Annotated in this window: 54 protein-coding genes and 1 riboswitch (2 of these 55 running past the window's edge); of the genes, 24 read left to right on the forward strand and 30 right to left on the reverse strand. The window is 65.5% G+C overall.

Going from position 1 to position 56,186, the window contains the following annotated elements:
• The 3 genes from ACKWRH_RS13475 to ACKWRH_RS13485 form a co-directional block, all read right to left on the reverse strand.
• Positions 1-977: the 5' portion of a TolC family outer membrane protein gene (locus ACKWRH_RS13475; protein ID WP_445220937.1), read on the reverse strand. Its footprint begins 421 nt before the window's first position; the window shows 977 of its 1,398 coding nt (coding positions 1-977); its start codon is at positions 975-977; the stop codon falls past the left edge of the window.
• Between the two features lie 221 nt (positions 978-1,198).
• Positions 1,199-1,978: an enoyl-CoA hydratase gene (locus ACKWRH_RS13480; RefSeq protein ID WP_445220938.1), complete on the reverse strand. Its 780-nt coding sequence runs from the start codon at positions 1,976-1,978 to the stop codon at positions 1,199-1,201.
• A gap of 148 nt (positions 1,979-2,126) precedes the next feature.
• The gene (locus ACKWRH_RS13485; protein ID WP_445220939.1) at positions 2,127-2,777 is read right to left on the reverse strand and encodes a hypothetical protein; all 651 of its coding nucleotides are present in this window, start codon (positions 2,775-2,777) and stop codon (positions 2,127-2,129) included.
• A gap of 289 nt (positions 2,778-3,066) precedes the next feature.
• On the opposite strand from ACKWRH_RS13485, the gene ACKWRH_RS13490 reads away from it, so the two are divergent.
• From ACKWRH_RS13490 to paoC, 5 genes are all read left to right on the forward strand, one after another.
• A complete protein-coding gene (locus ACKWRH_RS13490; protein WP_445220940.1) occupies positions 3,067-3,612 on the forward strand; it encodes a sigma-70 family RNA polymerase sigma factor in 546 nt (181 codons plus the stop codon).
• 2 nt (positions 3,613-3,614) lie between these two features.
• Positions 3,615-4,253: an NrsF family protein gene (locus ACKWRH_RS13495; RefSeq protein ID WP_248882098.1), complete on the forward strand. Its 639-nt coding sequence runs from the start codon at positions 3,615-3,617 to the stop codon at positions 4,251-4,253.
• A gap of 208 nt (positions 4,254-4,461) precedes the next feature.
• Positions 4,462-5,118, forward strand: coding sequence for an aldehyde dehydrogenase iron-sulfur subunit PaoA (gene paoA, locus ACKWRH_RS13500; RefSeq protein WP_445220941.1), 657 nt, complete (start codon positions 4,462-4,464; stop codon positions 5,116-5,118).
• Positions 5,115-6,065, forward strand: a complete 951-nt coding sequence (locus tag ACKWRH_RS13505; RefSeq protein ID WP_445220942.1) for an FAD binding domain-containing protein — start codon at positions 5,115-5,117, stop codon at positions 6,063-6,065. Before paoA ends, ACKWRH_RS13505 begins: the two co-directional genes overlap by 4 nt.
• Before the next feature lie 3 nt (positions 6,066-6,068).
• Entirely contained in the window at positions 6,069-8,273 is a 2,205-nt protein-coding gene (paoC, locus tag ACKWRH_RS13510; protein ID WP_445220943.1) for an aldehyde oxidoreductase molybdenum-binding subunit PaoC, read from the forward strand.
• Between the two features lie 20 nt (positions 8,274-8,293).
• Here paoC and ACKWRH_RS13515 read toward each other — a convergent pair whose 3' ends face one another.
• Entirely contained in the window at positions 8,294-9,397 is a 1,104-nt protein-coding gene (locus ACKWRH_RS13515; RefSeq protein WP_445220944.1) for a DUF2336 domain-containing protein, read from the reverse strand.
• A gap of 63 nt (positions 9,398-9,460) precedes the next feature.
• Positions 9,461-10,618, reverse strand: a complete 1,158-nt coding sequence (locus tag ACKWRH_RS13520; protein WP_445220945.1) for a GGDEF domain-containing protein — start codon at positions 10,616-10,618, stop codon at positions 9,461-9,463.
• Between the two features lie 434 nt (positions 10,619-11,052).
• Between ACKWRH_RS13520 and ACKWRH_RS13525 the strand changes: the two genes are divergently transcribed.
• From ACKWRH_RS13525 to ACKWRH_RS13540, 4 genes are all read left to right on the forward strand, one after another.
• Positions 11,053-11,622 carry a sigma-70 family RNA polymerase sigma factor gene (locus tag ACKWRH_RS13525; RefSeq protein WP_008140099.1) on the forward strand — a complete coding sequence of 190 codons (570 nt, stop codon included), beginning with the start codon at positions 11,053-11,055 and terminating at the stop codon, positions 11,620-11,622.
• A complete protein-coding gene (locus tag ACKWRH_RS13530) occupies positions 11,619-12,308 on the forward strand; it encodes a hypothetical protein (RefSeq protein WP_445220946.1) in 690 nt (229 codons plus the stop codon). Before ACKWRH_RS13525 ends, ACKWRH_RS13530 begins: the two co-directional genes overlap by 4 nt.
• A gap of 15 nt (positions 12,309-12,323) precedes the next feature.
• Positions 12,324-14,036, forward strand: a complete 1,713-nt coding sequence (locus tag ACKWRH_RS13535; protein WP_445220947.1) for a S8 family serine peptidase — start codon at positions 12,324-12,326, stop codon at positions 14,034-14,036.
• Positions 14,037-14,517: 481 nt separating this feature from the next.
• Entirely contained in the window at positions 14,518-15,243 is a 726-nt protein-coding gene (locus ACKWRH_RS13540; RefSeq protein WP_445220948.1) for a TIGR03809 family protein, read from the forward strand.
• Between the two features lie 124 nt (positions 15,244-15,367).
• Here the strand turns inward: ACKWRH_RS13540 and ACKWRH_RS13545 are convergent, their stop codons facing one another.
• The 16 genes from ACKWRH_RS13545 to ACKWRH_RS13620 all read right to left on the reverse strand — a co-directional run bounded on the left by ACKWRH_RS13545 (position 15,368) and on the right by ACKWRH_RS13620 (position 30,392).
• Positions 15,368-16,738 carry a TIGR03808 family TAT-translocated repetitive protein gene (locus ACKWRH_RS13545; protein WP_445220949.1) on the reverse strand — a complete coding sequence of 457 codons (1,371 nt, stop codon included), beginning with the start codon at positions 16,736-16,738 and terminating at the stop codon, positions 15,368-15,370.
• Positions 16,739-16,972: 234 nt separating this feature from the next.
• Positions 16,973-17,629, reverse strand: a complete 657-nt coding sequence (locus ACKWRH_RS13550) for a pyroglutamyl-peptidase I family protein (protein ID WP_445220950.1) — start codon at positions 17,627-17,629, stop codon at positions 16,973-16,975.
• Positions 17,626-18,615 (reverse strand): methylmalonyl Co-A mutase-associated GTPase MeaB, encoded by a 990-nt coding sequence (meaB, locus tag ACKWRH_RS13555; RefSeq protein WP_445220951.1) that lies wholly within the window; start codon positions 18,613-18,615, stop codon positions 17,626-17,628. Before meaB ends, ACKWRH_RS13550 begins: the two co-directional genes overlap by 4 nt.
• A gap of 51 nt (positions 18,616-18,666) precedes the next feature.
• A complete protein-coding gene (locus tag ACKWRH_RS13560) occupies positions 18,667-20,178 on the reverse strand; it encodes a tripartite tricarboxylate transporter permease (RefSeq protein WP_445220952.1) in 1,512 nt (503 codons plus the stop codon).
• 4 nt (positions 20,179-20,182) lie between these two features.
• Positions 20,183-20,689: a tripartite tricarboxylate transporter TctB family protein gene (locus ACKWRH_RS13565; RefSeq protein WP_445220953.1), complete on the reverse strand. Its 507-nt coding sequence runs from the start codon at positions 20,687-20,689 to the stop codon at positions 20,183-20,185.
• 97 nt (positions 20,690-20,786) lie between these two features.
• On the reverse strand, positions 20,787-21,779 hold the full coding sequence (locus ACKWRH_RS13570) for a tripartite tricarboxylate transporter substrate binding protein (protein WP_028146998.1): 993 nt from the start codon (positions 21,777-21,779) through the stop codon (positions 20,787-20,789).
• A gap of 131 nt (positions 21,780-21,910) precedes the next feature.
• Positions 21,911-22,684, reverse strand: coding sequence for an RsiV family protein (locus tag ACKWRH_RS13575; protein WP_445222390.1), 774 nt, complete (start codon positions 22,682-22,684; stop codon positions 21,911-21,913).
• Positions 22,685-22,716: 32 nt separating this feature from the next.
• Positions 22,717-23,013 (reverse strand): nucleotidyltransferase family protein, encoded by a 297-nt coding sequence (locus ACKWRH_RS13580; RefSeq protein WP_445220954.1) that lies wholly within the window; start codon positions 23,011-23,013, stop codon positions 22,717-22,719.
• 37 nt (positions 23,014-23,050) lie between these two features.
• Positions 23,051-25,207: a methylmalonyl-CoA mutase gene (gene scpA, locus ACKWRH_RS13585; protein ID WP_445222391.1), complete on the reverse strand. Its 2,157-nt coding sequence runs from the start codon at positions 25,205-25,207 to the stop codon at positions 23,051-23,053.
• Between the two features lie 23 nt (positions 25,208-25,230).
• Positions 25,231-25,695 carry a GFA family protein gene (locus ACKWRH_RS13590; protein WP_282518859.1) on the reverse strand — a complete coding sequence of 155 codons (465 nt, stop codon included), beginning with the start codon at positions 25,693-25,695 and terminating at the stop codon, positions 25,231-25,233.
• Complete coding sequence (locus ACKWRH_RS13595) at positions 25,692-27,563, reverse strand: methylmalonyl-CoA mutase family protein (protein WP_445220955.1); 1,872 nt, start codon at positions 27,561-27,563, stop codon at positions 25,692-25,694. Before ACKWRH_RS13595 ends, ACKWRH_RS13590 begins: the two co-directional genes overlap by 4 nt.
• A gap of 81 nt (positions 27,564-27,644) precedes the next feature.
• Positions 27,645-28,136: a 2-amino-4-hydroxy-6-hydroxymethyldihydropteridine diphosphokinase gene (gene folK, locus ACKWRH_RS13600; RefSeq protein ID WP_445220956.1), complete on the reverse strand. Its 492-nt coding sequence runs from the start codon at positions 28,134-28,136 to the stop codon at positions 27,645-27,647.
• A gap of 1 nt (position 28,137) precedes the next feature.
• Positions 28,138-28,506 carry a dihydroneopterin aldolase gene (folB, locus tag ACKWRH_RS13605; RefSeq protein ID WP_008553485.1) on the reverse strand — a complete coding sequence of 123 codons (369 nt, stop codon included), beginning with the start codon at positions 28,504-28,506 and terminating at the stop codon, positions 28,138-28,140.
• Positions 28,503-29,363 (reverse strand): dihydropteroate synthase, encoded by an 861-nt coding sequence (gene folP / locus ACKWRH_RS13610; RefSeq protein ID WP_445220957.1) that lies wholly within the window; start codon positions 29,361-29,363, stop codon positions 28,503-28,505. Before folP ends, folB begins: the two co-directional genes overlap by 4 nt.
• Positions 29,364-29,594: 231 nt before the next feature.
• A complete protein-coding gene (locus ACKWRH_RS13615; RefSeq protein WP_028153544.1) occupies positions 29,595-30,002 on the reverse strand; it encodes a DUF4332 domain-containing protein in 408 nt (135 codons plus the stop codon).
• Positions 30,003-30,026: 24 nt separating this feature from the next.
• Complete coding sequence (locus ACKWRH_RS13620) at positions 30,027-30,392, reverse strand: hypothetical protein (protein WP_028153545.1); 366 nt, start codon at positions 30,390-30,392, stop codon at positions 30,027-30,029.
• A gap of 349 nt (positions 30,393-30,741) precedes the next feature.
• Here ACKWRH_RS13620 and ACKWRH_RS13625 point away from each other — a divergent pair, with 349 nt between their 5' ends.
• The 3 genes from ACKWRH_RS13625 (at position 30,742) to ACKWRH_RS13635 (ending at position 35,407) form a co-directional block, all read left to right on the forward strand.
• Positions 30,742-32,367 (forward strand): helicase HerA-like domain-containing protein, encoded by a 1,626-nt coding sequence (locus ACKWRH_RS13625; protein WP_445220958.1) that lies wholly within the window; start codon positions 30,742-30,744, stop codon positions 32,365-32,367.
• Between the two features lie 337 nt (positions 32,368-32,704).
• Positions 32,705-33,988 carry a glycosyltransferase family 87 protein gene (locus ACKWRH_RS13630; RefSeq protein WP_445220959.1) on the forward strand — a complete coding sequence of 428 codons (1,284 nt, stop codon included), beginning with the start codon at positions 32,705-32,707 and terminating at the stop codon, positions 33,986-33,988.
• Positions 33,989-34,012: 24 nt separating this feature from the next.
• The gene (locus ACKWRH_RS13635; protein ID WP_445220960.1) at positions 34,013-35,407 is read left to right on the forward strand and encodes a M20/M25/M40 family metallo-hydrolase; all 1,395 of its coding nucleotides are present in this window, start codon (positions 34,013-34,015) and stop codon (positions 35,405-35,407) included.
• Positions 35,408-35,819: 412 nt separating this feature from the next.
• Here the strand turns inward: ACKWRH_RS13635 and ACKWRH_RS13640 are convergent, their stop codons facing one another.
• Complete coding sequence (locus ACKWRH_RS13640) at positions 35,820-36,599, reverse strand: class II aldolase/adducin family protein (protein WP_445220961.1); 780 nt, start codon at positions 36,597-36,599, stop codon at positions 35,820-35,822.
• A 254-nt stretch (positions 36,600-36,853) separates the two neighbouring features.
• Positions 36,854-38,503 (reverse strand): glycosyltransferase family 39 protein, encoded by a 1,650-nt coding sequence (locus tag ACKWRH_RS13645; RefSeq protein ID WP_445220962.1) that lies wholly within the window; start codon positions 38,501-38,503, stop codon positions 36,854-36,856.
• Between the two features lie 312 nt (positions 38,504-38,815).
• Here ACKWRH_RS13645 and ACKWRH_RS13650 point away from each other — a divergent pair, with 312 nt between their 5' ends.
• Both ACKWRH_RS13650 and ACKWRH_RS13655 read left to right on the forward strand, forming a co-directional pair.
• Positions 38,816-39,682: a DUF308 domain-containing protein gene (locus ACKWRH_RS13650; RefSeq protein ID WP_445220963.1), complete on the forward strand. Its 867-nt coding sequence runs from the start codon at positions 38,816-38,818 to the stop codon at positions 39,680-39,682.
• A 158-nt stretch (positions 39,683-39,840) separates the two neighbouring features.
• On the forward strand, positions 39,841-40,257 hold the full coding sequence (locus ACKWRH_RS13655; protein ID WP_014496753.1) for a MucR family transcriptional regulator: 417 nt from the start codon (positions 39,841-39,843) through the stop codon (positions 40,255-40,257).
• A gap of 5 nt (positions 40,258-40,262) precedes the next feature.
• On the opposite strand, the gene ACKWRH_RS13660 is transcribed toward ACKWRH_RS13655, so the two are convergent.
• Together ACKWRH_RS13660 and ACKWRH_RS13665 are read right to left on the reverse strand one after the other, a co-directional pair.
• Positions 40,263-40,691: a SufE family protein gene (locus ACKWRH_RS13660; protein WP_166098574.1), complete on the reverse strand. Its 429-nt coding sequence runs from the start codon at positions 40,689-40,691 to the stop codon at positions 40,263-40,265.
• A 68-nt stretch (positions 40,692-40,759) separates the two neighbouring features.
• Entirely contained in the window at positions 40,760-41,185 is a 426-nt protein-coding gene (locus ACKWRH_RS13665; protein WP_445220964.1) for a DUF5330 domain-containing protein, read from the reverse strand.
• A 409-nt stretch (positions 41,186-41,594) separates the two neighbouring features.
• Between ACKWRH_RS13665 and ACKWRH_RS13670 the strand changes: the two genes are divergently transcribed.
• The 3 genes from ACKWRH_RS13670 to ACKWRH_RS13680 are packed head-to-tail and all read left to right on the forward strand — an operon-like array spanning position 41,595 to position 44,589.
• Complete coding sequence (locus ACKWRH_RS13670; RefSeq protein ID WP_445220965.1) at positions 41,595-43,481, forward strand: ATP-binding protein; 1,887 nt, start codon at positions 41,595-41,597, stop codon at positions 43,479-43,481.
• Positions 43,474-44,187: a peptidoglycan-binding protein gene (locus ACKWRH_RS13675; RefSeq protein WP_445220966.1), complete on the forward strand. Its 714-nt coding sequence runs from the start codon at positions 43,474-43,476 to the stop codon at positions 44,185-44,187. The genes ACKWRH_RS13670 and ACKWRH_RS13675 overlap by 8 nt, the downstream gene beginning before the upstream one ends.
• A gap of 57 nt (positions 44,188-44,244) precedes the next feature.
• Positions 44,245-44,589, forward strand: a complete 345-nt coding sequence (locus ACKWRH_RS13680) for a DUF1491 family protein (RefSeq protein ID WP_445220967.1) — start codon at positions 44,245-44,247, stop codon at positions 44,587-44,589.
• Here ACKWRH_RS13680 and ACKWRH_RS13685 read toward each other — a convergent pair.
• Complete coding sequence (locus ACKWRH_RS13685) at positions 44,586-45,560, reverse strand: DUF2336 domain-containing protein (protein WP_445220968.1); 975 nt, start codon at positions 45,558-45,560, stop codon at positions 44,586-44,588. The genes ACKWRH_RS13680 and ACKWRH_RS13685 overlap by 4 nt on opposite strands.
• 255 nt (positions 45,561-45,815) lie before the next feature.
• On the opposite strand from ACKWRH_RS13685, the gene ACKWRH_RS13690 reads away from it, so the two are divergent.
• Both ACKWRH_RS13690 and ACKWRH_RS13695 read left to right on the forward strand, forming a co-directional pair.
• The gene (locus ACKWRH_RS13690; RefSeq protein ID WP_445220969.1) at positions 45,816-46,004 is read left to right on the forward strand and encodes a hypothetical protein; all 189 of its coding nucleotides are present in this window, start codon (positions 45,816-45,818) and stop codon (positions 46,002-46,004) included.
• Positions 46,005-46,019: 15 nt separating this feature from the next.
• On the forward strand, positions 46,020-46,781 hold the full coding sequence (locus ACKWRH_RS13695) for a hypothetical protein (RefSeq protein WP_445220970.1): 762 nt from the start codon (positions 46,020-46,022) through the stop codon (positions 46,779-46,781).
• On the opposite strand, the gene ACKWRH_RS13700 is transcribed toward ACKWRH_RS13695, so the two are convergent.
• Entirely contained in the window at positions 46,778-47,641 is an 864-nt protein-coding gene (locus tag ACKWRH_RS13700; protein WP_445220971.1) for a LysR family transcriptional regulator, read from the reverse strand. The genes ACKWRH_RS13695 and ACKWRH_RS13700 overlap by 4 nt on opposite strands.
• Positions 47,642-47,734: 93 nt before the next feature.
• On the opposite strand from ACKWRH_RS13700, the gene ACKWRH_RS13705 reads away from it, so the two are divergent.
• A complete protein-coding gene (locus ACKWRH_RS13705) occupies positions 47,735-48,562 on the forward strand; it encodes an MBL fold metallo-hydrolase (RefSeq protein WP_445220972.1) in 828 nt (275 codons plus the stop codon).
• 22 nt (positions 48,563-48,584) lie between these two features.
• Here the strand turns inward: ACKWRH_RS13705 and ACKWRH_RS13710 are convergent, their stop codons facing one another.
• The 3 genes from ACKWRH_RS13710 to ACKWRH_RS13720 all read right to left on the reverse strand — a co-directional run bounded on the left by ACKWRH_RS13710 (position 48,585) and on the right by ACKWRH_RS13720 (position 52,755).
• Complete coding sequence (locus ACKWRH_RS13710) at positions 48,585-49,664, reverse strand: Cj0069 family protein (protein ID WP_445220973.1); 1,080 nt, start codon at positions 49,662-49,664, stop codon at positions 48,585-48,587.
• Between the two features lie 160 nt (positions 49,665-49,824).
• The gene (locus tag ACKWRH_RS13715) at positions 49,825-50,232 is read right to left on the reverse strand and encodes a GFA family protein (RefSeq protein WP_445220974.1); all 408 of its coding nucleotides are present in this window, start codon (positions 50,230-50,232) and stop codon (positions 49,825-49,827) included.
• A gap of 138 nt (positions 50,233-50,370) precedes the next feature.
• The gene (locus ACKWRH_RS13720; RefSeq protein ID WP_445220975.1) at positions 50,371-52,755 is read right to left on the reverse strand and encodes a TonB-dependent receptor; all 2,385 of its coding nucleotides are present in this window, start codon (positions 52,753-52,755) and stop codon (positions 50,371-50,373) included.
• Positions 52,756-52,919: 164 nt separating this feature from the next.
• Positions 52,920-53,127: riboswitch (cobalamin riboswitch) on the reverse strand.
• Between the two features lie 231 nt (positions 53,128-53,358).
• Here ACKWRH_RS13720 and ACKWRH_RS13725 point away from each other — a divergent pair.
• The 4 genes from ACKWRH_RS13725 to ACKWRH_RS13740 all read left to right on the forward strand — a co-directional run.
• Positions 53,359-53,724, forward strand: a complete 366-nt coding sequence (locus ACKWRH_RS13725) for a hypothetical protein (protein WP_445222392.1) — start codon at positions 53,359-53,361, stop codon at positions 53,722-53,724.
• A gap of 102 nt (positions 53,725-53,826) precedes the next feature.
• On the forward strand, positions 53,827-54,219 hold the full coding sequence (locus ACKWRH_RS13730) for a FixH family protein (protein WP_445220976.1): 393 nt from the start codon (positions 53,827-53,829) through the stop codon (positions 54,217-54,219).
• 84 nt (positions 54,220-54,303) lie between these two features.
• Complete coding sequence (locus ACKWRH_RS13735) at positions 54,304-55,731, forward strand: efflux RND transporter periplasmic adaptor subunit (protein ID WP_445220977.1); 1,428 nt, start codon at positions 54,304-54,306, stop codon at positions 55,729-55,731.
• Positions 55,728-56,186, forward strand: the start of a protein-coding gene (locus ACKWRH_RS13740) for an efflux RND transporter permease subunit (protein WP_445220978.1). Its footprint extends 2,712 nt past the window's final position; 459 of the gene's 3,171 nt are visible here — the first part of the coding sequence; its start codon is at positions 55,728-55,730; the stop codon falls past the right edge of the window. Before ACKWRH_RS13735 ends, ACKWRH_RS13740 begins: the two co-directional genes overlap by 4 nt.

Consider the following 56,186-nt stretch of genomic DNA (forward strand, 5'->3'; position numbering starts at 1 on the left):
GTCTGCGCGGCGGCCTGGCCGCCGTCGTAGATCGGCGCGGTGACGTTGGCGACGATCGAGGCCTGGTCTTCGGCGAGGGTGCTCAGCGTCGGGTCGTTGCTGCGGCTCTTGCTGGCACTGCCCTGAAGACTGGCGCTCGGCAGCAGCGCGCCCTCGGCGATGCGGATGTTGGTCGAGGCAACATCGACGTCGAAGCCCGCCGCCATCACCGCCGGGTGCTGGCGGATCGCCATCGTCAGCGCATCCTCGCGGCTCTTCGGCAGATAGCGGTCGACGACTTCGGCGGGCCGAAGCTGCGTTGGCGCATTGCCGATCACCTGCGCGTAGACCGCCTGGCTCACCGCCAGCGCGACTTCCGCGGCGTTGAGATCGGCGAGTCCCCGGTTGAGCCGCGCCTCGGCCTGGGCGCTGTCGGTCGGCGTGACGTCGCCGGCGTTGAGGCGGCGCTGGGTGACGGCGAGCGTCTCGCGCAGGAATGCGACGTTGGAGCGTTGCGCTTCGACCAGTGACTGGTTGGCCAGCACGTTCGTGTAGGCGGTGACCGCATCGAGCAGCACGCCCTGGCCGACATTGCGCAGCGCCTCGCGGCCGGACTGCACCTGAAGTTCCGCAGCGCGGACGCTGTTGGCGGTGCGGAACCCGTTGAACAGGGTCTGCGTCACGGTGACGCCGATGACCCAAGGTTTCAGATTGGCGGTCTGGATCGTGTTGTCGGGCAGCAAATTGCGCACCGATTGCAGGCCGGCGCTGAGGCTTGCCACGATCTGCGGCCGGTAGCCGGCGAGCGCCTGCGGCACGTTTTCATCCGTGGCGCGTTGCCGCGCGCGCTCGGCATTGAGCTGCGGGTTGGTCTGGTAGGCCTTGGCGAGCGCCTCAGGCAGGGCTTCCGCCCACGCGGCAGAGGGCAGGGCGCAACAGAGCGCCAGCGTGGTCCATGTCGCAAGCACAGGACCCACGCCCGATCGATGCCGCGTCATCACGCGACCAACTCTGGCGACACGCCCAATCATGTAATCCCGCTAAACCCCGGCTGTCCGCCCCCGCCGACGGTGGCCTCTTAACTGTTTAACCAGCCGGGGTCCCGCAGGCAAACTGCCGCGGGGAAAACCCCCATCTATTCCGTGCTTGTTGCAGGTGCGTCACAGGGTTTCTGCACCAGAGCGGCAAAGCCTTACACCAGCCTGACCGCTCGCGGGCATTACCGGTTCTTGTTCACCGGCTTGCGCTTCTCGATGAACGCCGCCATGCCCTCGGAGCGGTCCTCCAGCGCGAAGGTCGCGTGAAACAGGTTGCGCTCGACGCTCATGCCTTCGGCGAGCGTGGTCTCGAAGGCGCGGTTAACCGCTTCCTTGGCCATGGCGACGGCGGGCCGCGACATCGATGCGATCTTCTCGGCGGCTTCCATGACCTCGTCCATGAGCTTGTCGGCGGGCACGATGCGGCTGACGAGGCCTGAGCGCTCCGCTTCCGCCGCATCCATCATGCGGCCGGTGAGGCAGAGGTCCATCGCCTTCGACTTGCCGATCGCGCGGGTCAGGCGCTGGGTGCCGCCGATGCCGGGAATGGTGCCGAGCGTGATTTCGGGCTGGCCGAATTTGGCGGTGTCGGCGGCGATGATGAAGTCGCACATCATGGCGAGCTCGCAGCCGCCGCCGAGCGCATAGCCCGCGACCGCGGCGATGGTCGGCTTGCGGCAGCGCGCGACGCGGTCGCCGCCGATCGCGGCGAAATCCTCGGAGAACATGTCGATGAAGCCTTTCGGCTGCATCTCCTTGATGTCGGCGCCGGCGGCAAAGGCCTTCTCGCTGCCGGTCACGACGATGCAGCCGATGGCGTCATCGGCCTCGAGATCGTCGACGGCCGCGGCGATCTCGCGGAAGACGCCGAAGGAGAGCGCATTGAGCATTTTCGGCCGGTTCAGCTTGATGATGCCGACCGCGCCCTTGCTCTCGACGATGATGTGTTCGAACGTGCTCATGCTCCACCCACGCGTTTGATTGGGCGAGCAATGTGCCCGCTGGCGCGGTGGGCTTCAAGGGCCGAAAAGTTGTCGGGACGAGGCCGTCCGGAACGCGGCGAGACGCACGTTCCGGACCGAGGTCCCTCAGGCCAAAATCACCCGGGAATCAGGCGAAGAACATGCGCGCGGCAGAGGCCAGCGTCAGCAGCGTGCCGACGCCGATGAAGATCTTGCCGATCAGCGAGCTCTGGTCCCAGGCCGAACTGTGGCTGCTCGCCATCACTGGCGCCGGCCGCGCGTCGGTTGCGGCGATCACCGCCTTCTGTGCCGGCGGGTCCTGTTGCAGGGCGCGGTCGATGTCGTTGAGCTGATCGGGCGCCACCACCTGAGCTTCGTCATTCGGCGCGGCGGTATTATCGGCTGCAGCCTGAACATTGTCGTTGGCGCGGCCGGTCATCGCGGAGGCCGCGGCAGCCGTCGGCGTATCGGCTGCGGCGATCTGCGCGTTGGCGTTGGCGACTGCCGGCGGCATCTGGCTCAGGGCCGGCACGTCGTTTTCGGCCTTCGCTTCGTCGGCCTTTGCCGCACCGTCCTTCTTGTCGACCTTGTCGTCGGATTTCTGCGCCGTCTTGCCGCTGTCGCGGTGGCGCGATGCATGGCGCCGCTGCTTGCTCGGCTTGACCGCGTCGGCCTGGTTGCTCGCGCTGTCCGATTTGCTGCTTGCGTCTGAACTCGGTGCCGCCTGTGCAGCGGCTCCGACCAGCACGAAAATGCCGGCAAGAAGAATCAGTGCGGCGCGCCCGCTGGCTTTCATCATGTTGACGATCTCCCCAATTCCGCCTGTCCCGGGACCGAACAGAGACCCTGGGGCGTGACCACAGCGGGGCAAAAAGTGGGAATCTTCGGGCTATCCCGGGCAAAAGCGGGGCAAACCGCCGCCTCGCAACCGGCCGCCGGATGCGGACGGGACCGATCGGTGTTATGAGCCGTCGCGGGTTTCGACGGCCGCATTGCGTGGCGAGGCGCGGCGAAGATCACGAAGTCGTGATCTTTCGGGTGCCGGCGTAACAAACTGAAAGAGCTGCCGAATTGCATGGTGAGGGCGCGTGCGCGGACGTGAGGACGAGTGGACCGGCCTGATGCGGTCGGCCATGGCAGGCGATGATGCGGCGTATCATCGCCTGTTGAAGGCGGTCACGCCTGTGCTGCGCGCTGCCGCGAGGCGGGGTCTGGCGCGGGCCGGGCAGCCTCCCGACCAGGCCGAGGATATCGTGCAGGAGATTTTGTTGGCGGTGCATCTGAAGCGGCACACCTGGGACAGCGAAGCCCCCTTCGCCCCGTGGCTGTTTGCGATCGCGCGCAACAAGCTGATCGATGCGCTCCGGCGGCGGGGCCGGCGGGTCTTCGTCAACATCGACGATTTCGCCGAGACGCTGCCGGGCGAGGCGCCGCAGGAGACGGCCTCGGCGGCCGAGGTCGCAACGCAGCTCGACACGCTGCCGCAGCGCCAGCGCGACGTGCTGCAGTCGATCGCCGTCGACAGCGCTTCGATCAAGGACACGGCGTCAAAGTTTTCGATGAGCGAAGGTGCGGTGCGGGTCGCGCTGCATCGCGGACTTGCGGCGCTGACTGCCAAACTGCGGGACCACTAGTCATGGATACCGATCAACTCATTCGCTCGCTCGCGGCCGACAACGCCCATCGCGCGCCGCGCGTCGGCGCCGTGCTGACGATGGCGCTGCTCGTGGCGGCACCGTTCTCGATCCTGATCTTCGCCAGCTTCCTTGGCGTGCGGCCCGACGTGATGACCGCCATGCACAATCCGTTCTTCGACACGAAGTTCGCGGTCACGCTGTCGCTTGCGATCCCCGCGATCATCGTCAGCCTGCATCTGTCGCGGCCCGAAGCCTTGATGCGCGGCTGGGGCTGGCTGCTGCTGCTTCCCGTCGGCCTGCTTGCGGTTGCGATCGGCAGCGAGACCATGATGGCCCCGGCGATGCCGATGACGATGCGGCTGGTGGGCAAGAACTCCCGGGTGTGCATGCTCGCGATCCCCGCGATGTCGCTGCCGCTGCTTGCGGGCGCGCTGTTCGGCCTGCGCCACGGCGCGCCGTCGCATCCTGCACTCGCCGGCGCGCTCGCAGGCCTGCTGTCGGCCGGCCTTGCCGCAACGCTCTACGCCTCGCACTGCACCGACGACTCGCCGCTGTTCGTCGCGACCTGGTACACGATCGCGACGGCACTCGTGACCGCGATCGGCGCGCTCGTGGGGTCGAAAGTCCTGCGCTACTGAAGGCGTTGCGCGCAGATTGACCTCGCGTCACATATCCGCGACCTCCTGGCTTTCATCGGCCGCATCGCTCCAGCATTCATCAGCAACGCTAATAGCTTCATGCCATTGTGAAGGGCTAATCCGGTTCGCGGCTGGAAACTAACTTCGGTTGGACGACTTCTATCCAGAGCGTCGATGGACGCTGCTGTAGCGAGGGATATGCCCAACCATGCGAAAACCGAGCGCATTCGAAATGTCGCGGCGGAACCTTTTGATCGGAACCGCGACGTCGGTGGCGATCGGCGCTACGTCCGCAAAGACTCAGAATTCTGCTCCGCAGCCCTTGGTGGCCGCGCCCGCAGCGGAAACACCCGCGATGGCGACGGTGTCGTTCAACGTCAACGGCGAGGTCCGGGCTCTGAAGCTGGACACCCGGACCACATTGCTCGACGCGCTGCGCGAACATCTTCATCTCACCGGCACCAAGAAGGGCTGCGACCACGGCCAATGCGGTGCCTGCACCGTGATCGTCGGCGGGCAGCGCATCAATTCATGCCTGACGCTGGCGGTCATGCATGAGGGCGACAGCGTCACCACGATCGAGGGGCTTGGTACGCCACAGCACATGCATCCGATGCAGGCCGCCTTCGTCAAGCATGATGGCTTCCAGTGCGGCTATTGCACGCCGGGACAGATCTGCTCGGCCGTGGCCGTGCTCGACGAGATCAAGGCCGGCATTCCCAGTCACGTCACCGGCGATCTGAACGTTGCGCCGCAATTGACCAACGCGGAACTGCGCGAGCGCATGAGCGGCAACATCTGCCGCTGCGGCGCCTATTCCAATATTGCCGAGGCGCTCACCGAGGTTGCCGGGAGGCCCGCATGAAGTCCTTTACCTATGAGAAGGCGAATTCGCCCGCTGCGGCGGCATCTGCGGCCGCCAGTAACAGCAATGCCAAATTCATTGCCGGCGGCACCAATCTGCTCGATCTGATGAAGCTCGAGGTCGAGACGCCGTCCCATTTGATTGACGTCAACGGCCTGGGATTCGACAAGATCGAGCCGACGCCCGCTGGCGGACTTCGCATTGGCGCGCTCGTGCGCAATACGACGCTGGCTGCCGATGCACGGATCCGGCGCGATTACGGCCTGTTGTCGCGCGCACTGCTGGCCGGCGCGTCCGGGCAGTTGCGCAACAAGGCGACCACCGCCGGCAATCTGCTGCAACGGACGCGTTGTCCCTATTTCTATGACACCAACCAGAGGTGCAACAAGCGCAGCCCCGGCAGCGGCTGTGCTGCCATCGGCGGCGTGACCCGCCAGCACGCGGTCATCGGCGCGAGCGAGGCCTGCATCGCGACGCATCCGAGCGACATGGCGATCGCCATGCGTGCGCTTGATGCGACCGTGCAGACGGTTCGTCCGGATGGTTCGGTCCGGGATATCCCGATCGCCGATCTGCACCGCCTGCCGGGAGATACACCGCACATCGAGACGACGCTGACGGCCGGAGAGTTGATCACATCCGTGACGCTGCCAAAGCCCGTTGGGGGAACGCACATCTACCGCAAGGTCCGTGACCGCGCGTCCTATGCGTTCGCATTGGTCTCGGTCGGAGCGATCATCCAGCGCGACGGAACGGGCCGCGTTGCCGTCGGCGGTGTTGCTCACAAGCCGTGGCGGGTCGAGGCGGCCGAAGCCGAAATGCCGCATGGCGCCAAGGCCGTCAGCGCGCGCCTGCTCGAAGGCGCGAGGCCGACGAAGGAGAACGCATTCAAGCTTTCGCTGGTGGAGCGAACACTTGGCGCGGTGCTGACCGAAGCGAAAGGTTGAGCCATGAAGTTCGATACGCCCGCGACCACCAATCCGATCGACCAGCTCAAGGTCATCGGGCATGCGACGAGCCGGATCGACGGCCCGCTCAAGACCACCGGACGGGCGACTTATGCCTACGAGTGGCATGATGTCGTCGCTGCTCCCGCCTATGGCTACATTGTCGGTGCCGCCATCGCAAAGGGGCGGATTGCATCGATGGATCTGTCCCGTGCCAAGGCCGCGCCGGGCGTCATCGCGATCGTCACGGCCGAGAATGCCGGCAAGCTAGGCAAAGGCAACTACAACACGGCGAAGTTGCTCGGTGGCCCCGAGATCGATCACTATCACCAAGCCGTCGCGGTCGTCGTTGCCGAGACCTTCGAACAGGCCCGCGCCGCGGCCCAGCTCGTCGGGATCGATTATACGGCAGCGAAGGGCGCCTTCGACCTTTCGGCCGGACGGGACGGCGCTGCCAAGCCTCCCAGTCGCGGTGATGGCCAGTCCGACACGGCGGTCGGCGATTTTTCCGGTGCCTTCGCATCCGCGCCAGTGCAGCTCGATGCGAGCTACACCACGCCGGACCAGGCCCACGCGATGATGGAGCCGCATGCCTCGATGGCGGCGTGGGATGGCGACAAGCTCACGCTCTGGACCTCCAACCAGATGATCGCATGGACCACCGGGGACGTTGCGAAGACGCTCGGTCTGCCCAAGGAGAATGTCCGGCTGATTTCGCCGTTCATTGGCGGCGGTTTTGGCGGAAAGCTGTTTCTTCGTTCCGATGCGATCCTTGCCGCCCTCGGCGCGCGTGCCGCCAACCGCCCGGTCAAGGTGGCGTTGCCGCGTCCCCTGATGTTCAACAACACGACGCATCGCCCGGCGACGATCCAGCGGATTCGCATCGGCGCGACCAGGGACGGCAAGATCACCGCGATCGGGCACGAGAGCTGGTCGGGCAATTTGCCGGAGGGCCGGCCGGAGACCGCGGTTCAGCAGACCCGTCTGCTCTATGCCGGCGAGAACCGGATGACGGCGATGCGTCTCGCCATGCTGGATCTGCCTGAAGGCAACGCGATGCGTGCGCCTGGTGAGGCGCCCGGCATGATGGCACTGGAGATTGCCATGGACGAGATGGCGGAGCGGTTGGGGCTCGATCCGATCGAATTCCGCGCGCGCAACGACACCCAGGTCGACCCCGAGCATCCGAACCGCCCGTTCTCGCAGCGTCAGTTCGTCGAATGCATGCGGATCGGCGCGGAGCGCTTCGGCTGGAACAAGCGACATGCGGTGCCCGGCAAGCAGCGCGATGGCCGCTGGCTGGTGGGCATGGGCATGGCTGCCGCGTTCCGCAACAATCTTCTGATGAAATCAGGGGCTCGCGTTCGCCTCGACGGGCAGGGGCGAGTAACCGTCGAGACCGATATGACCGACATCGGAACCGGCAGCTATACGATCATCGCCCAGACCGCAGCGGAGATGATGGGAGTGCCGCTGGAGAAGGTCGTCGTACGACTAGGCGACTCCAGCTTCCCGGTATCCGCCGGCTCTGGCGGGCAGTTCGGTGCGAACAATTCGACTTCGGGCGTCTATGCTGCCTGCGTCAAGCTGCGCGAGACGGTGGCGCAGAAGCTCGGCTTCAACTCTGCGGAGGTTGCATTCGCGGATGGTCAGGTGTCGTCGGGCAACCGAAGCGTTCCCTTGGGGCAGGCGGCGTCGGACGGCGAACTGAAAGCAGAGGATTCAATCGAGTACGGCGATCTCGCCAAGACACATCAGCAATCGACGTTCGGCGCGCATTTCGTCGAGCTCGGCGTCGACGTCGCGACGGCGGAAATCCGCGTGCGCCGGATGCTCGCGGTCTGTGCCGCAGGGCGCATCCTCAACCCGAAGACGGCGCGCAGCCAGGTCATTGGCGCCATGACGATGGGCGTGGGAGCGGCGCTGATGGAAGAGCTCGTCGTGGACAAACGCGTCGGCTTTTTCGTCAATCACGACCTGGCCGGCTATGAGGTGCCCGTCCATGCCGACATTCCGCACCAGGACACGATCTTCCTGGACGAGACGGACCCGATGTCGTCGCCGATGAAGGCGAAGGGCGTCGCTGAGCTCGGGATATGTGGTGTCGCCGCGGCGTTGGCCAACGCCATCTACAACGCGACCGGCATACGGGTCCGGGACTATCCGATCACGCTCGACAAGCTGCTGGATCACATGCCTGACGCTTGACGCACCGAACGGCGCCGGCTTCACGCCGCCGGCGTCGTGCCCTGCTGCATGCGGTGGAAGCGCAGTACCTGCTGTGCGGTCGATGAGCGCAGGGCCTCGTAGGCATCGCGCAGCGTCAGCATGTCGGTCTTCGAGTCGCCCGAGAGCTTTTCGCGCATGGCGATGATCGCGCGGACGCTCGACCATTGCATGCCCGCGACCTTGGCGAGGATCATCACGCCCTCGTTGCGGCTCTCGATCATCATGTTCTCGGCGGTCTCGACCGCGACGCCCGCGAGCGCCGCGAGCCCTGCATTGGTCTCGTCGAACTTGCCCTGCTCGGCGAAGCTGGTGACCTGGAACTCGTTGAGACGACCGTCCTCGTGCAGCGACCGCACCAGCGCGCGTGCCATTTCGGTCTGCCTGGTCATGGCGGCGGCGCGGACCCGCTGGGCCGCTTCCTGGACCACGCTGGACACTTCGTCCGCGAGCCCGGGATGGGCCGCCTCGAGCTTTCTGCGAACGCTCAGGGACGCCTTGGCGACCAGCTTCAGGTAGTGATGGCGCGGCAGGTCGGGCCGCAGGCCGATGCAGGTGGCGAGGCCATCGTCGCGTTCGGCGCGCGTGACGAGGTCGGTGAGACTTCCCTCGGAGAACTGCGCGCCCGGATTGCTGACGGTCGATTGCACGACGTCTTCGTTGCCGCGCGCCACAAGCACGTCGGTCAGCGCTTCCGACAGCACCCGCCGCAGCGAGATCGCCTTGAGATGCGCCTGGCTCCTGGTGTGCGCGATCTCGATCAGGGTCGCCTCGTCCAGCCGTTCCGATTTCGTGAGCACGGGGCCGGAGACCTCGATCACCTCGTCGAGCGCGAGCGTGCGGATGATCCTGGGCGGCGCGGCCGCGATCGGCGCGAGACGGTTGGCGAGCAGCGCTCTCGCCGAGGCCTCGATCTGCTCGATCAGGCACTGGAACACGTCGTCGAACACCCTGGTGTGCTCGTCGGAATAATCAACCGCATTGTTGATGAAGAGATCGGTGACGCGGCGCAGGGCCTCGACCCGGCGCGCGACGGTGCCGTGCGAGAGCGCGGTCTGCAATTCCTCAAGCAGGTTCTCGGATGGTTTTTCGGATTTCGATCTCATGGCCCTGTCCTGGAGCGTTCGGTCCGGCTGCGGCTTCTGCGCAGCCAGGAAAAAATGGATTAGTCAGCTCGTTGCAATACGGTTGCGCCCTTGCGCCTTGGCGGAATAAAGCGCGCTGTCGGCGCGTGCGAGAAACGTGTCGGCAGTATCGTTGTCGCGCAGCGTCACGACGCCCGCGGAAATCGTCACCCGCATGCCGGGGGAAAATGCGCTCCAGTCGAGATCGGCGACGATGCCGCGCAGCCGCTCGAGCATGCGCCCCGCCGCGCCGCCGTCGGTGCCCGGCAGCAGCAGCAGAAATTCCTCGCCGCCATAGCGGCCGAAAAAGTCGGCCGGGCGGATATTTGCAAAAATGGTGATGGCGAAGGTGCGCAGCACCTCGTCGCCGACGGGGTGGCCGTGCGCGTCGTTGATGCGCTTGAACCAGTCGAGGTCGATCAGCGCGATGGCGCAAGGTGCGGACGCCTGCTGCGACTTTTCGACCTCTGCATCGAGCAGCCGCATGATGCAGCGGCGGTTGTAGGAGCCGGTGAGCTCGTCGAGCTCGGCGAGCTCCTCGATGCGCTGATAGGCGGCTTTCAGCTCGATGCTGCGCCGGTACAGGACCTTTCGCAGTGTGGCGCCGAACAGGCCGAGGAAGGCGCACTGGCCGATCACCAGGACGAAGCACAGCATCGAGGCGGTCCGCTGGAGCCTCGTGGCGACTGGCATGCCGATCGGCAGGTCGGAGGCGAGGAAGACGGCCGCGAGGCAGGTCGTCGCGATCGCCCAGGTGAACATCGCCTGCGCCGAGGTCATGCGCAGCGTGCCGAAGGCGAAGATCAGGAACAGCACGCTGATGAAGGCGATGCCGAGGGTCGGCACCGACACCAGGAAGATGAACTGCAGCGCCATGTGCGCCGAGATCTGGAAGACGGTGAGATAGTGGTCGCTGTGCCTGTCGCCGACGCCGGCTTCCGACATCACGACGAAGATGCCGATGATCATCAGGCCGCCGACCCAGAACAGCGACGGAACGTTCATCGGGACGACGCCGTCATGGGCATAGATCAGCAGCACGAAGGCGCCGAGCGAGTAGCTTGCGGCCTGGCCGACATACATCTGCCGGCGTTGCCGGACCCGGCGCGCTCGCACCTCGGGCGCAGCCGCGTCGGGCATGAGAACGAGATCCGCGACCTCAGCGGCATTCCTCTCCGGTAAGGTCGTCGCGGCCGTGCTCATTGTCCCGCCAAGGGTGGATGTCAGCCCAAAAATCTACGCGGCAAGCCTTTAGGTTTGGTATCCTTCGAAATCGAATCCAAAGGGCGCAGCGCGCAACAGGATGACAGCGGCCGGCGGGGAAATTTGCCGGCGATTAGGCATTGTTGGCGACGGGGTCGAGCCAAAGCAGGGCTTGGTGAGACATACGTCGTGCAGGGCTGCTATGGTTCCATCATGTCGGGCCGTCCGCGCCGGACGGCATTGCGCAGGGAATGCATCATTACTATGTTACCGTTATCGAGCGAGCCGGCCAACCGCCGCGGGCGGCAAAAGGAAAATTCGCGTATGTGGGGTAGATCACACAGACCCCCGTGTGACTGCGGTAGGCTGAAGAATTTCGCCCCGCCCGTCGAACCGTCCGCCGCGCAGTCCCGACCAACTTTGCGAGACGGGCATTGAGCGTGACACAGGCGGCTTCGGACGAGGTCCTGATCGCCAGGATCGCTCAAGGTGACCGGCTCGCCATGCAGGTGCTGTACGGGCGGCACCATGTCAGGGTCTACAGGTTCGGGCTGAGGCTCGTGCGGGATGAGCAGGCGGCGGAAGACCTCATCAGCGAGGTGTTTCTCGACGTCTGGCGTCAAGCCGGCAAGTTCGAGGGTCGATCCGCCGTCTCCACCTGGCTGCTGGCAATCACCCGATTCAAGGCCCTGTCTGCGCTCCGGCGCAGGAAGGACGTTGGGTTGGACGACGAAGCTGCCAACGCGATCGAGGATTCGTCTGACGATCCGGAAATCGCGGTGCAGAAGAAGGATACCAGTGAAGCGTTGCGGGAGTGTCTGACGGGCCTCTCGCCGGACCATCGGGAAATCGTCGATCTCGTCTACTACCACGAGAAATCCGTGGAAGAAGTGGCCGAAATCGTCGGTATTCCGGAGAACACTGTGAAGACGCGCTTGTTTTATGCGCGCAAGAAACTGGCCGAACTGCTGAAGGCAGCCGGCGTTGAGCGAGGCTGGCCATGATGGCATTGAGCAAGAAGATGCTGGAGCAAGAGCCCAGTGAAATTGAACTGCTGCTGCCCTGGCACGCCGCCGGCACGCTGAACGCGCGTGACGCTCGCCGCGTCGACGAAGCGCTGGCGCGTGATCCGGCGCTCGCAAAGCAATATGCCGCGATCCGCGGCGAGTACGAAGAGACCATCCATCTGAACGAGAGCTTGGGGGCTCCGTCGGCGCGGGCGATGCAGAAGCTGTTCGCCGCGATCGATGCCGAGCCTGCACGGCCGGTCGGTTCGCTGCCGCTCTCGGCGCGCATCGCGACCTTCTTCTCGAGCCTGTCGCCGCGTACGCTGGCCTGGTCGGCGAGCCTGGGTGCCATCGCGCTGCTGCTCCAGGCCGGCATCATCGGCGCCGTGCTGATGAAGACCCAGACCGCGACCTTCGAGACCGCTTCGCTGTCGGTCGGCGCGCCGATCACGCGCGATCTTGGAGCTGCACCTGCGCGCGCGCTGGTGCGCTTTACGCCCGAGGCGCGCGTCGCCGACATCACCGCGCTGCTCGACAGCTACCAGGCTTCGATCATCGGCGATGCCAAGGGCGGCATGTTCCGTCTCCAGTTCGACAAGGCGATGAGCCGGGACGAGCTCGCCTCGCTGCTCGGCAGGATGTCGCGCGAGAAGTTCGTCAACCTCGCCGTTGCGGCGCCGTAAGGCGCCGCTGCACCGATGACGCGCACGTCCGAGAGTAAGTCGCGAGCCGGGGCCTACGCTTCATCGGTCGGAGCTGCACTCCTGCTCGCCGGTCTCGGCGTCGAGGTTGCGCAGGCGCAGGCGATCATGCGCACGCCGACGATCAGCGTCCCCACGCGCACCCCGACCATCTCTCCCAGCATCGCCGCGCGCGTCAGCCCCGGTGTCGGCGCCCGGGCCGTCGGCGTCGCCCCCGGCCCGCGGGCTATCCCTGCTATCCCGCGTACCACCATCACGGCGCGGATGAGGCCGACCCCAGTGCTGCCCTATGCGCGCTATTCGCCGAACCTCTATCCGGCCTGCACCGCCCCCTATCGCGACGCCGACGGCGAATGCCTGGCGCAGCCGGGCGCAGGCGGCGATGGCGCAGGCAAATCGGGCAAGAAGAGCGCCGGGAAGGGGCGGGGCAACGGCACGCCGGCCGCCGTCGACTTGCGCACCTTCGCCAATGAATTCGTGGCCGAGATCGACGGCGCGCTGCCGGCGACCGAAGCCGACGAACTTGCGCGTCGCCACGGCCTGACGCGCGTCTCATCCGAGAATTTCCCGCTGATCGGGGCGACGTTCGGCCTGTTCCGCATCACGGACGGCCGGCCTTCCGAGACGGTGCGGCGTGAGTTCGCCGCCGACGGCAGCGTACGTTCGGTCCAGCCGAACTTCCGCTACGTGCTCCAGGATCAGAAATCGTCGGTGCCGACCGAGGGCGATCCCGCGCAATATGCGCTGGCCAGGCTTCGCCTGCCGCAAGCACATACGCTGGCGCACGGCACCAACGTGACGATTGCCGTGATCGACTCCGGCATCGACGCCCAACATCCCGAGCTCGCCCATTCCATCGCCGACAATTTTGATGCGCTCGGCAGCACCGAGGGCCCGCATGTCCACGGCACCGGCATTGCCGGCGCCATCGTGGCGCATGCCAAGCTGATGGGTAGCGCGCCCGAGGCGCGCATCATCGCCATCCGCGCCTTTGGCGGCTCGACAGGTGGAGCTCAGAGCTCGTCCTACATCGTCCTGCGCTCACTGAATTACGCCGCCGAGCACGGCGCGCAGATCGTCAATATGAGCTTTGCCGGTCCGAAGGACGCCGTGATCGAACGCGCCATCGCGGCGACCGCCGCCCGCGGGCTGGTGCTGATCGCGGCTGCCGGCAATGCCGGCGCGAGATCGCCGCCGCTCTATCCGGCCGCCAATCCCAACGTGATCGCGGTCAGCGCAACCGACCAGCAGGACAAGCTGTTCTCGGCGTCCAACCGCGGCAATTACATCGCGCTGGCGGCGCCTGGCGTCGACATCTTCCTGCCCGCGCCGGACGGCAAGTATCAGATGACCTCGGGGACCTCGTTCTCGGCCGCCTATGTCTCGGGCGTCGCCGCGCTGCTGCTCGAGCGCAATTACACGCTCAAGCCGGAGGCGCTGCGCATGACGCTGGCGAAGACCGCGCGCGACCTCGGTTCACCCGGCCGTGATGATCTCTTCGGCGACGGTGAGGCCGACGCGTTTGCCGCGGTGATGGCTGTTCCCGTCGACAGCGCAACGCCTGTTGCGGCTGCGTCCGGTACAACAAAACGTGAAGATGGCGAGAAGCGTCGCGACGAGCCTGGCGTCCGCGCGATCGAACAACCCTCGCTGTCGAGTGCAGACGATAAATCCACGATTTCTCAGGCGGATAGGCCGGCGACGCGATAGCGGCTGCGACAACTTTGCGCGCGGTGCGAAGGCCAAGAAATCGAACGCCGCATTGAACGTTCAGCCGGCTGCCACGACCAAATTATGTGGGAGCGGTCATCCCTCCCCATAAGTCATATCAGGCGCGAGCGCCCATCCACCCCAAGCGCCCATATGGCTCGACCCGTCCGGTTGTCCCCCCGGACGGGTCTTTTCTTTTCAGGCGTCTGATTTCTTGAACCGCTCCGCGCGATCAGCTTCCGGTTGAGCGAACGTGGCGGCGCCCATCGTCGGCGTCCGGGAGTCGCCCCGCAGGCCGGTTATGCTTGTGCGAAGCTTGACTCGAAAACACAGCATTTCTCCGCACGACTACGGTTATTGACGACGACCGGCGTGTCGTTGCTGGACAAGTCAAAACTTTTCCACAAAATATTCATGTCGCGTCTAAATTGATTCGTGTGCGTTGCGTCGCGTCCGTATTTTTCACCTGACGGGCTGGTTTATGACACATCGCCAAGAGGCTGTTCGCGACGTGGCGCGTGGCCGCGACATTGCGGCACGCTGGTGCGCTCTCGCCGAGCAGCGGCTGGAACATCTCTCCGAAATGTTCGAGACCGGACGCTGGCGCCGCTACCACTCCGAGATCGCATTCCTCGAAAACATCCAGGAAGCCAAGCGCGCCGTCCAGACCTGGCGCGCGCTCGCGACCGGTGCCGACGTGGCTGCGGCGGCGGCGAGTGTCTCGCCCGTGTTCGGCTGGTCGCCGGCGACCATGCCCCGCGTGTTTCCGCGCGAGCAACAGGCGCAGACCGTGCAGCCGAAGGCCGTCCACATCGCCGCAGAGACCGCCGTGCCGGTCAGGCTCGGGCCCAAGCCGGAGGTCCTTCCCGAAATCACCGAAGCCCCGCTCGCGCCGCGAGCGACGCCTGCTGCGGTGGCATTGTTCACTGCGCCTGCCGCTGTCGCACCGCTCAAGGCTCCTGCTGCGCGGGCGCCGCTCACCGCACCTGCTGTGAGGTCGCCGGTCGCCGTGCCTGCCGCAATGGCGGCGTTCACCGCACCTGCCGTGAAGGCGCCGCCCGCCACGCCTGCTGCAATGGCAACGCTCCTGCCGCAGTTCGCCCCGCCCGCCGCCGAAATCGTCGCCGCTCCCGAGCGCGTCGTCGAATTCACCTTCAGCCTCGACGGCCTGGAAGCGAAGTACCCGCTGCTGCGGAACGCGTTTTAAGGGGCGAATGTTCAAGAGGACCACCGCGTCCTCCCCAACCCCGTCATCCTGAGGTGCGAGTTCTGCGGTGCAGAGCACCGCAGTGCGAGCCCCGAAGGATGAGCGGCCCCGTTGTCAGCCACACCTACCGCCGCACGACATTGCCGCCGACCACCAGCTGTGCGAAGCGCTGCGCGCCGTCGGCCGACAGATCCGACGTCACCGCACGGGCGTGATCGAGCCCAACCACGGCGCCGCGCGGGGTTTCCGAGATCATGTTGTTGTTGACGAGGGCGGTGCCCGCGCCGGACACCACGGAGACGCCGACGCCGGCCAGCGCCTTGCGGATCACATTGCCCGTGATCGCGACATCGCGCAGATATTTGCCCCAGCCGGCGACGATGCCGTAGGACGGCGTGTTCTCGATCACATTGCCGGTCACGGAGCTGTCAGCCTCGACGTAGATGCCGACACCGGCATCGTCGTCGGGGGCGGTGCCGATCGGCCGCTTCGGGATCAGATTGCGGATGATGTTGCCCTGGACCACCGCGATGCGGCCGCCTTCGTTGAAATTGCAGACGGAGACGCCGACGGCGGCACCATCGACCGTGTTGTTGGCGATCACCGCGGCCTCGAACGCGAACTCCGAATAGAGCGCGACCTCGCGCACGTCGCTGACGCTGTTGCCTGATATGTGGATGTTCGAGGCCGAATTGCCGCGCACCGCCGAGTAATCGCAGTTCCTGATGCGGTTGCCGCGCACGATCACGTTGCCGGCGCGAAACGCGTTGATGGCGTTGCCGTACTGGCCTGAGCCGCCGGGACCGGCCTTGATGTCCTCGATGCGGTTATCAGTGACCAGCGTGCCGTCATCGCCGATTGCGGTGCGCAGGATCTCGATGCCGTTGTCGTTGGTGCCGATGATGGTGTTGCGCGAGACGCTGAGGCCCCTGGCATCGAAGGAGACGACTGCCGTCACCGCGATGCTGGTGAAGATGTTGCCGGAGATGTCGCCGGACACCTGCTCGAGCCAGATGCCGCTGCCGCCGGAGCCGGTGATCTCGCAATCGGTGATGCGGACGTCACGCCCGCCAAGGACGTGGATCAACCCGCGCCGGGTCGGCAGCGGGATGCCGCCGCCGTCGAAGGTGATGCCGGTCAGGCCGATCGAGTCCGAGCCGTCGCTCTGGATCGCGGAAGCGCCGCCGGTGAACATGAGTTTGGTCGCGCCGCGCACGCCGATCAGCTGGGCACCATTCGGCAACCGCAGCAATCCGCTGCGATAGATGCCGGGTGGCAGCGCCAGCGGCACCTGTGCCCGCGCAGCTTCGTCGATGGCGCGCTGGAGCACGCGGGTCTGGTCCTCGCTGCTGCCGGGCCGCACGCCGAATTGCGTGGCATCGCGGCCGAGCAGGGATGTCAGCGGCGCTGCGCGCGCGGCATCGGCCGGCATGGCGAGTGCGCCCGCGATGCCTGCGGTCGAAGCTCCGATGAGATGACGGCGGTTGAGGTCCATGACGCATCCTTCGGCGGACGCGGGAGGTCCGCGACCGACTAGGTAGCGCAGGGTGGCTGGGGCGGTGAGGATTGTTCGCGGTAGGGTTAAATGTTTACCGCAAAGACGGTGCCGTAGGGTGGGTTAGCCCTGCGGCTGCGCAAAGCGCAGTCCGCTAGGCGTAACCCACCATGTCACCGCGAGCACGGAACGGGTTGACGCAGAAGAGGTGGATTACGCTTACGCTAATCCACCCTACGAAGCCGGCGTGTTCCGCCTCTTCCTTGCCAGCCCCACCATCTCCATCAGCATCGCTTCCCCCGCGTCCACCAGCTCCTCCAGCGTGATCCGGGCTGCGCCCTTGCGGCGCACAGCGCCGCTGCGCGCGAGCAGGGGAATGTGGATGAACGCCGCAAGCTGCGGTCCGCCCGCCCTCACGTTCTCGATCGCGCGCCAGCTGAGATAATTGCAGAGATAGGCGCCGGCATCGCGCGAGGCGCGCGCGTCGATGCCGGTGAGGCGCGCTGCGCGCAGCAGTCTTGCCGTGTGCGGACCAAACGTCATCGCGTCCGCATGGCCGGCGATGCCGCGCTTGCTGGAGCGGGTGTTAGCGGCATCGGGCCAGAGCATGGTCACGGCATTGCGGGCGCGGGTCTCGATGCGAAGGTACGGCGTGCGCGCGGCGAGGCCGAACATCAGCAGCGCATCCGGCTTCTGCTTCGCGAGTACGTCGGGCAATTGCCGGTCGACCGCGGCATAGGTGACCGGGAAGATGTGGGTGGCGAGCGCGACATCGTCGAGCGCCGGGCGGCGCAATTGCGCCAGTCGCGCCACCAGCGGCTGGGTCGGGTTATAGGGCGCGCCGGGAAACGGTCCGAAGCCGGTGAGGAGAATGCGGAGCTTTTCGCTCATTGCAGCAACTCCAGAATCTGCTCGGCGGCGAGTGCTGGCGTGAGATGGCCTTCGGCCACCTCAGCCTCGATCTTCCTGACCTTGGTCCGCACCGATGCCTCGCTGCGCAGCCGCGCCAGCATGCGCTGCTCCAGCATCGACCACATCCACTTCACCTGCTGCTCGCGCCGCCGCGCGGCGAACTCGCCGGATGCATTCATCGCCTTGCGGTGATCCAGAACCTTCTGCCAGAGTTTTGCGATGCCGTCGCCAGTCAGCGCCGAATAGGTCTCGACCGGCGGATGCCAGTGCTCGGAGCGCGGCGCCAAAATGTGCAGCGCGCCGCGATAGTCGGCGGCAGTGATGTTGGCGCGCTTGAGATTGTCGCCGTCGGCCTTGTTGATCGCGATCATGTCGGCGAGCTCGACCAGGCCCTTCTTGATGCCTTGCAGCTCGTCGCCGCCGCCCGGCAGCATCAGCGCGAGGAAGAAATCGGTCATGTCGCAGACTGCGGTCTCGGACTGGCCGATGCCGACGGTCTCGACCAGCACGACGTCGAAGCCGGCGGCCTCGCACAACAGCATGGCCTCGCGCGTCTTGGCGGCGACGCCGCCGAGCGTGCCCGACGATGGCGAGGGACGGATGAAGGCGTCATCGGAGGCCGACAGCCGCGCCATCCGCGTCTTGTCGCCAAGGATCGAGCCGCCGCTGCGCGCCGAGGACGGATCGACCGCGAGCACCGCGACCTTGTTGCCTTGTTCGATCAGGTACGTCCCGAGCACGTCGATGGTGGTGGACTTGCCGACGCCGGGCGAGCCGGTGATGCCGACCCGAACCGCCTTGCCGGTGTCGGGCAGCAGCATCTGCACCAGCTCACGCGCCAGCGCCTGATGGTCGCCGCGCCGGCTCTCCACCAGGGTGATGGCCCGGGCGAGCGCCGCGCGGCTGCCGGCGCGGAGATCACGGGCGAGGGTCTTGATGTCCAGCGAGGCCTTCTTCTCAGTCATGCCCTGCTTTACAACGCCCCGACGAGGCAGGCGAGGGCCGCCAGCCTCCTATCACCGGGATGTTGCCGCTGCCGTCTGCACCGGCTTCACCTTGCGCCAGACCCACACCATCACGGGCCACAGCAGCGCGCCGATCGCCATGGCGGCGAGGATCGCCGCGACGGGCCGCTCGAAGAACGGCAGGATGCTGCCGTCCGACTTGATCAGCGAGGTCACGAAAGCCTGCTCGACCATGGTGCCCATGACGATGCCGAGCACCATTGCGGCCACCGGATAGCCGTTCGCCTCCATCACGTAGCCGATCACGCCGAAGGCGGCGACGGTGACGACGCCGAACATGTTGTTGCCGATCGCAAACGAGCCGACCGCGCAGCAGAGCATGATGATCGGCATGATGGCGGAGCGCGGCGCCAGCAGGATGTAGGCGGCGATCCGGATCATGGCGATGCCGAGCGGGATCATCAGGATGTTCGCGATGATGAACATCAGATAGATCGCGTACATGCTCGACGCCTTCTCGGTGAACAGCGTCGGGCCGGGATTGAGGCCCTTCATGTAGAGCACGCCGATCGCGATCGCCGCGATGGTGTCGCCGGGAATGCCGAACAGCAGCGAGGGCACCCAGCCCGAGGCGATGCTGGCGTTGTTGCTGGCGCCGGCCTCGACCAGGCCCTCGACGTGGCCGGTGCCGAATTTCTCCGGCTCCTTCGAGAAGCGCTTCGACATCGCGTAGGAGACCCAGGCGGCCATGTCGGCGCCGGCGCCGGGCAGCACGCCGATGATGATGCCGATGATGTTTCCGCGCGTCATCTGCCAGTGATATTTCCTGGTCAGCTTCCACTGACCGGCCATGATGCTTCCGAATTTTCGCCGCGGCAGCGGCGGCGGCTCGGGCGTCAGCATCGCGCGCATCACCTGCGCCACCGCGAACACGCCGACCAGCGCCGGGATCGGCTCGATGCCGCCGAACAAATCGGTGATGCCGAAGGTGAAGCGCGGCACGCCGCCGGGATTCTCGATGCCGATGCACGACACCAGCAGGCCGAGGAACATGCCCGCGATCGCCTTCACCGGCGAGGAGCGCGCAACCAAAGTGGCGCACATCAGGCCGAGCAGCGCCAGCCAGAAATATTCGAAGGTCGAGAACGACAGCGCGATCTCGGCGAGCGGCGGCGCCAAAATCATCAGCGACAGCACGCCGGCGATGCCGCCGACGGCGGAGAACCAGACGCCGGCCCCCAGCGCCAGCTCGGCCTGGCCCTTGCGCGTCATGGCGTAGGCCTCGTCGGCATAGGCTGCCGAAGCGGGGGTGCCGGGAATGCGCAGCAGCGCGCCGGGGATGTCGCCCGAAAAGATCGCCATCGAGGAGGCCGCGACTATGGTCGCGATTGCCGCGATCGGCGAGAGGTAGAAGGTGACGGGAACGAGCAGGGCGGTCGCCATCGTCGCGGACAGGCCCGGCAGCGAGCCGATGACGAGCCCGTAAACGGAGGCTGCGAACATCGCGATGATGACCTCCCAGGTGGAGATCAGCGCGAACGCTTCAATGAGGGTCTTGAGCATGGGATCACCAGGGCGTCGGCAGCAGGCCGGCGGGGAGCGGCACGCGCAGCAGCTTGCCGAAGATGAGGTGGATGGCGAAGGGCGACAGCGCCGCGAGCGGCAGTGCCAGCTTCCACTTCGCCCCGAGCGCGGTCGAGGTGACGTAGACCATGATCGCCGCGGTGATGATAAAGCCGAGCCGGTCGGCGGCGGCGACGTAGAACAGCAGCAGCGCCGGCGGCAGCAGGGCGCGCAGGCCGTAGAGCTTGCCTTCGAGCTTTCCTTGCGGCGGCGGCGCAGCCGCCACCTGGCCGTCCTCGAGCGGGACCAGCTCTTCCTCCTCCTCGAAGGAATGGCCGATGCCGAACACGATCGCGAGCCCGCACAGCGCGAGCCCGATGCCGATCACGAGCGGAAATACGTTGGGGCCGACCGGCTGCCCCGGCACGGGCGGCAGGATCCAGCCGCCATAGGCAGCCGCCGCGCCGAGCGCGACGAGAAACGATCCCGTGACGGAGTCGGGAAGACGCATGAGAGAGGTCCTGTCAAAATTCCGGGAGGTGCGTTCCCTCTCCCCGCATCCGCCTTCGCTGAAGCTTCGGCGGACAAGCGCGGGGAGAGGTGAAACGTCACGCCTTGCTCAGGCCGGCGGCCTTCATCGCCTCGCCCATCTGGGCGTCGCCCTTGTCCATGAAGCTCGCGAACTGACCGGCATCGCCCCACACCGTGCCGAAGCCGCGGTTGCTCATGAAGTCCTTGAACTCGGCGGAGTCGTAGACCTTCTTCAGTGCCGCGGTGAGCTTCGTTGCGATCTCCGGCGGCAGGTTCTTCGGCGCGCCGATGCCGCGCCAGGCGCCGGTCGCGTAGTCGATGCCCATCGCCTCCTTCAGCGTCGGCACGTCCTTGAAGATCGGGTTGCGCGCCGGCGCCATGATGGCAAGGCTCCTTGCCTTGCCCGCCTCGATGATGGCGCGCGCTTCCGGCACCGAGCACGTCGTGAGGTCGAGGCCGCCGGCGGCAAGATCCTGCATCGCGGGCGCCGCGCCGTTCGACGGCACCCAGGCGACCTGGTTGGCGGGCAGGCCCATCGCCTGCATCCAGCCGACCAGCGCGAGATGCCAGATGCCGCCCTGGCCGGTGCCCGACGCCTTGAACTTGCCGGGAGGCGCCGCCTTGATGGCTTCGGCGAGCTCCTTCACCGTCTTGTAGGGCGAGGAGGAGGAGACCTGGATGCCGGGCGGGTCCTCGTTCATCAGCGCCAGCGGCGTGTAGCTCTTCGGCGTCAGCTCGGTGAGGCCCTGCCAGTGCATCATCGAGATTTCGACGGTGAGCATGCCGATCGTGTAGCCGTCCGGCTGCGCGGTCGCGATCGCGCTATGGCCGACCACGCCTGAACCGCCGGTGCGGTTGACGACGTTGAAGGGCTGGCCGAGATCCTTTTCCAGAAGGGCTGCGACAATGCGCGCAGTCGCGTCGGTGCCGCCACCGGCGCCCCAGGGCACGATCACGGTGACCGGGCGCGCCGGATACGCCTGCGCGCGTGCGGGTGTGAGACCGAATGCTGCGGATGCGGCAATCGCGGCGGAAGAAGCCGCAAAAGTGCGGCGCGAAATCTTGGACATCAATGCCTCCCAGCGGCGCCCGTGACACCGGGCGCTCTTGTCAATGAAGGCATTCTAGTCGGCTTTGCGGCGCCGCCGCAAGGTAGCGCTACCACAGCGCTGTGAGCAACGTGTCGCTGCTCAAAACATCATCACTGCGGCTCTTCCGCGTCGCCCTTCGGTCGCGCGCCGCCGAAGATGTGCATCCCTTCCGCCGTGAGATAGGTCTTCAGCGTTTCCCACGGCACGAAGGCGACATATTCGCCCTCGGCGTAGGGGCCGACGGCGTAAGGCGGATAGTGGAAGGTGAGCCCGGAACTCTTGCCCGCTTCGGTTGAAGGCGCGAGCGTCACCGCGCCGATCTTGAGCAGGCTCGGCTCGACGCTCTTGAACCATTCGTCGGTTGCGGTCTCGCTGGTGTCGCGCTTCTTCTTCTCGGCTCTCAGCGAAGCAATCACGGCCTTCACCATCGCCTTCATGGTCGCCCCGTTGTCGACGGTCTCGGTGAAGAACGGGCGGATCGAGATGCGCTTGTGCTCGGTCTTGTCCCACAGGATCGTGTTCACGTCCGAATTGGGATGGGCGCCATGGGTGTCCATGTAATCGTTGCGCAGGACGCTGACATAGCGATCGCCGACAACGGAGCGCATCGCATATTTGCGTTCGAAATCCCAGCCGCCGTCCTTGAAGAACTGCGGATCTTCTTTGCGCGAGGCGGCGGCCTCGGCCGCGTTCTTGTCGAGCCACTTCCTGCCTTCTGTAAGGCAATCCGCCGCCAGCGCCGCATCAGCCTTGATCCTGTCGTCGAGGAAGACGCGGGCGTCGATGCTCTTGGTCTTGACGACGGCGTCGGGCTTGGGGTCTGCGGCGAAGGCGGAGACGATGCACGTTGCGCTAAGCGCCATGGCGACGCTCAAACCGATCATGAACTTCAAGGGGAGTGCTCCTTACGTGAGCGTCAGAATATTTCGAGGATGTGGTCTGCGATCTGCTGCGCAGAGTGGGGGGAGGCGGAGCGCCGGACGGTCGCCTGCGCTTGCAAGCCGGTCGCATCCTCGATGATCTGCTCGACGTCGATCAGGTTGAGCAGCGAGAAAGAGGCCTCCGGTTCGACCTCGACCAGGACATCGATGTCGCTGTCCAGGCGATAATCGTCGCCAGCCCGCGTGCCGAGGATGGCGAGCTTCGACACGCCCTTGGCTTTGATGGCATCAGCGTTCCTGCGTATCGCAGCGATGACCTCATCACGTGTCATGGAGACAACCCGGCCGGTGATACGGCCAGCGTACCATCTACTCCGCCGCCTCGCTATGCCCGAGCCGGGCATTCAGCTTGCGGATCAGCTCCTCGGCGGCTTCCGCGATCACCGTGCCCGGCGGGAAGATGGCTTCTGCGCCTGCCGCATAGAGCGCGTCGTAATCCTGCGGCGGCACCACACCGCCGATAATGATCATGATGTCGTCGCGGCCCTGTTTCTTCAGCGCGGCCTTGAGTTCAGGCACTGCGGTGAGATGGGCGGCGGCGAGCGAGGAGACGCCGAGGATGTGCACGTCGTTCTCGACCGCCTGCCGCGCAGCTTCGTCCGCAGTTGCAAACAGCGGCCCGATGTCGACGTCGAAGCCGATGTCGGCGAAGGCCGAGGCAATCACCTTCTGGCCGCGGTCGTGGCCGTCCTGGCCGATCTTGGCGACCAGGATGCGGGGCCGGCGGCCTTCCGCCTCCTCGAAGGCGTCGATCAGCGCCTGAACCTTCTCGACCTGGTTACCCATGCTGGACGCCTCCCGCTTGTAGACGCCGGTGATGGACTTGATCTCGGCGCGGTGCCGGCCGAACACCTTTTCCATCGCGTCCGAGATTTCGCCGACGGTGGCCTTCGCCCGCGCCGCGTCGATCGCGAGCGCGAGCAGATTGCCGTTGCCTTCGCCGGCCGAGCGCGTCAGCGCGGCAAGCGCCGCGTCGACGTCGGTCTGGTTGCGCTCGGATTTGAGCCGCGTCAGCTTGTCGATCTGGAGGCGGCGGACATTGGTGTTGTCGACCTTGAGGATGTCGATCGGGGCTTCGTCTGATGGCTTGTACTTGTTGACGCCGATCACCGCCTGCTTGCCGGCATCGATCCGGGCTTGCGTCTTGGCCGAGGCCTCCTCGATGCGCAGCTTTGGCACGCCGGCCTCGATGGCCTTGGCCATGCCGCCGAGCTCCTCGACCTCCTGGATATGGCTCCAGGCTTTCGCGGCGAGATCGCGCGTGAGCCGCTCGACGTAATAGGAGCCGCCCCAGGGATCGATGATCCTGGTGGTGCCGCTCTCCTGCTGGAGGAACAGCTGGGTGTTGCGGGCGATGCGGGCCGAGAAGTCCGTCGGCAGCGCCAGTGCCTCGTCGAGCGCGTTGGTGTGCAGCGACTGCGTGTGGCCCTGCGTCGCAGCCATCGCCTCCACCGTCGTGCGCATCACGTTGTTGAACACGTCCTGCGCGGTCAGCGACCAGCCCGAGGTCTGGCAATGCGTGCGCAGCGAGAGCGAGCGCGGGTCTTTCGGGTTGAACGGCTTCAGCAGCTTCGCCCAGAGCAGCCGCGCGGCGCGCATCTTGGCGACTTCCATGAAGAAGTTCATGCCGATCGCCCAGAAGAACGACAGGCGCGGCGCGAAGCGGTCGACATCCAGGCCCGCGGCAAGTCCTGCGCGCAGATATTCGACGCCGTCGGCGAGCGTATAGGCGAGCTCGAGGTCCTGCGTAGCGCCGGCCTCCTGCATGTGATAGCCGGAGATCGAGATCGAATTGTACTTGGGCATCTTTTGCGACGTGTAGGCGAAGATGTCCGAGATGATCCGCATCGAGGGCGCGGGCGGATAGATATAGGTGTTGCGCACCATGAACTCTTTCAGAATGTCGTTCTGAATGGTGCCTGACAGCTTTTCCGGCGCGACGCCCTGTTCACCGGCAGCTGCGACATAGAGCGCGAGGATCGGCAGCACCGCGCCGTTCATGGTCATCGATACGCTCATCTGGTCGAGCGGAATCCCGGCGAACAGCGTGCGCATGTCGTAGATGGAATCGATCGCAACACCGGCCATGCCGACGTCGCCGCCGACGCGCGGATGATCAGAGTCATAGCCGCGATGGGTGGCGAGATCGAAGGCGACCGAGAGGCCTTTTTGTCCGGCAGCTAAGTTGCGGCGGTAGAACGCGTTGGAATCCTCCGCGGTGGAGAAGCCGGCATATTGCCGGACGGTCCAGGGCTGGTTGACATACATGGTCGGATAGGGCCCGCGCAGATACGGCGGGATGCCCGGATAGGTCTCGAGGAAATCGAGCCCGGCGAGATCGGCCTCGCCATAGGCGGGCTTCACCAGAATGCCCTCAGGCGTCAGCCACGGCTCGGCGCTGCCTGACGGCGCGGCGGTCGCGGCGCGCTCGAAGGCGACATCTGCAAAGTTCGGAATGCGGCTCATGGTTTCAACCATATCATAGACGCTCAATCATGATCCGGATGCTGATGGCTGACGATGGTCGCCATCTTCTCCGGTCCGTAATTCTGTTGCGTGGTCTGGCTCGGCAGGTTGGCGATGCCGACCACCCAGCCGAGACGGGACTCGGTGCCGAACTGTCGCGCCGGTATGATCTGGTCGGGCCGGTCGAAGGCGCCGGTCATGATCTCGATCCGGTCGCCGTCGATGCGGCCAAAGCTCAGCGGCGTGCCGCAGGCGGCGCAATAGCCGCGATCGGCGATCGAGGAGGAGCGGAAGAACGACGGCTGCCCCTTGGTCCAGGCGAAGTCCGTCCGGTTGATGTCGGCGAAGGACGCGAACGGCGCGCCGCTCGCCTTCTGGCACATCCGGCAATGGCAGATCGAAACCCGGTTCGGGGTTGCCGAAATCGCAAAGCGCACCGCGCCGCATTGGCAGCCGCCGGTGAAAACTGGTTTGCCCGCTTCGCTCATGCCTGCTCCATCCGTCGGTAAGCGTCTTGCAGTGTCGCAAGCGCATCGCCTCCGGCGAAGACAAAACCCGTGACGCCGGCCGCACGGAGTGCCGCCTCGGCATCAGTCGGACGGCCTGCCAGATAGATATGTCGCGCACCGGCCGTTTGCAGGGCCTTCGCCGCGGCGTCGGCGTGTTCCGGATAGACCTTGTCGCTGGAACAAAGACAGGCAAGCTCGGCGCCGGAGGCCTTGAATGCGGCGGCCAATTTGGCCGGATCGGCAGAGCCCTCGCTGTCGACGGCCTGGATGCCGCCGGCCTCGAACAAGCTCTTGGCAAAGGTCGCCCGCGCCGTGAAATCGGCGGGCGTGCCGAGATTGGCCAGAAACACCTTTGGCCGCGCACCGCGCGCCTTCAGCGCCGCATCGGATTTGTCGCGCAACGCCTCGAACGGTTCCGCAAGCCGGATCGGCGGCAGCGCATCGAACTTGTACTTCTGCTCGCCGTAGGGGGCGAGCGCGACCGGCGTCGCCTTCAGCACCGCCGTTTCGCTCTCATGCAGGTTTGGAAACTCGCTGGCGCCTGTCAGCACCTCGCGGCGCTTTGCGATGTTGGCGTCGCGCGCCTTCCGCGCGGCCGCGACCTTGCTCTGGAACAGGCCCTGCTGAAGCGCGGCGAAGGCGCCGCCGGCTTTCTCGCTCTCCTGGAACAGCGCCCAGGCGGCCTCGCAAAGCTGCGCCGTCAATGTCTCGATGCCGCCTGCGCCGGCGGCGGGATCGCTGACCTTGGCGAGGTTGCTTTCCTCCAGCAGCAGGGCTTGCGTGTTGCGCGCCACGCGCCGCGCGAACGGATCGGGCAATCCGAGCGCCAGCGTATGCGGCAGCACGGTTATCGCATTGGCGCCGGCGAGCCCGGCCGCGAATGTCGCGATGGTCGCGCGCAGCATGTTCACGTAAGGGTCACGCTGCGTCAGCATGCGCCAGGCTGTATCGGCCGCAATAAACAGCGGCTTCGGCGTCAGCCCGCACGCGGTCTCGATGCGTGCCCACAGCAGCCGCAGCGCGCGGAATTTTGCCATGGTCAAGAACTGGTCGGCATCCGCGGCGAGCCGTGCATAGACCATCCCCTGCGCCTGCTCCAGCGGAACGCCGGCGCCTTCAATCGCGCGCAGATAGGCCACGCCGCAGGCGAGCACGAACGCGAGTTCCTGCACCTCGGAGCCGCCGGCATCGTGGATCACGCGCCCGTCGGCGGTCGCGAACGGTCCCTTGAAGCCGAGCGCGGCGAGACCCTTGATGGCGCCGGTGACGGCCGGAACGATCTCGTCCCATGTGTAGGGGCTGTGACCCCACACCGCGCCGGCCGCGAGCGGATCGAGCCCGAAGCGGATGTTGCAGGCGGCGGGATCGAGGCCGTTGCTCTTCACATATTCCGCGACATGGATCGCCGCCATCCGCGATTGCGGACCGATCTGGAGCTCGATGCCGATGCCGGCATCGAGATGAATATCCTTGAAGGCCTTAGCGACCGCATCGGCCGAAGGTTCCAGCCCGAACCCGTAAGCGCCACTGCCGCCGGCGAACACCAGCGCGAGACCGGTCGCGCCGTTCTCGAGATCCGTCAGCGCCTGCGCATTTGCGAGCGCCGCATCGGGATGGTCGATCCGCTGCATGATCTGCCACGGTGCGGCGGCAGGCCGTCCCACCACGGGCGCAACGCCCCTGGCGCGGGGATAGAGCGGGTCGATCTTGAGGCCGTCATAAGTCTTGCCGACCAGCTTCTCGAACGGCGCGCCCTTCAGCACGCCGTCGACCAGCTTGCGCCAGTCGTCGACGGTCGCCTTGGGAAAATCGGCCGCCAGCGGCAGGTCGTCAGTCACGGAGGTCATACGGCCAAGGGCTCCCAAAAATCTTGTTGTTCGCAGGCGAAATTGCCACGGCCGGCCGTCGCTGCAAACGGTTGTTTTTGGTTAACCGGTATCCGGAAGCCGCTCAATGCCTTGCGTCGAGACGCTGGCAAGCCCGTCGCGCACACGAATGCCTGAGATCACGCGGTCGGGCGCGATTTCGGCCAGCGGCACCAGCACGAAGGCGCGCTCGAACAGGCGTGGATGCGGCAAGGTCAGGTCGGGCTTCTGCATGCTGACATCGTCATAGGCGATCATGTCGAGATCGAGCGTGCGCGGGCCCCATTGCCGCTCCTTGTCCCGTGTGCGGCCGAACTTCTGCTCGACCTTCTGCATCACGAACAGGAGCGCATGCGGATCGAGGCTGGTCTCGATCTCGACGCAGGCATTGATGAAGGGATCCTGGTCCTCGTCGCCCCAGGGCGGCGTCGCATAGTCCGAGGAGCGCGCGATCATTGCGGCTTGCGCCATGCCGCAGATATGGGCGATCGCCTTGCGGAATGTCGTGCGGACATCGCCGACATTGCCGCCCAGTGCGATCAGCACGCTCGCCATCTCAGGGGTGCCGCGAGCGCGTCAGCATGATGCCGACGTCGTCGAAAATCGCCGCGATCGGCGCATGCGGCTTGTGCACGGTGATCTTCACGGCGCGGATGCGCGGGAAGTGCGACAGGATGGCATCGGCGACCGCGCCGGCTGCCCGCTCCAGCAGCTTGTAGTTGGTGTTCTTGAACGCCGCCGTCGTGGTCGCCACAACTTCGGCGTAGGACACCGTATCGGCGAGCCGGTCGCTGCGCGACGGCTCCGACAAATCGGTATAGAGCTCGAGATCGATGACAAAGCGCTGGCCGACTTCGGTCTCGTGATCCATCACGCCGTGGCGGGCGTGGATCGACAGGCCGGTGACGAAGATCGTATCGGTCATTGCTTGCTCTCGATTGCATTCGCGACCCGCAGGGCCTGCAAGGTCTCGGCGACGTCATGGGTGCGGATGATCTTGGCGCCGCGCTGCGCGGCGATCAGATGCGCAGCAATCGAGCCGGCGAGCCGTTCTTTCGGCTCCGAGGGCGACACCGAGGCGATGAAGCGTTTTCGCGAGGCACCAACGAGGATCGGCAGGCCGAACATGTCGAATTCGCGCAGCCGCGCCAGCGCGGTCATGCTCTGCTCGGCCGTCTTGCCGAAGCCGATGCCGGGATCGAGCACGATTTTTTCGCGCGCGATGCCGGCTTTTGCAGCGATATCGAGCGAGCGCAGGAAGAACGCTTTCATGTCCATGACAATGTCGATGGCGGGATCGACGCTGTCGCGGTTGTGCATGACGATGACGGGGACGCCGCGCGCGGCGATGAGCTGTGCCATGCCGGTGTCGCGCTGCAGGCCCCAGACGTCGTTGGCGATCGCAGCGCCCTGGTCGAGCGCAAAAGCCACCACCTCCGCCTTCATGCTGTCGATCGATACGGGGACGCCCAGCGCCACGACGCCTGACAGCACCGGCTTCAGCCGGGCCAGCTCGTCCGCCGCCGTCACCGGCCGGGCGCCCGTGTAGGGCCGGGTGGACTCGGCGCCGATGTCGATGATGTCGACGCCGGCCTCGATCATCGCCCGCGCCCGCGCAAGCGCCAGCTCGGGCGCGATGAACTCGCCGCCGTCGGAGAAGGAATCCGGGGTGACGTTGAGCACGCCCATCACTGCCGGGAGAGGCCGCTCCAGCAGCGTCCGTAACACGTCAGGCCCGGCCGAGCCGGCCGGCGGGACGGATGGGGAGGGCGAGGCATTCATGCGGCCCGCTTTAGCGGTCGGGGAGGGGGGATTCAAGGTGGGATTGGGGGCGAATGTCGATGTGTTCGCGGAGCATCGATCGCCTCCGCTGTCATTGCCCGCGAAAGCGGGCAATCCAGTAGCCCGAGGCCGTGCGGTGATACGGAGGAGCCGCAGCGTACTGGATACCCCGCCTTCGCGGGGTATGACACCGAGAGCTAACGCGGCAGGTCGTACGCCGAGGGAGATGCCCTAATACGTGATCTTCGGCGGCAGCTTCTTCGCCTTGGCGATGATGTCGCCGACCGATTTTTCCGAGGGCAGGATGCGGACGAGCTTCTTCTTCTCGTTGGCTTCCCGCATGCTCTGGGCGAGCCGTGCCGGATTCCGATAGGCGAGCTCGCGCACGGTGGTGACGCCGGCGGCGCGGACGAGGCCGACCTTGGCCCGGCCCATCCCGGGAATGCGCATGTAGTCGGAGACGTTGGCCCATTCCAGCAGCTGCTGCTCGCTGATGCCGGTCTTGGCGGCGAGCGCCTTGCGGCCCTTCACGGTCGAGGCCGCCTCGAGCAGCGCGTCGGTCGTGCGGATTCCATGCGCCTTCAACTTGTTGGCGGCAAAGGCTGGCAGGCCCTCAATCTCGGAGATCGGATATGTCATGATGCTCGATATGAAAAGCGTCGCTCAGGCGAACTGGCTGAGGCCTGGCGTCCCCGCGATGATCTTGCCCATCTGATCCGCTCCGATTTTGTCTCGGCCGTAGCGGAAAAGTTCACGGGCAATGCTCTGAATCTCGGACATGCCAAGCCCCAGGCCCATCAGGCGCGTGCCGACGGCCATCAGGCCGCCGCCCATCAGCCGCGACAGTCCGCCGCTGCTCCTGGACGCCTCGATCGCCGCTTCCGCACCGGGAATCTGATCGATCAGCGCTTCGACGTTCTCGGAAGGACCTTCGCTGCGGAGGAAACCCAGGATAATGCCGACGGTCTTTTCAGCGACAGCACTATCTATGCTGGCGTTCGACGCCAGCTGCCCGATCAGCTCGTCCATAAGGCCCGCCCCTCAGCCGGTTTGCATGCCGGAGTATTGCTTCCGAAATGATCTTGATCCGGAGCGATGTGAAATACAAGCGATGAACGCACGCAACGTTCCGATTCACTCCCGAAGGCGCGAAAAGTGTTGCAGCGATGCAAGAGCGGAGATGGATTTTTGCAAGAAATTGCCGCGGTGCGAACGCGTCATCCCTACTTTCGGCTGATGTCGCCGGCAAGTTTCCGACAATGTCGCATGCTCAGGGCGCGTTGAACGGTTTTAATCCGCACGCGACATGCGTTAAACTACGGAACAGGCGCATTCGAGTTTCAATACGCGAAACACGGCAGAGAGATCAGAGAGAAGCATGACCGCACAGGACAGCAAGCTCGGCGACACCGACGACAAGATCTTCGTCGGCAAGGGAGACGAGCAGGCATGGCTGACGCTCGCGCTCGCCAATCGCCACGGCCTCGTCACCGGTGCAACGGGAACCGGTAAGACGGTATCGCTGCAAGTCATGGCGGAAGGATTTGCGCGCGCCGGCGTTCCGGTCTTCGCGTCCGACATCAAGGGTGATCTCTCCGGCATCTCCGAGGTCGGCGAAGCCAAGGACTTCATCATCAAGCGTGCCACCGAGATGGGACTGACGTTCCAGCCCGACCAGTTCTCGACGGTGTTCTGGGACGTGTTCGGCGAACAGGGCCACCCGGTGCGAGCGACCGTCACGGAGATGGGGCCGCTTCTGCTCGCGCGCATGCTCGACCTGAACGACGTGCAGGAAGGCGTGCTCAACGTCGCCTTCCGCGTCGCCGACGACAACGGGCTGACCCTCATCGACATGAAGGATCTGCGCGCGCTGCTCGATGCGATCGTGCCGGATGCGGGCAAGAAGGGCGCGGATGCCGAAGAAAGCCCGCTTGCCGACATCAAGAAGGAGGCCCAGGGTTTTGGCAACGTCACCAAGGCCACCGTCGGCACCATCCAGCGCCAGCTTCTGGTGCTGGAGAACCAGGGCGGCACCAAATTCTTCGGCGAGCCGGCGCTGACGCTGAAGGATTTCATGAAGACCGATCGCGACGGTCGCGGCATGGTCAACATCCTTGTTGCCGACAAGCTGCTGCAGAGTCCACGGCTTTACGCGACATTCCTGCTGTGGATGCTGTCAGAACTGTTCGAGGAGCTGCCCGAGGCCGGCGATCTGCCGAAGCCGAAGCTGGTGTTCTTCTTCGACGAGGCACATCTGTTGTTCAACGACGCGCCGAAGGCATTGATGGACAAGATCGAGCAGGTGGTGCGTTTGATCCGATCCAAGGGCGTCGGCGTCTACTTCGTGACGCAAAACCCCATCGACGTGCCCGACCGCGTGCTCGGGCAATTGGGCAACCGTGTCCAGCATGCGCTGCGTGCCTTCACCCCGCGCGACCAGAAGGCGGTCGCTGCCGCGGCGCAGACCTTCCGGCCCAACCCGAAGCTCGACACCGCCAAGGTGATCATGGAGCTCGGCAAGGGCGAGGCGCTGGTGTCCTTCCTCGAAGGCAACGGCACGCCGACGATGGTCGAGCGTGTCATGATCCGGCCGCCATCGGCCCGCATCGGATCGATCACGCCGGAAGAGCGCAAGGCGATCATGGATGCGAGCCCGGTGAAGGGCAAATACGACACCGCTGTCGATGCCGAATCCGCCTACGAGATGATCCAGAAGCGGATTGCCGGCACGGCTGCGACTGCCGATGCCGGTGCGGGCGGCGAAGGTGGCGGCGGCATCCTCGGCCAGATCGGCTCGATGGTCGGCACCATCTTCGGCACCAACGTCAAGCGCGGCCGCCTGTCGGCGGGCCAGGTCATTGCGCGCGACGTGACGCGATCGGTCACCAACCAGGTGATCGGGGGGATGGCGGCCAATCTCGGCAAGTCGGTCGCCGGCCAGCTCGGTGGCTCGATCGGCCGCACCCTGGTGCGCGGCGCGCTCGGTGGGCTGCTGCGTCGTTAGGCAGAGAAGCCAGGTTTGAAGCACTAAGCCTCCACAGCGTCATGGCCGGGCTTGTCCCGGCCATCCACGCCTTACTTGCAGTTCGAAGAACGTGGATGCCCGGGCCTTCGCCTCGCCGAAGCGGCTTCGGCCGCGCAGGCGGGAAAAGCCCGGGCATGACGAAATCTCGCGAGTATTTGGATGCGATTACCCCGCACGCCTGGCGAGGCCGAACACCACAAATTCAGGTGAAGGGGGCTCTCCAAGCGTCCGTCGGTCTGCTACGTGCTATTTGTTTCCGACGGGACATAATGTGACATCATCGAATCTATTAGACAAACTCGGCCCGCACAGAGCCTTGTCGCTGCGCGCGCCGCTCGATCTGCTCTTCCTGCTCTGCTGCGTCCTCCTGACCGCCGACGTGCTCGTTCCCGAGATCTTCGGCCACGGCAAGACCAAGGATTATGGGCTGTGGTACTGGGCCGGACAGCAGGTACTCCACGGCGGGTCGCTTTATCCCGACAAGATCGGCGAGTATTTCGAGTTCATCTATCCGCCGCTGCCCGCGATCTTGCTCGCGATCCCGAGCTGGTTCGGCAAGATCGCGCTCTACGCCGTGCTGTCGATCCTGAACGTGGCGGCATGGTGGTACACGGGCATATTCTCCAATGCCATGACGGGATCGGGCCGCAGGCCCGGCCCGTGGCTCGAAGCGTTGCCGGCCATCGTCACCGTGACCTTCGTGTTCGATCAGTTTGACCTCGGCCAGCCGAACCTCGCCCTGCTGGCGTTGATGCTGTGGGGCTTCTGGTTGTTGCAGCGTCAGCGGTCCTGGCTCGCGGGCTTCCTGTTCGCGCTAGCCACCGCCATCAAGGTGTTTCCGATCGCGGTGCTGCCCTATCTGATTTGGCGCAGGAAGTGGGCGGCCGTCGTCGCGACGGTCGCCTTCACCGGCATCCTTCTCTATGTCGTGCCGGCACCGATCCGCGGCTTCGAGCGCAACGCGGCCGAGCTCAAGACCTGGTACCAGGGCATGGTCGGCACGAGCTCGGAAAAGGGCTTTGGCCAGCGCGACGAGCAGAACTGGTCGTGGGTCAACCAGTCCCTCATTGCCGTCACGCACCGTCTGGTCCGGCCGATCAACTACAATCAGGAGGATCCGAACAAGCCGCCGCGCACGATGAATGTCATCGACGTCGACTACAAGACGGCGAACTTGATCGTGCTGGCGTTGTCGGCGTTGCTTGGGCTCGGCTTCCTCGCGGTGATGCCGCCGCAAGCGCGGCGAACGGCGCGCTCGGATGCCGAGGAGCTCGGCATCCTGTTCTGCCTGATGACGGTGGCATCGCCGCTGGCGCGGCAATACTACTTCATGTGGCTGTTCTTCCCGATGACGGTGCTGATGCATCGTGCCGCCTTCGACGCGCGACCGAACGTGCGGCTGGGGACCTGGCTCGCGCTGGGCGCCGCCGGCATCCTCATGCTGCTGTCGCTGCCGTGGTTTCCCAATGTCATCCAGGCCTGGGGCAATAACCTTGTCGCGACCGCCATTCTTGCCGGTGCGCTCGCATGGCACATCCGCCATCCGCCGGTTGCGGCTGGCTCCGAAGCGGCGGCAGCGCTAAAATCCGGTACCTCTTGAGACTCAAAAGTCAGGAATACGACCATGGCCAATGCGCAGCTTCAATCGGTGCTCGATCACATCGACAAGGATTTCGACAACAGCCTGGAGCGTCTGTTCTCGCTATTGCGGATCAAGTCGATCTCTGCGGATCCCGCCTTTGCCGCCGACTGCAAGGCCGCGGCCGAGCATCTCGCCAAGGACATCGCGAGCCTCGGTGTCGCCACTGAAGTGCGCCCGACCGCCGGCCATCCCGCAATCGTCGGCAAGACCGGGGCGGGCGGACGGCCGCATGTGATCTTCTATGGTCACTACGACGTGCAGCCGGTCGATCCGGAAAATCTCTGGCACCGTCCGCCGTTCGAGCCTGCCGTGACCGACCACGCCGACGGCCGCAAGATCATCGTCGCGCGCGGCGCCGAGGACGACAAGGGCCAGGTCATGACCTTCGTCGAAGCCTGCCGCGCCTGGAAGAAAGTGACGGGCTCGCTGCCGATCGACATCACCTTCCTGATCGAAGGCGAGGAGGAGGTCGGCTCCAAGAACTTTGTCCCCTTCATCGAGGCCAACAAGGACGAGTTCAAAGCCGACTACGTGCTGGTCTGCGACACCGGCATGTGGGACCGCAACACGCCCGCGATCACGACGTCGCTGCGCGGTCTGCTCTATGAAGAGCTGAAGATCACCGCCGCCAATCGCGATTTGCATTCCGGCGTGTTCGGCGGCAGTGCGATGAACCCGATCCGGGTGCTGACGAAAATCCTGGGCAGCCTGTTCGACGACGACAACCGCATCACCATCCCCGGCTTCTATGACGGCGTGAAGGATCTGCCGCCTGATATCCTGGAGCAGTGGAAGAAGCTCAATCTCACGCCGGAGATGTTCCTGAAGCCGATCGGCCTGTCGATCCCCGCCGGCGAGAAGGGCCGGCTGCTGATCGAGCAGGCCTCCTCGCGTCCGACCTGCGACGTCAACGGCATCTGGGGCGGCTATATCGGCGAAGGCTCCAAGACGGTGATCCCGTCGCACGCCTCGGCCAAGGTCTCGTTCCGTCTGGTCGAGGGGCAGGATCCCCAGAAGATCCGCAAGGCCTTCCGCGACTATGTGACGGCGCGCATTCCCGGCGACTGCAAGGTCGAGTTCGGCGATCATTCCGCCGCGCCCGCGGTGGCGCTCGACTGGAACATGAAACCGCTCGCCGCCGCCAGCAAGGCGCTGACCGAGGAGTGGGGCAAGGAGACCGTGCTGATGGGTTCGGGCGCCTCGATCCCGATCGTCGCCGATTTCAAGCGGACGCTTGGGCTCGACTCGCTGCTGGTCGGCTTCGGCCTGGACGACGACAACATCCATTCGCCGAACGAGAAGTACGACCTCCGCAGTTTCCAGAAGGGCATCCGCTCCTGGGCGCGGATCCTCGCGGCGCTCGCGGACGTGAAATAAGCGCGGTGCCGTAGGGTGGGCAAAGGCGCAAAGCGCCGTGCCCACCATTCGTCCGCGATCGCGATAGAAGAGGTGGGCACGCTTCCGCCTTCGCTCTTCGAGCTACGGCGGACAAGTCGCTTTGCCCACCCCACGAGTTCCGAAGCTTGCAGCGACCGAACTGTGCCTCCCGTCATCCTGAGGTGCGAGTGATGGGGCGCTCAGCGCCCCATCGGGAGCCTCGAAGGATGTACGGCCCGGATGCAGCCGGGCCGTCGCCCTTCGAAGCTCGCCGAAGCGGCGAGCACCTCAGGGTGACGGTGGTATTCTGACGACCGCTGCCAAATAAAAACGCCGCCCGGAATTGGGCGGCGTTTCATTCCAAAACGTGCAGAGGTAGTTGAGAACTATCCTACACGAAATCTGCAGAATCTCAAGACCGGTAGCCCGGAAGCTCGCGGTCGAGCTTGCGCAGCAGCGGCGGCCAGACCAGGTTGGTGGCGCGCAGCTCGGCGCGGTCGCGGTTGGCGAGCAGCTCGGTGTTCTTCTCGATCGCAATCTCCTCGACCGGATAGACCGGCGTGCCGAGTGCGCGCGTGCGCACCTGCATCGAGCAGGCGCGCTCGAGGTGGTACATGCGCTCGAACGCGGAGGCGACCGACCGGCCGACCGTCAGCGTGCCGTGGTTACGCAGCAGCATGTGGTTGTGGTCGCCGAGGTCCTTCTGCAGCCGCGGCCGCTCGTCGTGATCGAGTGCGATGCCCTCATAGTCGTGATAGGCGAGGTCGTGGGTGACGAGCTGGGCGGTCTGGTTCAGGGGCAACAGCCCTTCCGCGCTGCTCGACACCGCAGTGCCGTCGAGCGTGTGGAGATGCAGCACGCAGATTGCGTCCTCGCGCACCTCGTGGATCGCCGAATGGATGGTGAAGCCGGCTGGATTGATGCTGTACTCGCTCTCGGAGAGCTGGTTGCCGTGCAGGTCGACCTTGACGAGGCTCGATGCCGTGATCTCGTCGAACATCAGTCCGTAGGGGTTGATGAGGAAGTGATGGTCGGGGCCGGGCACGCGCGCTGAAATGTGGGTGTCGACCAGATCGTCCCAGCCGTACAGCGAGACGAGACGGTAGCAGGCGGCGAGATTGATCCGTTGCTGCCACTCCGCCTCCGTCATGTTCGACGGCACTTCCTTCAGGCGCGCTTCCGCTGGGGACATGGCTTATCTCTCCGAACATCGTTCTTGCGGGGAGGGAGCGTAGTCGCGGGTGAGGCTGGCGGCAAGGCGGTCAAATCGCAGCAGCCACGCGTAGCCTGCATGGAGCCGACGGGTCGGCGCGAAGCGCCGCCCGATGACAGGCTCCGCGAAATGCGGGAGGCCTCACGAAAGGTCCCGGACTTCGCTTCCGCCTTCGCTCTTCGAGCTACGGCGGACAAGTCGCTCCATCCGGGCTACGGTCCGAAAGAAAATTATTACGGCGCCGGGATCGACAGCAGGCTGGAAATGCTACGGCCGCGGATGTCGTAGACGCGGGCGAACACCACGTCGTCGCGCTTGATCTCGACCATCACGGGCGCGGTGAGGCCCTTGCAGTAGAACTCGCCGAGCGTCATTGCGAAATCGGCCGCGTTGGAATCCCAGCCGATGGTGAAGTCGGGCCCGAGCGCCACCTGGGCCGGGCGCTGCGGACCGCACACCGCGACCTTCCATTTGCGATTTCCCGGCGGCACTTCCTGCCGCTCGACGATCTGCTCGCGCAGTTCGTCCGATGCCTGCTTCAGCGCAAGGCCCCAATAGTCCAGCATGAAGCGGTCGTCGGCGCCGCGCACGGTGCCGGCGATGTGGTTGAAGTGCGTGTACTGATAGGGATGCAGCCGGATCATCTCGGCCAGCGAGAGCGCGAGGCCGAAGCAGAAGGTCGCGAGCACGACGGGCTGCCAGGTGCGGTGGTTGGTGCGCAGGCGCTCCATGGCCCAGGCAAAGGCGACGCCGCCGAGCACCGCCATCGGCGGGATCACGAAGACGAAGTGGCGGATGCCGTTGTACAGCGCCGGCCGCTTCACCATCGCGATCGCGAGCGGCAGGGTCGCCGCCAGCGTCAGCATCAAGAGGATGGTCTTGCGGCGGGCCGGAACCTCGCGGCGCGGCAGCATGGCGAAGGTGCTGACCACGGCGCCGCCCATCAGTACCAGCATCACCTCGGGAAGCTGCAGCGCGAACAGCGTCGGCAGATAGGACCAGGGCATGTCGGGCACGGACACAATCGCGCCGTCGAACATCTCCTTCCAGGGCTTCTCGAAGAAGCGCGAGAAATAGGTCAGCGCCTCGAAGGGATTGCCGGGCTCCATGATCGACCACGGCCAGATCAGGCCCATCACGAGATAGCCGAACACGAGGCCGGGCAGCAGCACGTAGATGACATGGGCGAAGCGGCGGGCTGCTTCGCGGGCGCCTTCGGTGCGCAGTTCCTCCAGGAACAACGGCATGAAGCCGATCATGGCGTAGACCAGCGCGAGGCCGCCGAGGACGCGACAGCCGAGCGAGAGGCCGGCACCCAGGCCGACGATCAGGATCGTGCGCGGCGACGGCTGCGGATATTCCTCGGCAAGGCGTACGAGGCCCAGCATGAGGATGATCATGGCCACCGCGAAGGGCGCATCCTTCGGGTTCATGAACATGTGGCCGTAGAAGATCGGGCAGAGCGCGAGCAGCAGGAGCGCGGCAAGACCGGCGAGGGGCCCGCCGATGCGGCGGCCGAGCCGCCACGTCACCGCAAGCCCGATCACGCCGACCATGGCGCCGAGCAGACGTCGCGTCTCGAACAGTTCGAGCGGAATGACCTTGTGCAGGAGAGCCGCGACCATGTCGAAGCCGCCGCCGTACATGTAGAGATTCGCGAAGGAGAGCGCCGCGGTGTCCCTGAAGCCGGAACCGAACATGCGCAGCAGCAGGTCGGCATATTCAGCGTGGGTGTAATCGTCCCAGCCGAGCCCGTAATCGCGGAAGGTCAAGCCTGCAGTCACGGCGACCGCAGCCAGCACCAGCATGGCGAGATCGTCGCAAGTCCGTTCAAGCGAGCGCCGCAGAGGCGTGTCGATCGCCGAAGTCGTGATGGATGTCATGGCTATTGGTGACCCGGAATCCCCTCTTGGCCCTGCTGGTGCCCGCGGGCCACTTCCCCGGAATCCCTATAGCGCAGTTCCATTACCAAGTAATTGGGCATTATGGCTAAAATCCTGATGCGGCGCAGCAAATCCAAACACTTGAGAGCAGCTTAGAAGTAGCGGGCGGTAGCTGAAGGGAATGTGAATAAGTCCCTGATATCCTTCCCTTTAGGAACGCAGGCTCTAATTCGCCGTTGGCGTGGAACACCGTATGACGGTATCGTGGCGTAACGGGTGTCGCGCATGGCTGCGCGACCAGGGGTGAGTTCGATGAGCTTGGCATTGTTGATTGTGGGGATTTTCGCCGTCCTGGCGGGCCTCCTTACGATCCTGTTCGGCTTCACCGTCAGGGAGTTCAGCCTCGGCAGCACCCTCATAATCGCCGGCACGATTGGCGTCTGCTCCGGAATGTTACTGGCCGGCCTCCACGTCGTGGTCGTGGAACTGAAGGGCATCGCCCGCCGGCTGGCCGGATCGGCCGCGCCGGGCGAGGTTCGGGTCAGGCCTGTGCTGCCGGGCCTCGCGGTGCCTGGCGCGCCAGTGTCCGAGCCGTTCCCGGCACCGGCGACGAAAACCGAGCCACTGCCGCCACCGGCCGCGGGTCCGCCGCCGTGGCAGAGCGAGGCCGCCGCGCGCGAGCGTCCGCGCGCCGAGCCGCCGCCGGAGCCGGAAGCCCCGACACCGCCTGCGGCTCCGGAAGCGCCGCGCCGCCGCAACCTGTTGTTCGCATCGTCCTCCCGCAAGGAGCGCGAGCGCGCGGAGGCGAAGGCGACAGAGAGCTTGCCGCTGCAGCCTCATGACGAGCCCACTGAACCCGCCGCCCCGGAGAGTCAGCCGGCGAGCTTCGACGATGCCTGGCCGAGGCCGGACCGTATGCGGCCACCGGAACCGCCGGCCGCCGGGCGTCGTCCGCCACCGCGCTCGCCGTCGACCTTTGCCGAGCCCGGCCCGCCGCCTCCACCCGAACCGGCGCCGACGGTCGAGCAGGCGCCCGTGACCGTGCTCAAATCGGGTATCGTCGACGGCATGGCCTATTCGCTCTATTCCGACGGCTCGATCGAAGCGCAGATGCCGGAAGGCATGATGCGTTTTGCCTCGATCGACGAACTGCGTGCCCATCTCGACCAGCGGTCGTGAGACCGCCGCGTCCAAGTAGAGCGCCATCGTTCTTTTCACTTCGTCAGTAATCAGCTCATATTCGTCAGTCGTCTTATTTCGGCCGAATGTATTGTTGACACGGAATACTTCGACGTCGTCAATCCGGCGAGATACAAGGTCAGGGAGAGGTCGGGCCCATGTCGGATAACGGGGCTAAGAATTTCATCGAGCTGACGGCGAGCATCGTGTCCGCCTATGTCGGCAACAATCCGACGCCGGCGGCCGAGATCCCGAACCTGATCAGCCAGGTGCATGGCGCCTTGGTGCGCGTCTCGTCAGGCCGCGCCGAGACCGCGCCGCTCGAGCCGGCCAAGCCGGCGGTGTCGCTGAAGAAGTCAATCGCGCCGGACTATCTGGTCTGTCTGGAAGACGGCAAGCGCTTCAAGTCGCTGAAGCGCCATCTGCGCACCCAGTACAACATGACGCCGGAGCAATATCGCGAGAAATGGGGCCTGCCGGCCGACTATCCCATGGTCGCGCCGAACTATGCGGTGGCGCGCTCGCAACTGGCCAAGCAGATGGGACTGGGGCAGCAGCAGCGGAAGCGGAAGTAACCGCTTCACGAGGCTTCCGCGAGCGCCTCTTTCGCGTCGGTCTTGATACGCTCGACCATCGAGCGCAGGCCGTTGGAACGCTGCGGCGTCAGATGATCGCGAAAGCCGAACTCGTTGAACACCGCGATCGCGTCGGTCGCAAGGATCTGCTGCGGCGTGCGGCCGGAGTAAAGCGAGAGCACGATCGCGACCAGCCCGCGCACGATGTGGGCGTCACTGTCGCCGCGATATTTCAGGATCGGCGCGCCGCCATCGCGATCGACCAGCTTCTGGAGCCAGACCTGGCTGACGCAGCCATTCACCTTGTTCTCGGCCGAATGCTCGGACTCGGGCATCGGTTCCAGGGTGCGGCCGAGTTCGATGACGTAGCGGTAGCGGTCGTCCCACTCGTCCAGAAGCTCGAAATTATCCCTGATTTCGTCGATCGTCGTCATGCTGGCCCAATGTTCCCGTTCAGGCCAATATAAGGATGTGAGGACGCGAAATCGATAGGGGTTGGGCGCTAATTCGCCGGCGCGGCCGCAGGTCCGCGCCATTCCAGCGCGAGGTCGTCGTGGCTCAGGGTGTCGCGCGGCGCCTCGCCCGAGGCGGCATCGCCTTCGCCGGCCAGCGCGATCGAGCCGGTATGATCGGGCGCCTTCTTGTCGGTCTTCTCGAGCTGCTCTTTCTTGTCGTTGATGATCTGGTAGATCTTCTTCGCGCCGTCCTGTGCGCGCTGGCCGATGATGGTCGCGGCCTGGCCGCCGACCTCGCAGGCCGCCGGCTGGCGCTTGCAGAACTGGGTCACGTCGGAGACGGCCGCGGTCGCAGCCTGCACCGCATCGGCGGCACCGATCTGCGGCAGCTTTTCCGATTCGGGCGTCTTGTCCCGTGGCAGGAGCACCAGCACCAGCCCGAGCCAGAATGTGATGCGGAGCAGAAAGCGCATCTAATCGACCTGTATGTTAGATCCCGCCGCGGCGATGCCCGCGAGGCGTCGGACCTAGCAACTCTCGATAAATCGCAAGTGATTGCCTTCCGCTTAATTCGCGGAAAAACTACGCAAGAATCTTCCCGAACCGCCACGTCGTAAATTTTCGATTGACGCCGGAGCCCCGTGATTCCGCCGGCGCCGCTTGTCCACCAATTCGAAACCATGCGGGGACTGGTGAAACCCTGTGTTCACCATCCCCGATGATGACGTGGTCAAATCGCCTAAAAATCTCCGCGATGACACAGTGTCCGGCGGCGGGCCGCATTGCCTTAGCACTCGTTTAAGGTCGCTCTGACACGGTGGCTCAACGATAAGGAGGCGTTCCGGCGCGTCTTCTCGACGAGTGGGCCGAAGCGCGAGACCCGTGACAGTTTTGAGTATCATCCGCGATTGTCTCGATGCACTGCTGCATCCCTCCGCGCGTTACGACGCGCTGACGCGAGCGCGCCATCGTGCCTTCATGGCGCCGCGGCTGCTCGGCAGCCTGGCAGCGTTTGCCGCATTCCCGGTCTATCTCGCCACGCGCGGCGCGCCGGGTGCGATCGAGGTCGCCGCCTTCGCGTGGCTGATCGCCCCCATTCTCCTGTCATGGTTCCTGTCGCGCACCGGCCGCTATGAAGGCGCCCATGTGCTGTCGTCGCTGGCGCTCGCCGGTCTGATCATGGCGGTTGCCGGCACCACCGGCGGCATCGAATCATTCGCGGCGATCTGGCTGGTCGTGGTTCCCCTGGAAGCCGCGTTGTCGGCCTCGCGCCGCGTCGCGGCCTTCGCCTCCCTGCTTGCGCTGTCCTGCGCCGGCGTCCTGATCCTTGCCGGCCAACTCGGCTGGCTGCCGGCTGGAGACGCCAGCGCCGCAGAACGCGGCGCGCTGATGGCGTTCGGCGTCGCCTCGGCGACGCTCTATGCCGCGGGCCTCGCCTTCGGCGCGGAATCGCTCGCGCGCACCAGCGTTGCGCTGCTGTTGCGCGAGGAAGAGCGCTATCGCCTGCTGGCGCGCAACATGAGCGACGTCATCTCGCGGCATCGGCGCAACGGCGCGGTGCAGTTCATCTCGCCGGCGGTGGAAGCCATGCTCGGCATGCCTGTCGCGCAGCTGCTCGGCCACGGCCTGTTCGACCGCGTCCATGTCGCCGATCGTCCGGCCTATCTCACCGCGCTCTCCGATGCCGCGCGCGGCGACGTGCGCAGCGTCGAGTTCCGGCTGCGGCGGGAGCCGGCCGGATCGGAGCGTGGCCAGGTCGATTTCATCTGGGTCGAGATGCGCTGCCGGCCGCTCGACCAGGATATGGGCCGCCAGGATATTGACGGTGACGCCACGCGCGAGGCCGAGGTCGTCGGCGTGATGCGCGACGTCACAGATCGCAAGCTCGCTGAGCAGGCGCTCGATCAGGCGCGCAGCGCCGCGGAAGCGGCCGATGCCGCCAAGACGCGCTTCCTCGCCACCATGAGCCACGAGCTGCGCACGCCGCTCAACGCCATCATCGGCTTCTCCGAGATGATCGCGCAGGAGCAGACCCTGATGCTGGGTGCGGCCCAGCGCAAGGAATATGCCCAGCTCATCAACGATTCCGGCCAGCATCTGCTGTCGGTCGTCAACGGCATCCTCGACATGTCCAAGATGGAATCGGGCAATTTCGAGATTGCGTCGGAACCGTTCGCGCCGCGCGCCTCTCTGATGCATTGCTGCAATCTGCTGGCGCTGAAGGCGCGGGAGAACGGCATCGACCTCATCACCGATGCGCCGCAGGACCTGCCCGTCATGACCGGCGATCCGCGCGCCTTCAAGCAGATCGTGCTCAATCTCGTCGCCAACGCCATCAAGTTCACCGAGCGCGGCGGTCAGGTCACCGTATCGGCCGCGGTGTCCGGATCGCAGCTCGCGCTGCGCATCAGCGACACCGGCGTCGGCATTGCGGCGGATGATCTCAAGCGCATCGGCGCGCCGTTCTTCCAGGCCGGAAAGACTTATCAGCGCCGTCACGAGGGCACGGGTCTCGGACTTTCGATCGTGAAGAGTCTGGTGGCGTTGCATCTCGGCGAATTGACTGTACAAAGCAGGCTCGGCGAGGGCACCTCCGTCACCGTCAGGCTGCCGCTCGTCTACACGCCGCCGCAGGTCAAGACGTCCGATAGCAAGACGTCCGATAGAATGGCGGCCGAGAGCAAGATCGCGACGCTGACGCCGGTGCCGCGCCAGGAGCTCCAGGACCAATCTCACGATCAACCCGCTCTGGTGAAGAAAAGTGCCTAAGAAGTCTGCCAAGGACGATGCCGCTCCGCGCCGCCGTGGCGCCAAGGCCGCGGTCATCGATGTCGAGACCGAGCGCAATCTTGCGATGCGCATCCTGCTGCACAGTCCCAAGGATACGCTGGCCGGTCTCGTCGCCGTCGCCGCAGTCAGCGCGATCGTTGCCAACGCGCTGTTCCTTCAGACCGGCCGGCATCCGGCGCCGATGTTCGGCACCGTGATCAATCTTCCCGCGCCGTCGTCCGTGCCGCTGTCGAACCCGTTGCCGCGCCCGCGTCCGGTCGGCGCCGATACCTCGCCGCTGGAGCCGAGAGCGACGGAGTTCCGCGCCGAACCCAAACCTGCCGAGCGTGCCGCCGAGAAGGCCCCGGAGAAGCCCGTCGAGGCGACGGCATCGACGCCGCGCGCGAGCGATCCGATGACCAATCTGGTCAAGCAAACGACGTCGGCGCCGCCTTCCGTCGCCATCGCGCGTCCGCCGGCGCCGATTCCCGTGCAGCAGAGCCCGGCCGCGCGGCGTATCGCCGGCGTGCAGCGCGCGCTGTCCGAATACGGCTATGGCAATTTGAAGATCACGGGCACGATGGGCGCGGAGACGCAGTCCGCGATCCAGAAATTCGAGCGCGAGCACAAGATGCAGGTGACGGGTCAGGTGTCCGACCGCCTGCTGCGCGAGCTCGCGGCGGCGATCGGCCATCCGGTCGAATAAGCGTCATTGCTGTGCGCGGGCTGGTGCTGATTGCAGCGCTGGCCTATCGTGCTCTTCATGCGTTTGAAATCAAACATCTGGGTTTCCGCCTACCTGCGTCGGTGCCAGACCGAGGGCGTGTTCGGGGCGGTGCGTCGTCGCGGTGCCGAGGAGGCGGGGGCGGTATTCGTGAAGGTGTCGCTGCTCGACGGCAATGCGATGCTGTACGCGCCGGCACCGCAGACCGTCTATGACGACGGCCGCCCGGTCGATCGCTTCTTCGTGCCGGTCGCGCAGCAGCCCTTGCCGGAGCACACCATCGAGGAGCGCCTCACCAAGGAAATCCGCTTCGATCCGGATGCCTGGATCGTCGAGACCGAGGACCGCACAGGTCGTCACTTCCTCGAGTTGGCGAAGACCTAGCGGTCCGATCCGTCGGTGCCCGTCCGCACCGCAGGCGCCGAGCCCGGCTGCACGCCCGGCCGGGTCTGGTTGGCGCCCGCACGCGCGCGCTGGCGTTCGTTGTCATGCAGCGACGACTGGTATTTTGCGCGCGTGACCGCGAGCGTCGAGCCGCGCCAGGCTGCCAGCATCACCAGCGCGGAGCGGTCGCTGAGCCGGTCGTAGAGCCGCGACAGCCGGTACACCGCATCCACCGACGTGCCGATCTCCGGCTTGAAGAACAGGAGGATGCGCTGGAAGTTCGGGCTCGGCATGTCGAGCGCGCGCGCGGCGACCGCGAGCGCTTCGCCGCCGGCATCATCGACGATCTGCGCTGCGACGCGCGAGGGCAGGATCAGGCTGTCGCCGAGCTCGTAGGTGAAATTCTCGACGTCGTTGGCGATTGCCGCCATCTCCAGGATCTGGATCGCGCGCTTGGCACGCACGGTCGGAATCCGCGGCGCGGCCTTCAGCGGGGTCTGCGCCAGATTGTGCAGGACCAGCGCGCGCTGGGTCGCGTCCGCGCGGAAGAACATGTCGTGGATCTCGGCCGCTTCCTTCGGCTGCATCGCCATGTTGGCGGCCATGCGCAACTCGGCGTCGGTCGGCGTGCGAGCAGGTGAAGCCGCCTGCGGGGAGCTGCGAATTTCGCGCGCGAGCGGAACCCTGCGGCCTTCCTGGGTCGCAACCAGCCCGAGTTTCTGCAGGACCGGGACGGGCGTCTGCGGATAGATCGCAAGCTTCGCCTTGACGGCGGCGCGCGTCGCATCGTCGACCTGGTCGATCAGCCGCGTCGCAAGCTCGATGAACTGGCGCTGCTCGTCGTCGCTGTGGGTGGGCGCCTGGACATAGAGGTCCGTCAGCACGCGCAGCAGCGTCGGGCGAACATCGACGCCTTCGCGACGGGAGAGGCTCATCAGCCCGTCGAATCCGGGAAACAGCGACTTGGTCATGGAGAGATACGCGACCTGGAAAAGATACTCGTCCGCGAGCCTAACGCAGGTTCCTTTAAAGGCTCGTTAAGGAAAACGAGGCGTGAAGTCGGCCCCATAATTTCAGGTGTTGTCGTCCCGCAACGGGACGCGGGAGGCCGCCCGTGAAGTTACGGTCCGGAAGGCGCGTTTACACCCCGTTAACCATGAACTGATCTTAATGAACGCACGTTGCACCAGCGCGCTCGGTCGCGCGGCAATTGATAGAGAGCTGATATGGGGACCATTATCGAATTTCCGGCCGGTCGCCGGGCAGGCTCGTCGGGGGATGCCACGCCGCGTACGGAAACGGGAACGATTGTGATCCTCCCCGTGATCCGCATCGAGCGCCAGACGGAAGAAACCAGCGGCGATCGCGGGCCGGAGCAGGGCACAGCGCCGGGGCGCCGTCGTCGCCGCCGCTAGCATCCGGCTTTTGCAATGCCGGATGCCATCTGCCAGATCCGCACCGTCGTAACGGCCGTCCTGCTCGCACTCGTTGGTGCGACCCTCGGCGCGTGCAGCGGCGGCGATTTCGGCCGTACCCGCGCTGACATGCGCAGCGACGACATGCATCGCTGGCTCGGCGCCGAGGCCACCGGCAGTGTCGGCCTGAGGCCGTCCCAATTCCAGCTCACCGACGCGGAGCGCCAGCTTCGCGATCTCGCTTATCCCATGATCGAGCCGCCGCTGTCGCGGCCGGCCTGGAAGAGCGTATTCGGCGACTACAAGGCGCTGCCGTCGCCTTGGCAGCAGAAGGTCGTGTTCGACCGCACCATGTATGGGCGCACGCTGATCGACGAGCCGCATCGCTCGCATTCATCGCGCTATGCGCAGCTGATCGAGGACGTGCGCAACGACATCACCCGCTTCGAGCCGTTCTTCGCCTCCGCGATCCGCGTCATCGATCTCGACAGGAAGCGCGATGCCAGCATGGCGCGCGTCTCCGAGCTCTCGCCAAGGGAGAGGGACGATGCGGTCGCGCGCATGCAGGAGAACTCGCTGATCGTGCAGTGGGTGCAGCAGTGCCTCGAGCAGCGCGTCTCGTCCTATCGCTGGGCGCTGGAGCGTCTGGTGATCCAGGCGCCCGACGGTATGGCGGCCGATGCCGACCGCCTGATCGGCGAACTCGCAGCCCAGACCGCCAATCCGCCGGTCATGAGCCAGCCGCCTTATGGTCGCGCGGTCATCTCGAAGGGTTAGGACTTCCTGCCCTTGTTACGCCGTGGGCCGATCCGATCCGGCTTTCGCCGCTGCTTCTGGAGCATCCCGACAAACTCCTTCAGCGCATCCGCCAGCGGCTCTGAGGCGCGGTAGGCGAGCCCGACGTCGCGTCTGACCTTCACCTCGATCTCGCGCACCGCGACGTCGGGATTGCCGCGCGCCACGCCTTCCGGGACGATGGCAATGCCGACGCCGGCCGCGACCAGCGCCATCGCCCAATCCTCCGATTGCGCGATCGCCGCGGTCTGCCGTCGTTGTGAAGTCCGGCCGAAGAATTCGCTTTGCTCGCAATGGCAGCGGTCGATCAGGGGGACACCGGCGAGATCGGAGGTCCGCAGCTTCTCCTTCAGCATCAGCGGATGCGAGGGCGGCAGTGCGGCGACATAGCGCTCGCTCCACAGCGCGACGAAATGCTCGTCGGCGCGCAGCATGCTCTTCGAGATGATGCGCGCATCGGCGCGCTCGTCGCTGCCGACGAGGCGGAGCGCGATGTCGGTGCGCGCCGTCAGCGGCTTCAGCAGCGCGATCGTTCGGGGTATGTCGAGCGTGCGCATCAGTCCCAGCGTGACCGTGGTCTTCGTATTCGGCTTCCTGAACAGGCTGCGTGCGGCGTCCGCCTCGTCTATGATGCGGCGGGCAAGCGCATGAAACTGTTCCGCCGAGGCGGTCGGCGCGACGCCCTTCTTGTGCCGGATGAACAGCGTGGTGCCGAGCTCGGCCTCCAGATGGGTGATCGCGGTCGAGATCGACGGCTGCGACACGAAGCATGCGCGCGCCGCCGCTGTCAGATTGCGCTCGCGGTAGACGGCGGCGAAGTAGCGAAGCTCGCGGATGTCCATAGGATATGCCTAGAGATAGTATCAATATTCAATATTTTATCTATAGATATTCCGGTGGCAAGAACGCCCTGCTCACAACAGCAGGAACGCCCCATGAAGATCCACCACCTCAACACCGGCACGATGTGCCCCATGGGCCGCCGCCTTGTGAACGGCACCGGCAGCCTGTTCCAGCGCGCCCGCCTGGTCTGCCATTGCCTGCTGATCGAGACCAATGACGGTCTCGCTCTGGTCGACACCGGCATCGGTCTTGGCGATATCGCAACGCCCAATCGGCTGGGTGATCGATGGCTGCGCCAGACCGCGCCGAGGCTGGACCCGGCGGAGACGGCGATCGAGCAGGTGAAGGCGCTCGGCTACTCACCCGGCGATGTGCGCCACGTGCTGCTGACGCATCTCGACCGCGACCACGCCGGCGGCGTGCCGGACTTTCCCCATGCCGCGATCCACGTCCACCGCGCCGAATACGACATGGCGGTGCTACGCAAACCCGCGCCGCCCGAAGGGCGCTATGTCACGGGGCAGTGGAGCCATGGGCCGGGCTGGACATTCTATGGCGAGGCCGGCGAGGACTGGTTCGGCTTCAAGGGCGTGCGCGCGCTCGGCGACAAGGAAGCCGACGTCCTGATGATCCCGCTCGCCGGCCACACGCTCGGCCATTGCGGCATCGCGGTGCGATCAGGTGACAGATGGCTGCTGCATGCCGGCGACAGCTATTTCCACCACGCCCAGCTCGACCCGTCGCCGCGCGTGCCGTTGATGCTGGGTTATTTCCAGCGCAAGGGCGACATGGACCGTGGCATGCGGATCGCCAACCAGGCGCGGCTGCGCGCGCTGAAGCTGAACCACGGCGACCGCGTGAGCATCGTCAATAGCCACGATCCCGTCGATTACGAGCGCTGCCGGTGCGGGACGCATTGATCGCGCCGGCTCGGGCCGCCCGCTATACGCCCGAACGCACTGCTTGAGTCCGGAGCAAGCGGCGCTTCACCGTTCGGGCGATTGCCGCCGGGGCGTCGTCTGGAATCGCAAAACAGGAGCTCGCGTTGATTTCGCACAGGACGTATGTGTCGGTGCCCGCGGCGTCGCGGGGCCCGTACAGGAAGTCCGCGTCCCAGATCACCGGCAGCGACGGTTCGTCGATGCCGAGCGTGTCCATCATCTGCGGCGTCCATTCGTCCTCCATCGATCTTCGGAGCGCCTGGAATTGCGAAGCATCGGGCCCGTGCATGATCCGTGGGCCCGGCTGCGCCTCGGGTGCGTCGGGGCCTTCCGGCGGCGGCGGGATCAGGGCTTTGATCAATTGATGCCCGAAGCCCGCGACCCTGGCGCCGCTCATGTAGCAGCGGATCATGCCGTCGGACAGACGGGGTTGGAACGCCTGGTCGATGATGCAGCCACCCCATCCGAAATACGGTTCGCAGCGGGCGAGGAAGGCATCGAACGGCATGTCCTCAGGCAGGCTGCCGCGTTGGGCATGCAGCACGCGAACCATGGCGTCCGCGTTGGGCAGGGCCTCCACCTTCCACACCCCCTGGCCGCCATTGCCGCGATTTTGCTTGAGCACGCGCGGACCGTTCGCCTGAAGGCGCGCGGGAAATTCGGCGCGGAAGCTTGCGGCGGTGTCATAGTGATGCGTGTCGGCTCCCCAGCCGAGATGACGCGTTCGGTAGAGCACGTCCTTGACGCCCATCTTCAGGATCACGTCGGGATGGGCGCTCACCCATGGCCCTTGCGCGGCAACGTCGCGAAGCAGCGGGTCGAGGGCCTCGCGCGTCTTGCCCTGATGGATCGGATCGACCCAGACGAGCACGCCATCGACGGCGAGCAGTTGATCGCGGACGGCGTCGACGAAAATCTCGTCGTAGATCACCGGTCGGGCTTCGATGCCGACCGCGGCGAGTGCTTCGAAAACGCGGACGAAGCGGCTGTTTTGCGCCGTCGTGTCCCGACGCGCGGCTGCGTCGCCGCGGGAGAGGATGGCAACGGTATGGCGGAGAGGAGGGTGACGTTCGGTATCCATGCGCAAGCTCCACGAATGGCGTGCTGCGCAGAGCTTGGACCGAGGTCTCACGGGGAGTCTGCTTCGTCCCCACGCCGATCAATGTACGTGAGATCGTCCGGCCGTTGCAAGATGGTGTTTGTGCGGTTCCATCCAGACGGCGAACGCTTCGCGCGCGCTGCTACGGTGGCGGAGGATAGCGGTCGAATGTCGGCAGTTCGTGCGCGCGCTCCATCCATCCAAGGCGCTCTGCGACCTGAATGTGCATCGTCGCCGGTACGGCATCGGGATCGTCGTAGGTCGCGCTCTGGACGTCGATGATCCCCGGCAACATGTCGGCATTGACATAAAACAGGCCGGTTCCGCAGTCGCCGCAAAAGTGCCGCCGGGCATGTTCCGAGGACTGATACACCTTGGGCTCGCCCCTGGTCACCTTGACGGCATCGTCCGCGTACATCGTCCAGCCGACGACGGGAGCGCCGGCGTGAAGCCTGCAATCGCGGCAGTGACACAGCGCATGCACGATCGCTTCGCCCTCGACCTGATAGCGGATCGCGCCACAGTGACAACCGCCGGTGATGGTGCTCATGCGTTCCTCCCGATGGAAGCGAGGTTTCGTTGATCGATAGCTCTCGAGACCTGCGGCTTCAACGGCGCAATCGATTTGCGATTGCGTCCTACTGTCGCGTGACAACTCCTGCCACTGCGCGGGTAAGGTGATCCGCGACTACCATTTGAACGAAGCCGCGATCTCGTAGCTGCGAGGCGCGCCCAGGATGATCTGGTCGGTGTAACCGGGATCGCCCCAGGCCGCGTAGAGCTTGTTGGTCAGGTTCTTGACGCGGAAGCTGATCCGGGTCTGGTCGACGGTTGGGAAATACGCCTTTGGGATATCGACGAACGCGTATGCGTCGAAGATCGTGTAGGCGTCCATAGTGACCAGATTGTCCTGGAAGTTGAAGCGGTCGCCGACGTGGCGGACGAGGCCGCCGATCTCCACCGGCAGCTTCGTGTCGAAGCGGTAGGAGGCTCCGGCGTTGGCGATGAAGTTGGGAACGTTGGGCGGCGTCTTGCCCGAATAGGACTGGAAGTCGCCATTGCCGTCGACATAGGTGAAGTCGATGAAGCGCGACTGCACGAAGGCGACGTTGCCCCACAGCTTCAGGCCTGCGACCGGATTGACCGCGGCGGCGATCTCGACGCCCTTGGAGGCGATCTTGCCGGCGACGTTGAAGAGGATGCCGCTTTCGGGGACGTAGACGTTCTTGCGCTCGATGTCGAAGGCCGAGAACGTGGCCTCCGCGCGCTTGTCGGCCGACAGCACTTTCACGCCGGTCTCGTAGGTTCGCGACGTCGTGAGCAGCAGCGGCGTCGTGGGCCTGAGGATGAAGATGTTCGCCACCGTCGGGTCGGCTGCCGTCGCGTACTGGCTGTAAAGCATCACGCCGGGCGCGATGTCCCAGGCGTAGCCGATGCGTCCGGTGACCGGATTGAACGTCTTCGAGAAAGGATAGCTGGCTTTCAGGAGGCCGTTCTCGTCGAAGCGGGTCCGCGACAGCTCGATATTCTCAAAACGGATGCCGCCGATCAGCGCGAAGGTCGAGGTCAGCTTGAGCCGGTCCTCGAACGACAGCGAGGCAGTGTCGAGATGCGTGTAGATCTTCTCGTCGCTGCGCGGGCCGTAGAGGCCGCGATCCGGGTTGAGGAGGTCGACGTAGTCGTTGAAGAACAGCGTGTCCTGCGAGACGTTGAACTGGTTGCTGCTCGCCGCCACGGTGGCGACGAAGCGATTGTCCATTCCGCCGACGTTGGAATTAACGGTGAGGTCGGTGATGTTGCCGTAGAGTCGCTGGGCGTGATCCAGTGCCAGGCGTTCGCGATAGATGCTCTGCGCGCCCGCGAAATTGCCTATTGTCTGGTCAAACGACGAGATCTCGTTGTTGAACCAGTGCCGGTGGGCGTCATAGCCATAGACCTGGCTCTTCAGCGAGATGTTGTTGGTGATGTCCCATTGAAAGCCGCTGCGCAGCCAGAGCTCGTTGGCGCCGCTGTGATTGTCGAGCACGTTGTAGTTCGTCGTCAGCGTGCGCGCGTCGATGGTGACCGGGACCGGCGTGCCGCCGCCGAGGTAATAGTTACTCCACCGACCGGACACGATGCCGTTCGTCGGCACGATGCCCGGCGCGTTCGCGGGCACCAGCGGCGTTCCCCAGTAGAAGCGGTCGTTGTCCTGCCTGTATTCGGCCGCGCCCCAGATCTTCAGGTTCTCGTTGACGCGATAGTTCAGCTGGCCCGAAACGTTGCTGAGCTTCGAATAGGTGTCGTCGATAAAGCCCTTGTTGTTGAAATGGCTGATGTCAAAGCGGTAGTCGAGCCCGTTGATCAGCGTGCTGCCGCCCGAGCCGTAGCCGGCGCGATAGCCGTTGAAGGAATCGTAGGACGTGAAGGCGTCGTTGATAACAGGCCCGGTATGCGGCACCTTGTTCACGTAGTTGATGGCGCCGCCGGTCGCGCCGAGGCCCGCCACCAGCGAGTCCGGTCCCTTGATGATCTCGACCTGCTGGAGGCCAGCCACGTCCATGGGACGGCCGGTCATGGTCGACGGCCCGATCGGGATGCCGTTGTAGAGCGTGGAGATCTGGTCGCTGGTAAAGCCACGCATCGAGAAGATGGCGGGCGCACCGGGCGCATCGCCGCCGATGACGCCGACTGCAGCCTTGGCGACGTCGGTCGTGGTCCGGATGCCCAGATCCTGCATCGTCCGCTGACTGATGACCTCGACGGTCGCCGGCATTTCCCGCGCCGTGATGCCGAGCCGGGAGCCGACATCGGTGACGGCGGCCGTGTTGAGCGGCGTCTGCACCGGGCCGCTCGGAGCTTGCGTGGCAGGAACGGCGACAGCAGGGGCGCCACGATTGCGTCCCGCGGCGCGCCGGGCCGCGCGCGGCTTCTGGGTGCCGGGGCTTATGGCGGGAGCCTGTCTCGGAGCAGGCGGGGTGACGATCACCGGGCCGACCTCCCGGGAGCGGTTGTCCTGCGCCGCGCTTTGCGCGAGCGCCGCGGACGACAGCGACACCGACGAGAGCAGAGTAATCAGGAAAGCATGCGACAACGCTGGCCTCGCGCCAGCACCGAAATGAAGATTTTGCACGACAACGCTCTGCGGCGACGCAAACAAACCGTCACCGCGGTTGCCTTCGTCATCCACCTTCGCCCCAGGCGGCGGATGCACCGGCTACTTGTCCGACATCAGGGCACCCCGCCCAATGCGTTCGCGCGTGACCATGGCTGGCAGCAGGTTTCCTGGCTCGCGGGTCATCGCCTTCGACCACCTTCCCAGAGGCCCAAGCGGGGCTCCAGTGGTTCGTTTGGTCGTCGGCTATCCGCCTACAGTTGCGGGGGCAGCCGCGGAATTGCCCACCGAGGTGGACGCACCGCATTCCCTTGAAGAGTCCTTGCGGACACTACCGATCACGAAACTGGCATCCGGGGATAAGCGCGTCAACATCCGCGTGGGCTGTTCGATGGGCCGGTCGGTCGATGGTGGCCTTGTGTTGCTGTTTTGCACGATAGTCCGAAGGACCGCGTCGAAACGTCCGGCCCGGCCTCCGGACGAGCCCGGGTAACGAACGCTTGACCACGATCAATGACTGCCTTTGGTGCCCGAATGTGCTACTGAGGCCGTGTTCCGGCCTGACAAGGTAAGTCGATATTGATGCAGTTCGTCCGTACCATCCTGGCAGTCGCCATCGCCATATCCCTGGCGATGCTGCCGGTTGGCGCGTCCGCGGCGAACCTCGCAATGTCGTCGGATGGCATGCAGACGGCCATGCACGTGAGCGGCGACGCCGACATGTCGATGGACGATTGTTGTCCCGACATGAAGGGAACGGGCTCCCATAGCGGCGGTTACAAGTGCGGGATGGGCTTCTGCTGCGTTGGCGGGATCATCGCGCTCGGTGATGTCAGGCCCGTGGCGTTCGAACGTCTCGCCGTCGTGGCCAGCAAGATGGCTATTCCGCCGGATCAGGTCGTTTCCTTCCGCGGCGGCAGTCCTCCTTTCCGACCTCCTCGAATCTGATCTCGCAAAGCCCGAGACGCGAGCGGCATGGCTGCTCGCGACGACGACTGACGTGCGCGCTTCACGCGCCACGGCGAAAGATCAATTCATGAGGACAGGACAATGCTTTCCAAAATCAGCACCGCGGCTCTCGCCGCCACCCTTTCGCTTGCCGCTTCCGCCGCGATGGCGGGCGCGGGCGACTACGCCTTCGAGCCCGTCACTCCGCAGATGAAGAAGGGCGAAGACGTCACGCTCGCCGTTCGCCTGACGAACAAGCAGACCGGCAAGCCGATACCGGATGCGGTCATCTTCAAGACCCGCCTCGACATGGCTCCGGACGGGATGGCCGAGATGGAATCGGCGGTCGCGCCGCTGCCGTCCAGGGAGCCGGGTGTGTACGCCTTCAAGACGGACCTGCCGATGGCTGGACGCTACCAGATGACGCTGTCTGTGAAGTTGCAGGGCGAACCGGAGACGGTCACCGGCAAGGTGATCGTCACGGCGATCAAGTGAGCGTTCGGGCGCTGCCCGGCGGCGCCCGACATTCCCCTTTTTCCTTCACACGGACGCGCGCTCCCGGGCGCGCGGATACACGACATGAAAACGCTGCGTCTCCTGACGGCACTTGCGCTGGGCGGTGGCCTGGTCCTGGCCGGCGACTACTGGCATTCGAACGGTGCGGGCTGGCTCGCTGAGGCCGACATATCATCGGCTGCGGCCGCCGCGGAGCCAACTCCGCTCTACTACCGCGATCCAGATGGTGCGCCGCTCTGGTCTGCCGGTCCGAAGAAGGACGACCGCGGGCGGGACTATCTGCCGGTCTACGACGAAGCTGGCGCGGCCGTCGCGCCGGCGCCGCCGAAGGCGGCTTCGCCGCGAAAAATCCTCTACTACCGCAATCCCATGGGGCTGCCCGATACGTCGCCCGTCCCAAAGAAGGATCCGATGGGGATGGACTATGTCGCCGTTTACGAAGGCGACGACGCCGACGACGGCACGGTGAAGCTGTCGCCCGGCAAGATCCAGCGCGCGGGCGTGAAGTCCGAGCCCGTCACGCGGCGCTCGATCAGGGTCTCGGTGAAGGCGCCTGGCACGATCCAGCTCGATGAACGCCGCGTGTCGGTGATCGCGATGCGCGCCGAAAGCTTCGTGCAGAAGGTCGCCGACGTGACGACCGGCACGCGCGTGAAGGCCGGCCAGCCGCTGATGGAAATCTACAGTTCGGCGGTGGCTTCCGCGGCGGCGGAATATCTCGCGACGATCACCTCCAGAACGGTCGGCGGTGTCGAGATGTACGGCCGCGGCTCGCGACAGCGGCTGGTCAATCTCGACGTTCCCGAGTCCGTCATCGCGGAGATGGACAAGACGCACACCGCGCCCGTCGCCATACGCTGGTCTGCGCCGCGCGACGGGGTCGTGCTCGAACGCAACGCGATCGAAGGGATGCGGGCCAATCCCGGCGACGTCCTGTTCCGGATCGCGGACACCTCGGTCGTCTGGGCGCTGGTCGACGTGGCCGAGCGCGATCTCGGCAACATCGCGGTGGGGCAGTCAGTCGCGGTGCGCGCGCGCAGTTTCCCCGGCCGGACCTTCAGCGGGACAATCGCCGTCGTCTATCCGCAGGTGAACCGCGACACGCGCACCGTTCGCATCAGGATCGAGCTTGCCAATCCGGACGCGGTGCTGCTGCCCGACATGTACGTCGATGCCGACATCGACACGGCCGATGCCGCGCCCGTCCTGGCGATACAGGACAGCGCGGTGCTCGACACCGGCAGTCGGCAGGCCGTCCTCGTCGACAGGGGGGAAGGGCGCTTCGAGCCGCGGGAAGTCAAGCTCGGCCGTCGCGGCGGCGGTTATGTCGAGGTGCGCCATGGTCTCGCGGACGGCGAGGCGGTGGTGACCTCCGCCAACTTCCTGATCGATGCTGAAAGCAACCTGAAGGCGGCGCTGAAGGGGTTTGGCGAGGCGGCGTCCCAAGCCTCCGACGCCGGCCCTGGCAATGCAACGGGAGATCACAAATGATCGCCCGCATCATCGCCTGGTCGGCGCGCAATCTGCTGCTCGTTCTGTTCGGGACCGGCTTCGCGGCCGCCGCCAGCCTCTATGCCCTGGTTCACCTTCCGCTGGATGCGATCCCGGATCTCTCGGATACGCAGGTCATCGTCTACACCGAGTATCCCGGCCAGGCGCCGCAGGTGATCGAGGATCAGGTCACCTATCCGCTGACGACGGCGATGCTCACCGTGCCGAAATCGAAGGTCGTACGCGGCTTCTCGTTCTTCGGCGTCTCCTTCGTCTACGTGATCTTCGAGGACGGCACCGACATCTATTGGGCGCGGTCGCGCGTCATGGAATTCCTGAACGGCGCGGCGTCCAGGCTTCCCGCCGGCGTCACCCCGACCATCGGGCCCGACGCGACCGGCGTCGGCTGGGTCTACCAATACGCCGTCATATCGAAGGAATTGAACCTGGCGGAC

The sequence above is a fragment of the Bradyrhizobium sp. Pa8 genome, assembly GCF_052588265.1.

Bases quoted from the DNA above. Each gene is read 5' to 3' on its own strand.
- ACKWRH_RS13480 (WP_445220938.1), bottom strand. From the start codon at position 1,978: ATGAGCACGTTCGAACACATCATCGTCGAGAGCAAGGGCGCGGTCGGC.
- ACKWRH_RS13485 (WP_445220939.1), bottom strand. From the start codon at position 2,777: ATGATGAAAGCCAGCGGGCGCGCCGCACTGATTCTTCTTGCCGGCATT.
- ACKWRH_RS13495 (WP_248882098.1), top strand. From the start codon at position 3,615: ATGGATACCGATCAACTCATTCGCTCGCTCGCGGCCGACAACGCCCAT.
- paoA (WP_445220941.1), top strand. From the start codon at position 4,462: ATGCGAAAACCGAGCGCATTCGAAATGTCGCGGCGGAACCTTTTGATC.
- ACKWRH_RS13505 (WP_445220942.1), top strand. From the start codon at position 5,115: ATGAAGTCCTTTACCTATGAGAAGGCGAATTCGCCCGCTGCGGCGGCA.
- paoC (WP_445220943.1), top strand. From the start codon at position 6,069: ATGAAGTTCGATACGCCCGCGACCACCAATCCGATCGACCAGCTCAAG.
- ACKWRH_RS13515 (WP_445220944.1), bottom strand. From the start codon at position 9,397: ATGAGATCGAAATCCGAAAAACCATCCGAGAACCTGCTTGAGGAATTG.
- ACKWRH_RS13520 (WP_445220945.1), bottom strand. From the start codon at position 10,618: ATGAGCACGGCCGCGACGACCTTACCGGAGAGGAATGCCGCTGAGGTC.
- ACKWRH_RS13530 (WP_445220946.1), top strand. From the start codon at position 11,619: ATGATGGCATTGAGCAAGAAGATGCTGGAGCAAGAGCCCAGTGAAATT.
- ACKWRH_RS13535 (WP_445220947.1), top strand. From the start codon at position 12,324: ATGACGCGCACGTCCGAGAGTAAGTCGCGAGCCGGGGCCTACGCTTCA.
- ACKWRH_RS13540 (WP_445220948.1), top strand. From the start codon at position 14,518: ATGACACATCGCCAAGAGGCTGTTCGCGACGTGGCGCGTGGCCGCGAC.
- ACKWRH_RS13545 (WP_445220949.1), bottom strand. From the start codon at position 16,738: ATGGACCTCAACCGCCGTCATCTCATCGGAGCTTCGACCGCAGGCATC.
- ACKWRH_RS13550 (WP_445220950.1), bottom strand. From the start codon at position 17,629: ATGAGCGAAAAGCTCCGCATTCTCCTCACCGGCTTCGGACCGTTTCCC.
- meaB (WP_445220951.1), bottom strand. From the start codon at position 18,615: ATGACTGAGAAGAAGGCCTCGCTGGACATCAAGACCCTCGCCCGTGAT.
- ACKWRH_RS13560 (WP_445220952.1), bottom strand. From the start codon at position 20,178: ATGCTCAAGACCCTCATTGAAGCGTTCGCGCTGATCTCCACCTGGGAG.
- ACKWRH_RS13565 (WP_445220953.1), bottom strand. From the start codon at position 20,689: ATGCGTCTTCCCGACTCCGTCACGGGATCGTTTCTCGTCGCGCTCGGC.
- ACKWRH_RS13570 (WP_028146998.1), bottom strand. From the start codon at position 21,779: ATGTCCAAGATTTCGCGCCGCACTTTTGCGGCTTCTTCCGCCGCGATT.
- ACKWRH_RS13575 (WP_445222390.1), bottom strand. From the start codon at position 22,684: ATGATCGGTTTGAGCGTCGCCATGGCGCTTAGCGCAACGTGCATCGTC.
- ACKWRH_RS13580 (WP_445220954.1), bottom strand. From the start codon at position 23,013: ATGACACGTGATGAGGTCATCGCTGCGATACGCAGGAACGCTGATGCC.
- scpA (WP_445222391.1), bottom strand. From the start codon at position 25,207: ATGAGCCGCATTCCGAACTTTGCAGATGTCGCCTTCGAGCGCGCCGCG.
- ACKWRH_RS13590 (WP_282518859.1), bottom strand. From the start codon at position 25,695: ATGAGCGAAGCGGGCAAACCAGTTTTCACCGGCGGCTGCCAATGCGGC.
- ACKWRH_RS13595 (WP_445220955.1), bottom strand. From the start codon at position 27,563: ATGACCTCCGTGACTGACGACCTGCCGCTGGCGGCCGATTTTCCCAAG.
- folK (WP_445220956.1), bottom strand. From the start codon at position 28,136: ATGGCGAGCGTGCTGATCGCACTGGGCGGCAATGTCGGCGATGTCCGC.
- folB (WP_008553485.1), bottom strand. From the start codon at position 28,506: ATGACCGATACGATCTTCGTCACCGGCCTGTCGATCCACGCCCGCCAC.
- folP (WP_445220957.1), bottom strand. From the start codon at position 29,363: ATGAATGCCTCGCCCTCCCCATCCGTCCCGCCGGCCGGCTCGGCCGGG.
- ACKWRH_RS13615 (WP_028153544.1), bottom strand. From the start codon at position 30,002: ATGACATATCCGATCTCCGAGATTGAGGGCCTGCCAGCCTTTGCCGCC.
- ACKWRH_RS13620 (WP_028153545.1), bottom strand. From the start codon at position 30,392: ATGGACGAGCTGATCGGGCAGCTGGCGTCGAACGCCAGCATAGATAGT.
- ACKWRH_RS13625 (WP_445220958.1), top strand. From the start codon at position 30,742: ATGACCGCACAGGACAGCAAGCTCGGCGACACCGACGACAAGATCTTC.
- ACKWRH_RS13635 (WP_445220960.1), top strand. From the start codon at position 34,013: ATGGCCAATGCGCAGCTTCAATCGGTGCTCGATCACATCGACAAGGAT.
- ACKWRH_RS13640 (WP_445220961.1), bottom strand. From the start codon at position 36,599: ATGTCCCCAGCGGAAGCGCGCCTGAAGGAAGTGCCGTCGAACATGACG.
- ACKWRH_RS13645 (WP_445220962.1), bottom strand. From the start codon at position 38,503: ATGACATCCATCACGACTTCGGCGATCGACACGCCTCTGCGGCGCTCG.
- ACKWRH_RS13650 (WP_445220963.1), top strand. From the start codon at position 38,816: ATGAGCTTGGCATTGTTGATTGTGGGGATTTTCGCCGTCCTGGCGGGC.
- ACKWRH_RS13655 (WP_014496753.1), top strand. From the start codon at position 39,841: ATGTCGGATAACGGGGCTAAGAATTTCATCGAGCTGACGGCGAGCATC.
- ACKWRH_RS13660 (WP_166098574.1), bottom strand. From the start codon at position 40,691: ATGACGACGATCGACGAAATCAGGGATAATTTCGAGCTTCTGGACGAG.
- ACKWRH_RS13665 (WP_445220964.1), bottom strand. From the start codon at position 41,185: ATGCGCTTTCTGCTCCGCATCACATTCTGGCTCGGGCTGGTGCTGGTG.
- ACKWRH_RS13680 (WP_445220967.1), top strand. From the start codon at position 44,245: ATGCGTTTGAAATCAAACATCTGGGTTTCCGCCTACCTGCGTCGGTGC.
- ACKWRH_RS13685 (WP_445220968.1), bottom strand. From the start codon at position 45,560: ATGACCAAGTCGCTGTTTCCCGGATTCGACGGGCTGATGAGCCTCTCC.
- ACKWRH_RS13690 (WP_445220969.1), top strand. From the start codon at position 45,816: ATGGGGACCATTATCGAATTTCCGGCCGGTCGCCGGGCAGGCTCGTCG.
- ACKWRH_RS13695 (WP_445220970.1), top strand. From the start codon at position 46,020: ATGCCGGATGCCATCTGCCAGATCCGCACCGTCGTAACGGCCGTCCTG.
- ACKWRH_RS13700 (WP_445220971.1), bottom strand. From the start codon at position 47,641: ATGGACATCCGCGAGCTTCGCTACTTCGCCGCCGTCTACCGCGAGCGC.
- ACKWRH_RS13705 (WP_445220972.1), top strand. From the start codon at position 47,735: ATGAAGATCCACCACCTCAACACCGGCACGATGTGCCCCATGGGCCGC.
- ACKWRH_RS13710 (WP_445220973.1), bottom strand. From the start codon at position 49,664: ATGGATACCGAACGTCACCCTCCTCTCCGCCATACCGTTGCCATCCTC.
- ACKWRH_RS13715 (WP_445220974.1), bottom strand. From the start codon at position 50,232: ATGAGCACCATCACCGGCGGTTGTCACTGTGGCGCGATCCGCTATCAG.
- ACKWRH_RS13725 (WP_445222392.1), top strand. From the start codon at position 53,359: ATGCAGTTCGTCCGTACCATCCTGGCAGTCGCCATCGCCATATCCCTG.
- ACKWRH_RS13730 (WP_445220976.1), top strand. From the start codon at position 53,827: ATGCTTTCCAAAATCAGCACCGCGGCTCTCGCCGCCACCCTTTCGCTT.
- ACKWRH_RS13735 (WP_445220977.1), top strand. From the start codon at position 54,304: ATGAAAACGCTGCGTCTCCTGACGGCACTTGCGCTGGGCGGTGGCCTG.